Source organism: Bacillus sp. FAU18 (genome assembly GCF_056033885.1).
In genome coordinates, this window is record NZ_JBVYHZ010000003.1 from 1,320,505 (window position 1) to 1,377,580 (window position 57,076).

At 37.8% G+C, this 57,076-nt stretch carries 61 protein-coding genes and 12 pseudogenes (1 of these 73 cut by a window edge); 28 read left to right on the top strand and 45 right to left on the bottom strand.

The window, feature by feature from the left end; translation table 11 throughout:
* Both AC0OMU_RS06690 and AC0OMU_RS06695 read left to right on the top strand, forming a co-directional pair.
* Nucleotides 1-582 carry the 3' portion of a polysaccharide lyase family 1 protein gene (locus AC0OMU_RS06690; RefSeq protein WP_047183563.1) on the top strand. 456 nt of this gene lie to the left of the window's left edge, so only the last 582 of its 1,038 coding nucleotides appear in the window; the start codon falls outside the window, past its left edge; it ends in the stop codon at nt 580-582.
* Nucleotides 583-839: 257 nt separating this feature from the next.
* The gene (locus AC0OMU_RS06695) at nt 840-1,523 is read left to right on the top strand and encodes an SOS response-associated peptidase (protein WP_047182713.1); all 684 of its coding nucleotides are present in this window, start codon (nt 840-842) and stop codon (nt 1,521-1,523) included.
* Nucleotides 1,524-1,859: 336 nt separating this feature from the next.
* Here the strand turns inward: AC0OMU_RS06695 and AC0OMU_RS06700 are convergent, their stop codons facing one another.
* The 7 genes and pseudogenes from AC0OMU_RS06700 to AC0OMU_RS06730 all read right to left on the bottom strand — a co-directional run bounded on the left by AC0OMU_RS06700 (nt 1,860) and on the right by AC0OMU_RS06730 (nt 6,351).
* The gene (locus AC0OMU_RS06700; protein ID WP_327844595.1) at nt 1,860-2,165 is read right to left on the bottom strand and encodes a hypothetical protein; all 306 of its coding nucleotides are present in this window, start codon (nt 2,163-2,165) and stop codon (nt 1,860-1,862) included.
* 226 nt (nt 2,166-2,391) lie between these two features.
* Nucleotides 2,392-3,570, bottom strand: a complete 1,179-nt coding sequence (gene oxdD / locus AC0OMU_RS06705; protein ID WP_474241005.1) for an oxalate decarboxylase — start codon at nt 3,568-3,570, stop codon at nt 2,392-2,394.
* 125 nt (nt 3,571-3,695) lie between these two features.
* Nucleotides 3,696-4,178 carry a DUF4944 domain-containing protein gene (locus AC0OMU_RS06710; protein ID WP_474241006.1) on the bottom strand — a complete coding sequence of 161 codons (483 nt, stop codon included), beginning with the start codon at nt 4,176-4,178 and terminating at the stop codon, nt 3,696-3,698.
* Between the two features lie 170 nt (nt 4,179-4,348).
* Nucleotides 4,349-4,509 (bottom strand): annotated as a pseudogene (locus AC0OMU_RS06715) (YoaP domain-containing protein); the annotation flags it as partial.
* Nucleotides 4,504-4,736: pseudogene (locus AC0OMU_RS06720) on the bottom strand (hypothetical protein); the annotation flags it as partial. The pseudogenes AC0OMU_RS06715 and AC0OMU_RS06720, both read right to left, overlap by 6 nt.
* Nucleotides 4,737-4,840: 104 nt before the next feature.
* Complete coding sequence (locus AC0OMU_RS06725; RefSeq protein ID WP_474241007.1) at nt 4,841-5,338, bottom strand: hypothetical protein; 498 nt, start codon at nt 5,336-5,338, stop codon at nt 4,841-4,843.
* A 101-nt stretch (nt 5,339-5,439) separates the two neighbouring features.
* Complete coding sequence (locus AC0OMU_RS06730) at nt 5,440-6,351, bottom strand: VanW family protein (RefSeq protein WP_015383828.1); 912 nt, start codon at nt 6,349-6,351, stop codon at nt 5,440-5,442.
* A gap of 348 nt (nt 6,352-6,699) precedes the next feature.
* Between AC0OMU_RS06730 and AC0OMU_RS06735 the strand changes: the two genes are divergently transcribed.
* The 3 genes and pseudogenes from AC0OMU_RS06735 to AC0OMU_RS06745 all read left to right on the top strand — a co-directional run bounded on the left by AC0OMU_RS06735 (nt 6,700) and on the right by AC0OMU_RS06745 (nt 8,345).
* Nucleotides 6,700-7,182, top strand: coding sequence for a DUF2975 domain-containing protein (locus AC0OMU_RS06735; protein WP_474241008.1), 483 nt, complete (start codon nt 6,700-6,702; stop codon nt 7,180-7,182).
* A 9-nt stretch (nt 7,183-7,191) separates the two neighbouring features.
* Nucleotides 7,192-7,445 (top strand): annotated as a pseudogene (locus tag AC0OMU_RS06740) (helix-turn-helix domain-containing protein).
* Nucleotides 7,446-7,550: 105 nt separating this feature from the next.
* A complete protein-coding gene (locus AC0OMU_RS06745) occupies nt 7,551-8,345 on the top strand; it encodes a DUF817 domain-containing protein (protein ID WP_474241009.1) in 795 nt (264 codons plus the stop codon).
* Between the two features lie 117 nt (nt 8,346-8,462).
* Here the strand turns inward: AC0OMU_RS06745 and AC0OMU_RS06750 are convergent, their stop codons facing one another.
* Entirely contained in the window at nt 8,463-9,335 is an 873-nt protein-coding gene (locus tag AC0OMU_RS06750) for a LysR family transcriptional regulator (RefSeq protein ID WP_015383831.1), read from the bottom strand.
* Between the two features lie 100 nt (nt 9,336-9,435).
* Between AC0OMU_RS06750 and AC0OMU_RS06755 the strand changes: the two genes are divergently transcribed.
* Entirely contained in the window at nt 9,436-10,314 is an 879-nt protein-coding gene (locus tag AC0OMU_RS06755; protein WP_474241010.1) for a DMT family transporter, read from the top strand.
* Between the two features lie 172 nt (nt 10,315-10,486).
* Here the strand turns inward: AC0OMU_RS06755 and AC0OMU_RS06760 are convergent, their stop codons facing one another.
* Complete coding sequence (locus AC0OMU_RS06760) at nt 10,487-10,918, bottom strand: hypothetical protein (RefSeq protein ID WP_015483318.1); 432 nt, start codon at nt 10,916-10,918, stop codon at nt 10,487-10,489.
* Nucleotides 10,919-11,180: 262 nt separating this feature from the next.
* Nucleotides 11,181-11,812, bottom strand: a pseudogene (locus AC0OMU_RS06765) (type 1 glutamine amidotransferase family protein).
* Between the two features lie 306 nt (nt 11,813-12,118).
* On the opposite strand from AC0OMU_RS06765, the gene bla reads away from it, so the two are divergent.
* The gene (gene bla, locus AC0OMU_RS06770) at nt 12,119-13,039 is read left to right on the top strand and encodes a class A beta-lactamase (protein ID WP_474241011.1); all 921 of its coding nucleotides are present in this window, start codon (nt 12,119-12,121) and stop codon (nt 13,037-13,039) included.
* A gap of 239 nt (nt 13,040-13,278) precedes the next feature.
* On the opposite strand, the gene AC0OMU_RS06775 is transcribed toward bla, so the two are convergent.
* Together AC0OMU_RS06775 and AC0OMU_RS06780 are read right to left on the bottom strand one after the other, a co-directional pair.
* Nucleotides 13,279-13,650 carry a DUF3221 domain-containing protein gene (locus AC0OMU_RS06775; RefSeq protein ID WP_100506387.1) on the bottom strand — a complete coding sequence of 124 codons (372 nt, stop codon included), beginning with the start codon at nt 13,648-13,650 and terminating at the stop codon, nt 13,279-13,281.
* Nucleotides 13,583-13,945 (bottom strand): hypothetical protein, encoded by a 363-nt coding sequence (locus AC0OMU_RS06780; RefSeq protein ID WP_174616708.1) that lies wholly within the window; start codon nt 13,943-13,945, stop codon nt 13,583-13,585. The genes AC0OMU_RS06775 and AC0OMU_RS06780 overlap by 68 nt, the downstream gene beginning before the upstream one ends.
* 83 nt (nt 13,946-14,028) lie before the next feature.
* Here AC0OMU_RS06780 and AC0OMU_RS06785 point away from each other — a divergent pair, with 83 nt between their 5' ends.
* On the top strand, nt 14,029-14,292 hold the full coding sequence (locus AC0OMU_RS06785; RefSeq protein WP_015483321.1) for a hypothetical protein: 264 nt from the start codon (nt 14,029-14,031) through the stop codon (nt 14,290-14,292).
* Between the two features lie 299 nt (nt 14,293-14,591).
* Here the strand turns inward: AC0OMU_RS06785 and ppsA are convergent, their stop codons facing one another.
* The 7 genes from ppsA to AC0OMU_RS06820 form a co-directional block, all read right to left on the bottom strand.
* The gene (gene ppsA / locus AC0OMU_RS06790; RefSeq protein ID WP_474241012.1) at nt 14,592-17,192 is read right to left on the bottom strand and encodes a phosphoenolpyruvate synthase; all 2,601 of its coding nucleotides are present in this window, start codon (nt 17,190-17,192) and stop codon (nt 14,592-14,594) included.
* A gap of 668 nt (nt 17,193-17,860) precedes the next feature.
* Entirely contained in the window at nt 17,861-18,502 is a 642-nt protein-coding gene (gene xynA, locus AC0OMU_RS06795; RefSeq protein ID WP_038829967.1) for an endo-1,4-beta-xylanase XynA, read from the bottom strand.
* A 648-nt stretch (nt 18,503-19,150) separates the two neighbouring features.
* Nucleotides 19,151-20,020, bottom strand: coding sequence for a hypothetical protein (locus AC0OMU_RS06800; protein ID WP_124048215.1), 870 nt, complete (start codon nt 20,018-20,020; stop codon nt 19,151-19,153).
* Nucleotides 20,021-20,042: 22 nt separating this feature from the next.
* Nucleotides 20,043-20,552 (bottom strand): super-infection exclusion protein B, encoded by a 510-nt coding sequence (locus AC0OMU_RS06805; RefSeq protein ID WP_277737201.1) that lies wholly within the window; start codon nt 20,550-20,552, stop codon nt 20,043-20,045.
* 20 nt (nt 20,553-20,572) lie between these two features.
* Entirely contained in the window at nt 20,573-21,061 is a 489-nt protein-coding gene (locus AC0OMU_RS06810; protein ID WP_474241013.1) for a hypothetical protein, read from the bottom strand.
* Between the two features lie 48 nt (nt 21,062-21,109).
* Nucleotides 21,110-21,994, bottom strand: a complete 885-nt coding sequence (locus AC0OMU_RS06815) for a DUF5677 domain-containing protein (RefSeq protein ID WP_131227496.1) — start codon at nt 21,992-21,994, stop codon at nt 21,110-21,112.
* A gap of 79 nt (nt 21,995-22,073) precedes the next feature.
* Nucleotides 22,074-22,289, bottom strand: a complete 216-nt coding sequence (locus AC0OMU_RS06820) for a hypothetical protein (RefSeq protein WP_474241014.1) — start codon at nt 22,287-22,289, stop codon at nt 22,074-22,076.
* 30 nt (nt 22,290-22,319) lie between these two features.
* On the opposite strand from AC0OMU_RS06820, the pseudogene AC0OMU_RS06825 reads away from it, so the two are divergent.
* Nucleotides 22,320-22,421, top strand: a pseudogene (locus AC0OMU_RS06825) (DUF8096 family protein); the annotation flags it as partial.
* A gap of 111 nt (nt 22,422-22,532) precedes the next feature.
* Complete coding sequence (locus AC0OMU_RS06830) at nt 22,533-22,763, top strand: hypothetical protein (RefSeq protein ID WP_124048210.1); 231 nt, start codon at nt 22,533-22,535, stop codon at nt 22,761-22,763.
* A gap of 15 nt (nt 22,764-22,778) precedes the next feature.
* On the opposite strand, the pseudogene AC0OMU_RS06835 reads toward AC0OMU_RS06830, so the two are convergent.
* From AC0OMU_RS06835 to AC0OMU_RS06865, 7 genes and pseudogenes are all read right to left on the bottom strand, one after another.
* Nucleotides 22,779-23,171: pseudogene (locus AC0OMU_RS06835) on the bottom strand (UPF0715 family protein).
* A gap of 48 nt (nt 23,172-23,219) precedes the next feature.
* Nucleotides 23,220-24,179, bottom strand: coding sequence for a DUF4062 domain-containing protein (locus AC0OMU_RS06840; protein WP_144500925.1), 960 nt, complete (start codon nt 24,177-24,179; stop codon nt 23,220-23,222).
* Between the two features lie 30 nt (nt 24,180-24,209).
* On the bottom strand, nt 24,210-24,425 hold the full coding sequence (locus tag AC0OMU_RS06845; RefSeq protein WP_474241189.1) for an NUMOD4 domain-containing protein: 216 nt from the start codon (nt 24,423-24,425) through the stop codon (nt 24,210-24,212).
* A 50-nt stretch (nt 24,426-24,475) separates the two neighbouring features.
* Nucleotides 24,476-25,438 carry a DUF4062 domain-containing protein gene (locus AC0OMU_RS06850; RefSeq protein ID WP_326334519.1) on the bottom strand — a complete coding sequence of 321 codons (963 nt, stop codon included), beginning with the start codon at nt 25,436-25,438 and terminating at the stop codon, nt 24,476-24,478.
* A 92-nt stretch (nt 25,439-25,530) separates the two neighbouring features.
* Nucleotides 25,531-25,758 carry a helix-turn-helix domain-containing protein gene (locus AC0OMU_RS06855; protein WP_124048207.1) on the bottom strand — a complete coding sequence of 76 codons (228 nt, stop codon included), beginning with the start codon at nt 25,756-25,758 and terminating at the stop codon, nt 25,531-25,533.
* A 165-nt stretch (nt 25,759-25,923) separates the two neighbouring features.
* Entirely contained in the window at nt 25,924-26,775 is an 852-nt protein-coding gene (locus tag AC0OMU_RS06860; RefSeq protein WP_474241015.1) for a hypothetical protein, read from the bottom strand.
* Nucleotides 26,747-26,929 (bottom strand): AbiTii domain-containing protein, encoded by a 183-nt coding sequence (locus AC0OMU_RS06865; RefSeq protein WP_474241017.1) that lies wholly within the window; start codon nt 26,927-26,929, stop codon nt 26,747-26,749. The genes AC0OMU_RS06860 and AC0OMU_RS06865 overlap by 29 nt, the downstream gene beginning before the upstream one ends.
* 320 nt (nt 26,930-27,249) lie before the next feature.
* Here AC0OMU_RS06865 and AC0OMU_RS06870 point away from each other — a divergent pair, with 320 nt between their 5' ends.
* The 8 genes and pseudogenes from AC0OMU_RS06870 to phrK all read left to right on the top strand — a co-directional run bounded on the left by AC0OMU_RS06870 (nt 27,250) and on the right by phrK (nt 32,839).
* On the top strand, nt 27,250-28,155 hold the full coding sequence (locus AC0OMU_RS06870) for a S8 family peptidase (RefSeq protein ID WP_032725934.1): 906 nt from the start codon (nt 27,250-27,252) through the stop codon (nt 28,153-28,155).
* A gap of 19 nt (nt 28,156-28,174) precedes the next feature.
* Nucleotides 28,175-29,092 carry an SAR2788 family putative toxin gene (locus tag AC0OMU_RS06875; RefSeq protein WP_051922667.1) on the top strand — a complete coding sequence of 306 codons (918 nt, stop codon included), beginning with the start codon at nt 28,175-28,177 and terminating at the stop codon, nt 29,090-29,092.
* 31 nt (nt 29,093-29,123) lie between these two features.
* Nucleotides 29,124-29,489, top strand: a complete 366-nt coding sequence (locus tag AC0OMU_RS06880) for a hypothetical protein (RefSeq protein WP_029318057.1) — start codon at nt 29,124-29,126, stop codon at nt 29,487-29,489.
* A 180-nt stretch (nt 29,490-29,669) separates the two neighbouring features.
* Nucleotides 29,670-29,964, top strand: a pseudogene (locus tag AC0OMU_RS06885) (SOS response-associated peptidase family protein); the annotation flags it as partial.
* A 252-nt stretch (nt 29,965-30,216) separates the two neighbouring features.
* On the top strand, nt 30,217-30,591 hold the full coding sequence (locus AC0OMU_RS06890) for a YoqO family protein (RefSeq protein WP_021481445.1): 375 nt from the start codon (nt 30,217-30,219) through the stop codon (nt 30,589-30,591).
* A 727-nt stretch (nt 30,592-31,318) separates the two neighbouring features.
* Nucleotides 31,319-31,450: a phage holin gene (locus AC0OMU_RS06895; RefSeq protein ID WP_250620605.1), complete on the top strand. Its 132-nt coding sequence runs from the start codon at nt 31,319-31,321 to the stop codon at nt 31,448-31,450.
* 154 nt (nt 31,451-31,604) lie between these two features.
* Complete coding sequence (gene rapK / locus AC0OMU_RS06900; protein ID WP_474241018.1) at nt 31,605-32,720, top strand: response regulator aspartate phosphatase RapK; 1,116 nt, start codon at nt 31,605-31,607, stop codon at nt 32,718-32,720.
* The gene (gene phrK / locus AC0OMU_RS06905) at nt 32,717-32,839 is read left to right on the top strand and encodes a phosphatase RapK inhibitor PhrK (RefSeq protein WP_004399440.1); all 123 of its coding nucleotides are present in this window, start codon (nt 32,717-32,719) and stop codon (nt 32,837-32,839) included. The genes rapK and phrK overlap by 4 nt, the downstream gene beginning before the upstream one ends.
* Before the next feature lie 54 nt (nt 32,840-32,893).
* Here phrK and AC0OMU_RS06910 read toward each other — a convergent pair.
* Nucleotides 32,894-34,142 (bottom strand): annotated as a pseudogene (locus AC0OMU_RS06910) (Y-family DNA polymerase).
* Nucleotides 34,135-34,251, bottom strand: a pseudogene (locus AC0OMU_RS06915) (YolD-like family protein); the annotation flags it as partial. The pseudogenes AC0OMU_RS06910 and AC0OMU_RS06915, both read right to left, overlap by 8 nt.
* A gap of 129 nt (nt 34,252-34,380) precedes the next feature.
* On the opposite strand from AC0OMU_RS06915, the gene AC0OMU_RS06920 reads away from it, so the two are divergent.
* Nucleotides 34,381-34,716 (top strand): YolC/YozM family protein, encoded by a 336-nt coding sequence (locus AC0OMU_RS06920; RefSeq protein WP_015383839.1) that lies wholly within the window; start codon nt 34,381-34,383, stop codon nt 34,714-34,716.
* 40 nt (nt 34,717-34,756) lie between these two features.
* Here the strand turns inward: AC0OMU_RS06920 and AC0OMU_RS06925 are convergent, their stop codons facing one another.
* Both AC0OMU_RS06925 and AC0OMU_RS06930 read right to left on the bottom strand, forming a co-directional pair.
* A complete protein-coding gene (locus tag AC0OMU_RS06925) occupies nt 34,757-35,116 on the bottom strand; it encodes a hypothetical protein (protein ID WP_474241020.1) in 360 nt (119 codons plus the stop codon).
* A gap of 212 nt (nt 35,117-35,328) precedes the next feature.
* Complete coding sequence (locus AC0OMU_RS06930; protein WP_181219347.1) at nt 35,329-35,691, bottom strand: hypothetical protein; 363 nt, start codon at nt 35,689-35,691, stop codon at nt 35,329-35,331.
* Nucleotides 35,692-35,994: 303 nt separating this feature from the next.
* On the opposite strand from AC0OMU_RS06930, the pseudogene AC0OMU_RS06935 reads away from it, so the two are divergent.
* Nucleotides 35,995-36,068, top strand: a pseudogene (locus AC0OMU_RS06935) (putative holin-like toxin).
* A gap of 108 nt (nt 36,069-36,176) precedes the next feature.
* Here the strand turns inward: AC0OMU_RS06935 and yobK are convergent.
* From yobK to AC0OMU_RS06950, 3 genes are all read right to left on the bottom strand, one after another.
* Nucleotides 36,177-36,635, bottom strand: coding sequence for a type VII secretion system immunity protein YobK (yobK, locus tag AC0OMU_RS06940; RefSeq protein ID WP_015383841.1), 459 nt, complete (start codon nt 36,633-36,635; stop codon nt 36,177-36,179).
* 9 nt (nt 36,636-36,644) lie between these two features.
* Nucleotides 36,645-38,447, bottom strand: coding sequence for an LXG family T7SS effector ribonuclease toxin YobL (gene yobL / locus AC0OMU_RS06945; protein WP_474241021.1), 1,803 nt, complete (start codon nt 38,445-38,447; stop codon nt 36,645-36,647).
* Nucleotides 38,448-38,546: 99 nt separating this feature from the next.
* On the bottom strand, nt 38,547-39,104 hold the full coding sequence (locus AC0OMU_RS06950; protein ID WP_032726556.1) for an SMI1/KNR4 family protein: 558 nt from the start codon (nt 39,102-39,104) through the stop codon (nt 38,547-38,549).
* A gap of 128 nt (nt 39,105-39,232) precedes the next feature.
* Between AC0OMU_RS06950 and AC0OMU_RS06955 the strand changes: the two genes are divergently transcribed.
* Nucleotides 39,233-40,669, top strand: coding sequence for a flavin monoamine oxidase family protein (locus AC0OMU_RS06955; protein WP_181219353.1), 1,437 nt, complete (start codon nt 39,233-39,235; stop codon nt 40,667-40,669).
* Nucleotides 40,670-40,916: 247 nt separating this feature from the next.
* On the opposite strand, the gene csaA is transcribed toward AC0OMU_RS06955, so the two are convergent.
* From csaA to AC0OMU_RS06990, 7 genes and pseudogenes are all read right to left on the bottom strand, one after another.
* A complete protein-coding gene (gene csaA, locus AC0OMU_RS06960) occupies nt 40,917-41,249 on the bottom strand; it encodes a chaperone CsaA (RefSeq protein ID WP_014477051.1) in 333 nt (110 codons plus the stop codon).
* 64 nt (nt 41,250-41,313) lie between these two features.
* Nucleotides 41,314-42,039 carry an AraC family transcriptional regulator gene (locus AC0OMU_RS06965; RefSeq protein WP_474241022.1) on the bottom strand — a complete coding sequence of 242 codons (726 nt, stop codon included), beginning with the start codon at nt 42,037-42,039 and terminating at the stop codon, nt 41,314-41,316.
* Nucleotides 42,040-42,061: 22 nt separating this feature from the next.
* Nucleotides 42,062-42,249, bottom strand: a pseudogene (locus AC0OMU_RS06970) (GNAT family N-acetyltransferase, cg3035/Rv0428c family); the annotation flags it as partial.
* A gap of 77 nt (nt 42,250-42,326) precedes the next feature.
* A pseudogene (locus tag AC0OMU_RS06975) lies at nt 42,327-42,903 on the bottom strand (TetR/AcrR family transcriptional regulator).
* 5 nt (nt 42,904-42,908) lie between these two features.
* A complete protein-coding gene (locus tag AC0OMU_RS06980; RefSeq protein ID WP_251217733.1) occupies nt 42,909-43,610 on the bottom strand; it encodes an MBL fold metallo-hydrolase in 702 nt (233 codons plus the stop codon).
* A 77-nt stretch (nt 43,611-43,687) separates the two neighbouring features.
* Nucleotides 43,688-44,170, bottom strand: coding sequence for a GyrI-like domain-containing protein (locus tag AC0OMU_RS06985; protein WP_015383850.1), 483 nt, complete (start codon nt 44,168-44,170; stop codon nt 43,688-43,690).
* Nucleotides 44,171-44,224: 54 nt separating this feature from the next.
* Complete coding sequence (locus AC0OMU_RS06990; RefSeq protein ID WP_474241023.1) at nt 44,225-45,163, bottom strand: helix-turn-helix transcriptional regulator; 939 nt, start codon at nt 45,161-45,163, stop codon at nt 44,225-44,227.
* A gap of 206 nt (nt 45,164-45,369) precedes the next feature.
* On the opposite strand from AC0OMU_RS06990, the gene csk22 reads away from it, so the two are divergent.
* Nucleotides 45,370-45,915 (top strand): mother cell-specific sporulation protein Csk22, encoded by a 546-nt coding sequence (gene csk22, locus AC0OMU_RS06995; protein ID WP_063335160.1) that lies wholly within the window; start codon nt 45,370-45,372, stop codon nt 45,913-45,915.
* Between the two features lie 26 nt (nt 45,916-45,941).
* Here csk22 and czrA read toward each other — a convergent pair whose 3' ends face one another.
* Complete coding sequence (czrA, locus tag AC0OMU_RS07000) at nt 45,942-46,265, bottom strand: Zn(II)-responsive metalloregulatory transcriptional repressor CzrA (RefSeq protein WP_003231284.1); 324 nt, start codon at nt 46,263-46,265, stop codon at nt 45,942-45,944.
* Nucleotides 46,266-46,458: 193 nt separating this feature from the next.
* Between czrA and AC0OMU_RS07005 the strand changes: the two genes are divergently transcribed.
* Complete coding sequence (locus AC0OMU_RS07005; protein ID WP_003231283.1) at nt 46,459-47,136, top strand: lysozyme family protein; 678 nt, start codon at nt 46,459-46,461, stop codon at nt 47,134-47,136.
* 88 nt (nt 47,137-47,224) lie between these two features.
* Here the strand turns inward: AC0OMU_RS07005 and AC0OMU_RS07010 are convergent, their stop codons facing one another.
* Together AC0OMU_RS07010 and AC0OMU_RS07015 are read right to left on the bottom strand one after the other, a co-directional pair.
* A complete protein-coding gene (locus AC0OMU_RS07010) occupies nt 47,225-47,761 on the bottom strand; it encodes a DUF420 domain-containing protein (protein ID WP_003231280.1) in 537 nt (178 codons plus the stop codon).
* Nucleotides 47,762-47,897: 136 nt separating this feature from the next.
* Entirely contained in the window at nt 47,898-48,680 is a 783-nt protein-coding gene (locus AC0OMU_RS07015; protein ID WP_015483331.1) for a VLRF1 family aeRF1-type release factor, read from the bottom strand.
* A gap of 170 nt (nt 48,681-48,850) precedes the next feature.
* Here AC0OMU_RS07015 and AC0OMU_RS07020 point away from each other — a divergent pair, with 170 nt between their 5' ends.
* From AC0OMU_RS07020 to desR, 5 genes are all read left to right on the top strand, one after another.
* Nucleotides 48,851-49,348 carry an N-acetyltransferase gene (locus tag AC0OMU_RS07020; RefSeq protein ID WP_015483332.1) on the top strand — a complete coding sequence of 166 codons (498 nt, stop codon included), beginning with the start codon at nt 48,851-48,853 and terminating at the stop codon, nt 49,346-49,348.
* A 63-nt stretch (nt 49,349-49,411) separates the two neighbouring features.
* Nucleotides 49,412-50,389, top strand: coding sequence for a S66 family peptidase (locus tag AC0OMU_RS07025; RefSeq protein WP_015483333.1), 978 nt, complete (start codon nt 49,412-49,414; stop codon nt 50,387-50,389).
* Nucleotides 50,390-50,550: 161 nt separating this feature from the next.
* Nucleotides 50,551-51,609 carry a Delta(5) desaturase DesA gene (gene desA / locus AC0OMU_RS07030; RefSeq protein WP_015383856.1) on the top strand — a complete coding sequence of 353 codons (1,059 nt, stop codon included), beginning with the start codon at nt 50,551-50,553 and terminating at the stop codon, nt 51,607-51,609.
* Nucleotides 51,610-51,728: 119 nt separating this feature from the next.
* Nucleotides 51,729-52,841 (top strand): two-component sensor histidine kinase DesK, encoded by a 1,113-nt coding sequence (desK, locus tag AC0OMU_RS07035; RefSeq protein ID WP_015383857.1) that lies wholly within the window; start codon nt 51,729-51,731, stop codon nt 52,839-52,841.
* Nucleotides 52,842-52,859: 18 nt separating this feature from the next.
* Entirely contained in the window at nt 52,860-53,459 is a 600-nt protein-coding gene (desR, locus tag AC0OMU_RS07040; protein ID WP_004399356.1) for a two-component system response regulator DesR, read from the top strand.
* Nucleotides 53,460-54,054: 595 nt separating this feature from the next.
* Here the strand turns inward: desR and AC0OMU_RS07045 are convergent.
* Nucleotides 54,055-54,918 (bottom strand): LysM peptidoglycan-binding and 3D domain-containing protein, encoded by an 864-nt coding sequence (locus tag AC0OMU_RS07045; RefSeq protein WP_015383858.1) that lies wholly within the window; start codon nt 54,916-54,918, stop codon nt 54,055-54,057.
* 248 nt (nt 54,919-55,166) lie between these two features.
* A complete protein-coding gene (gene recQ / locus AC0OMU_RS07050; RefSeq protein ID WP_015383859.1) occupies nt 55,167-56,942 on the bottom strand; it encodes a DNA helicase RecQ in 1,776 nt (591 codons plus the stop codon).
* Between the last annotated feature and the right edge of the window lie 134 nt (nt 56,943-57,076).

Consider the following 57,076-nt stretch of genomic DNA (forward strand, 5'->3'; position numbering starts at 1 on the left):
TCCGGTATGAACTATTGGATTGATCACGTCACATTCTCAGGACATAGCTATAGTGCAAGCGGAAGTGATTTGGACAAACTCCTGTATATCGGAAAATCTGCAGATTATATCACGATCAGCAACTCAAAATTTGCGAATCATAAATACGGTTTGATTTTAGGATACCCGGATGATTCTCAGCATCAATATGACGGCTACCCTCACATGACAATCGCCAATAATTATTTTGAGAACTTGTATGTTAGAGGCCCAGGTCTGATGAGATACGGTTACTTTCATGTTAAAAACAATTACAGCAACAATTTTAACCAGGCGATTACAATTGCTACAAAAGCAAAAATATATTCCGAATATAATTACTTTGGGAAAGGCAGTGAAAAAGGCGGCATCCTTGACGACAAGGGCACTGGTTATTTCAAAGACATAGGCAGCTATCCATCACTCAACAAGCAAACCTCTCCGCTGACTTCTTGGAATCCCGGGTCAAACTATAGCTATCGTGTCCAATCGCCGGAATATACAAAGGAATTTGTCACGAAATATGCCGGATCACAAAGTACAACTCTGGTATTTGGCTACTGATATAAAAGAGGCCCTGCGTTAAAAACGCTGTGCCTCTTTTTATACTTATAGGCTATTTTTAAGCGATCCTTGTAACTCCATCAAGATCCAGCATCGGTCCAACCAAAAAGCATATGTTTTTTTCCACAATAACTTCTTAAATGGCTTTCTTATTATACCAGTTTATCGCAAGTAAAAAGAAATCATTGTTCTGAACCTGTATTAAATGAACGTTCGTCCCACACACTATTTAAAAACCCCTAAAAAGGATGATGGATATGTGCGGCAGGTTTACTTTGTTCTCTGCATTTGATGATATTATAGACCAGTTTGACATCGATCAATTTTTTCCTAAAGATGAATACCAGCCAAGCTATAATGCCGCACCATCACAAAACATCCTTGCGATCATCAATGATGGATCAAATAATCGCTTAGGCAAGCTTAGATGGGGACTTATTCCACCTTGGGCAAAAGATGAAAAGATCGGTTATAAAATGATCAATGCTCGAGCCGAAACAATTACCGAGAAACCTGCCTTTCGAAGACCGCTTGTCAGCAAACGCTGCATCATACCAGCAGACAGTTTTTATGAATGGAAACGGCTTGATTCCAAAACCAAAATCCCAATGCGGATCAAATTGAAATCATCTGCTCTTTTTGCGTTTGCTGGCTTATATGAAAAGTGGAGCACACATCAAGGAGATCCTCTTTATACCTGCACCATCATAACAACTGAGCCTAATGAGTTCATGAAAGATATACACGACCGAATGCCGGTTATATTGGCCCATGATCATGAAAAGGAGTGGCTTAACCCCAAAAATACAAACCCTGATTATCTGCAAAGTTTGCTGCTGCCTTATGATGCTGATGACATGGAAGCATACCAGGTTTCATCATTAGTAAATTCACCTAAAAATAATTCAGCTGAGCTTCTTGATGCAGAAAATCATATGTAGTGATTGAAATTCTCTAGCAAGAACTTGTCAACTAGCTTTGTTCCTTAGGTGCCAATCCTTCTAGTAATTATGAATATTTAGTACATAGATCAATTAGTTATTTTTAGTATCAGTTTGAAATAATTTTATTATGTAAACTTAAATAAGCAATGTTATCCCTTTCATATAAAATAGTTTACATTTTTATAAAATCGCTTTACTTTTCTATTTTGTCAGCAAAAAAACTGAACCACATTAAACTTATGAAACCTGCCGCACCTGTGATTGCAAATATGATTTAAGCCCATAGAGGTAAATCCATACACTTTCCCTTCTAAGAATTAAATGAAATTTCTTTCATCTTACATGAAGGTCTTCTTTCTTTTGTTTATCCAGTGTAATACTTAATAATATGTTGATGAATGCAGCTGGAAAATATATCAATCCCACTCCCAGAATGCCTAGTATCGTACTTAAACTTACTATGTAATTCTTTGTCATCGTTTGACTGTCAATCAATATTAGAAGTGAAATCAAACCAGCTAAAACACCTATAAACCAAGCATCGCCAACAGCATAAGAATCATCCAGCATCCCTAACCATCGCCCCAATATAGAGCTCCCAATAGCAGTCAAACTGGATAAAAATATGAGTGCTTTCAATCTTGTCCTCCTTTAAAGCCAATCAAACTGGTAGAAATCGGCCATTGAATTTCCATTAGCGGGTGGTTATCATTTCCACATTAACATTTTAAAGCTCATTACAATACGATTCAAGCAGAAAAACCCTACATAACGTATATATAGGGATTTGATAAAACACAGGCCAAAATTCAGCTCTATTTACTTTAAAAAGATATGAAGGGCAGCTGTGTGATCTGTTACGTCTTTACGTACCGGGATATTTCACAACAGGCACTTTCTTCTTACGCAGAGAATCAAGCATGACTGATCCAGCATTCAAGTTGCTTTGCACTAATTCTTTAGGCGTCAATGCCATCCACTGATTGAGTGACACATCTGCATAGCGGTTACTTTTGAACATTTCTAAAAACCATAATGTTTCTGTACCAGTATTTTGTATATAGTGGCCGGCATTAGAAGGCACGTATCCAACGTCGCCTGCTCTATAATCAAATGTGCGGGCAGTCCCATTTCCGATAAATACCGTCATTCGTCCCTGTCCTGTTAGATAATATTGCCACTCATCGCTATTGGGATGCCAATGAAGCTCTCTCATCGCGCCAGGCTCAATCTGAACAAGTGCAGCGGCTATCGTTTTTGAAATTGGGAAGTTAGAAGAATCAACAATTCGTACACTCCCCCCTGGCATTTGAATTGGGGGTTGATTTAACAACTCGTGTTTAAAGGTCATGGGGACTTTTCCATATGGTGACTGAATGTCTTCACTGGCGACTGATCCCGGCACATTCCCTTGGTAGATATAGACTTGCTCAGACGGAAGAGAGTTGAAAGCATTCACTGGGACACCAAAATTTGCAGACAGAACGTCTTTTGGTGTGTGTGCAAGCCAATCTGAAATGGTTAACGTTGAAAACTCAGAAAAGTTTCCATCATCGAATACGAGCAGAAACTCGCAGTGTTCCAATCCCTGTATGGAATGCGGAATTCCTGCTGGGAAGTACCAAAGGTCGCCGGGACCAACATCAGCAATGAAATTTCGTCCGTCTTGGTCAACAGCTGTGATACGTGCCCGTCCCAAAAGCATATAAGCCCACTCCGCTTGCTTATGCCAATGAAGCTCGCGGACGCCTCCCGCAGTTAAGCTCATGTTTACACCTGCAATCGCAGTCGAAATCGGAAGCTGTCTTACGGTGATTTCTCTTGACCAGCCGCCGTGATCTAATTTCATAGGAGCATCAGAGAATGAAAATCTCAAGTTAGGAATCATACCCTCATCTGTAACAGGCGGAACAAGTATATTCGGATTTTGAATATCCCGTATTATATTTCGCGGGCCTGCATCAATAGCTCCAGCTCCATCACTTCGAATAGGCTGCGGCACGTTTCTGTCTTCATGGTTGATTGGTTGTTGTTCCAACAGCATGCACCTCGTTTAAGTAGAAATGAACATGATTTTATTTCAGCCTATGCAGAATCTTAGATTGCTGTGCCTAGGAATCCGCAAATAAAAAAGTGACCACCAATGTGATCACAAATACAGCGAATAAGCTATTTTTTATACCATGGCTTCTTATGTAATTTGATTTCTTCTTTCTGTTTTTTCTGGCCTGTCTTCCACTCCACTTTCACTAATACATCATGTCCTATCACTTCATCTTCAGGCATATAATCAAAGGTGGCGATATGGTCCTCCATGCGTCCCCCACCCGGCATTTCATCACCTGTGTACTCTGACAAATCATAATTTCCCCTGTTATCATACATTTTACCATCTATGTATAAGGTAATTTTTTCTATGACAGTACTCTTTTCGTCCTTCTTGGTCCCCTGCCAATACAGATTTAGAAAATAATTAGGTCCAATTGAAGTTTTGTCTGATTTTTCAAGGTTAGACATCCACAGTCCGCTTTTCCCGCTGCCCTCATATTTCACTTTGTTTCCTGACACCATTACAAATAATGTGATGATACAGATGATCAAGAATCCAGCAATGATCAATAGCCATTTCTTAATATTGTTCTTTTTTCTCATGTTTTTCCCCACTTCCCTAACTCGTTAGTAGGAAAATATGATCAAAATGTTACTGAAAAGAAAATTAAAAACTTCGAATTTAAATTAAAGCTCTTTCAGAGACAAAATTTAAACGTATATCACGCCTTACATACAATTTTGTTTTAAAATGGGCTTTATATTTTGAAAAATCAAGCTAATAAGAGTTTATTAAGTAATTTTTCAAATTTATTTATACTCATGATCTCATGAGTCACAAATCTCCCATCAAAAAAACGCTAAAAGTTGTCCAAATAGCTGGTGACTTTTGTGCCTCTTCTTTCGATGATAACTGAATTGACTGAAATTGAACTCTGAAAATTTCGAAATTAGAGTTTTTTAATAATGAACGGGCTGCACTTGTTTAGGTGTTACTGTCATTATCAGTAAAATGTTAAGTTGAAATGCGCAGTCAGTCACAAAGTCTCTATTCGTATTCAATAAAGACTTTGTGATCATCAACAAACATTTCACTCCCATCGGATAATGTATCCAAAAGGCCTCCTCTGGTTCTTCTCTATAGTCATAAATCACAGTCACTTTGACATTTGACTCAGCTATGATTGGTTTTCCAACAATTATTTTCGTTTTTTCCTCACGCAAAGTAAGAGATCGAATCATCAAAGCCATTCCATCTTTACTGTCTAATTAACGCCATCATCAGTGAATTTAAAGGTCTGTTTTAAATTGCGACCTTCTTGCCCCTTCTGTGTCCAAATTATAACAACCTCTAATTCAGAGGCCTTATCTGCCAGCATAAAATGATTGAACTTCAGCGGTGAGCCATCATTTAAACTTTCAGCTAACATTTTAGAATCTTCTTTTGGTTTGTCACAATTTTCATCGAGGCATCCAAAAAGTGAAAATCTTGTGATTGAATCAGGATCATTTCTATACAATTGCACATCCACTGTAGCTGCATTTTCCCCTATATTTTTGACTTCCAAGGAATATACTTGATATTCTCCTTTTTGAGGTCTCGCAAATTCCTTTACATTTTTTGCTTCACTTACTTTTACTGACCACTGGTCTGTTTTTTGTGTAATAGGCAACACCGTAAAAGTCAGGGCATGCGCTTTTGATTGGCAAAACGTAAATCCAACTGCTGTAAAAACAATTACAGAAAATAATACCCTTTTCACTTCATTTATCCCTCCTTCCTTTTCGCTGGCCGCTCCTTAAAGAATTGATTTTGAGCAATCTACAATCTCTCTTAACCAAAACCTTACCTAAGGTTTTGTCTTTACTGCTCAGCATTTATTTCTTTCGGTATCCGAGATGGAGCTTTGGGGATTTTTCTCAATTTGCTGTTAATCACATCAGAAGAGTATAGTGTAATAATCATCCTTCCCCCATACCTTTTTGCCCGAATTAAGATTGGTTGGTTATATTGGTTTTGGAAGCGAAAGTCAGGACCTCCCCAGCTTACCGTCGCATCCCGTCCGGGCGGTACATATGGTACACTTCTAGTATGAGAATAGCGCTGAACGATCTGCAGTCCTGCACGATCGACTGCATTAAATAGAGTTGAGGACACCTGACAAATTCCTCCTCCTACACCTTCAGACAACTCCCCTTTTACAATAATGGGTGCACTTTTATATCCTTTGTTCCGAGTTCTCATTCCCACAACTTGGTTAAACGAAAACGTCTCATTAGGGAAAACAACGTGATTGTCGATTGCTTTTGCAGAAAGAGAAATATTGTGTGAACGGCTTTTATTGCTTGAGTTAAAATACGTCACGTACTGACCAAGCTGCTGCGTACTGATGTGAGCTAGCAGCTCGCTGTCAACTTTCGGATAAATGTTCATTTCCGGCACTTCTATCTTGGAGGGACCTTGGCCATAAAAATACGCATAAAACTTTTCCATAAACGCCTGTTGATACAGTTTGTAGCCAACCCTGCCCGGGACGATGCTTCCATGATCGTTAAGGACAGCATTTATCGGCTCCCGGTACACTTTCTGATCAAGCTGTTTGATGAATTTACTGTATTTTTCATAGTCAACCATTGGAGTGCCGGGAAGAGGCATTGTAAATTCTTCACGGTTAACAGTGGCAATCGTCCGTCCTTGCTGTGTGACCGTTAAACTGTCCTGCGGCTCACTCGGCTGAGCCAATAAAAAAAGACCAGTGATCAAAATTTGTATCATAAGTCGGTTTACCTCCCGATCATTAGTATGAACAGCCGCTTATCCTTTGATGTATTTCTTCCCATCGTTTGTTTGAATCTTTAGACGTTGATAAAAGCCTTCATAAAAGAGCTATAGCTTTAATGTTCACACCGATCCCTGAGCTCACTGAGGTACACGGTTCATTCAGTCGGCAAGTTTGAAGTAGTTCAGCATCTCCCAGTGATGAGGGATGCTTTTTTGTCTTGTCAAAAATGAAAAGGGTCTCCTATAACAACAACAAATCAATCCATTTCAATATTTTTTTATTGAGAAACGATAAATTTTTTGTTACATTCAATTAGACAACAAATAAATGAGGTGCTTGTTATGAATCGAATGTCGACAATTTTTTTAAAGATATCTTTGGTTCTTATTGGAATTCCAATTCTTGCTTTATGCATTTTTTTAGTGCCTAAGATGGCCAACTATTCAGCAGAATTATTTCCAAATATCGCTTATATAAAATATCTCTTTTTCATCTATTTGTATGTAACGGCGATACCTTTTTACTTTGCTCTTTATCAAGCGTTCAAACTTTTAAGCTATATTGACAAAAACAAAGCTTTCTCGGGTTTGTCTGTAAGAGCTTTGAAGAATATAAAATACTGCGCAGTCACTATCAGTATCTTTTACGCAGCAGGCATGCCTGTCTTTTATCTGATGGCCGAGATAGACGACGCCCCCGGTATCATTGTGATCGGATTGGTTATTATTTTTGCTTCAATGGTGATTGCGGTCTTTGCTGCTGTTCTTCAAAAACTGTTAAAAGAAGCGATAGATATAAAATCAGAAAATGACTTAACGGTCTGAGGTGATGACATGGCGATTATTATCAACATTGATGTGATGCTTGCTAAGAGGAAAATGAGCGTAACAGAGCTTTCAGAGAGAGTTGGCATCACCATGGCTAATCTTTCGATATTGAAAAACGGAAAAGCAAAGGCTATTCGATTATCAACTTTAGAAGCGATTTGCAAGGCTTTAGAATGTCAGCCCGGGGATATATTGGAATACCGAAGTGATGAAAACACACAGGATTCGTAAAAAAATATGTAAGATTAACAGAAAAATAAAGTGATTGGTGGTGAGCTTATGGACATAAACTTATATCCATCTAGCTGCTATACTAAGCGTCCCTTTCATACACGAAGAACACAACTATGGAGGAGGCATACATCATGAGAGCCATAAAACAAATCGTTCATTTTGGCTGGGAACAAGCCCTTTCATGTTTGTTTCCTGCCGTTATTTTTGCCTCTTTGGCTATTACGCAAATCATCCCACTGCCCTTCTTGCCGCGGTATGACTGGCTGCTCATTATCTGCGTTCTCATGCAATTGTGGATGGTGCGTTCCGGTCTTGAAACACGGGATGAATTAAAAGTGATCACATTATTCCACCTTATTGGGCTTGCTCTGGAACTTTTTAAAGTCCATATGGGCTCCTGGTCTTATCCAGAAGAAGGATACTCCAAAATATTTGGAGTACCTTTGTATAGCGGCTTTATGTACGCAAGTGTAGCCAGTTATTTGTGCCAGGCATGGAGAAGGCTTAAGGTTGAACTGATTAAGTGGCCGCCTTTTTTTGCAGTTGTTCCGCTTGCCGTAGCGATTTATTTGAATTTTTTCACCCACCATTTTTCTATAGACATTCGATGGTGGTTATCTGGGCTTGTCATCATTGTCTTTTGGCAAACATGGGTTACATACGAGGTGAATGGAGCTCGTTACCGTATGCCGCTCGCACTTTCTTTTGTACTTATCGGATTTTTTATATGGATAGCGGAAAATATCGCTACGTTTTTTGGAGCTTGGAAATATCCAAACCAAATCGATACATGGAGTCTGGTACACCTTGGAAAGGTAAGTTCATGGCTCTTGCTAGTGATTGTTAGCTTTCTTATAGTAGCATCATTAAAACAAGTTAAGGAGCAGAGTCCCACAAAGGCTGAGATGGGTGAATCTTTTTCTTAGCGTACAAGGTCCCAAATAGAGTGAAAAGCAACGTTCAAATGGTTGCTTTTTTCTTTTATGTAACTCTGCCGGTGAGTATTCATCTTCTTCAAATTTCATCGCAACACGATAACTGATTCAGATTACAACTGCTTTCAACACTTTGACAAACTCATGCGCCGCCGGCGTTATCTCTTCAAATGAATGTGCGATGACGCCAATATCGCGTGTGACTCTAGGAAAGATGTCCTTTTTAATCAATTGATGCGGGACGGATGAAAGTGTAAAGTTTGAAATGATGCCGATACCCAAGTTATTTTTGACCATATTAATCAAGGTTTCGGCATTTTGCACAGTTAAGTTTTCCTTTAATTCGATGTTGTATTGCGAAAATGCGTTTGACATCGCGATTTCATGACCGCCTTTACAAAAAATGAGGTCATCTTGATATGTTTCAAGGTCGACATGCTTTTCAAGTTTTAATTCGTCACGCTGCGGCGGGATGACGGCCACCATATAGTCGTTACACAATAGCTGATTTTCAAACGGTTCAAATGGAGATGCTGCGATCCCGATATCAACCGTCCGATCTTCAACCCATCCTTTTATTTGGTCAGAGGTTCCTTCGATCAATTCTATGCGGATCAGCGGGTAGTTTGATCTGAATGCCGCAATCGCCTGTGGCATGATATTTGTTGAAACTGCAGGAAATGAACCAATTTTCACCTTCCCGTTTAACAGCTTGTTTTCCCGGTTGGCTACTTGATATATTTTGCTTTCAATTCCCTTCATTTGCCTCGCCAGCAGCAATATTTCTTTTCCGATGTCAGTCAGCATTAAACCATGATGTTTATCCCTGATCAATAATTTGAGCTGCAGTGAGTTCTCCAGGTTTTTTATCGCTTTGCTTACCGCCGGCTGAGAGATGAACAATTCTTTTGCCGCTTCTGTAATATTTAATTTCTCCCCGACTTTTACAAATATGTGAAGATGGTTCATGTTCATAACCATTTGGTTATACCCCCAATAATAAAAATGTATTTCAGTTATACATAAATGTAACATATGATAGAAACCAGCACGATATTTAAACAAGAAAGGCGGCTTCATTATGGTAAAAGTTATGCTGGGAATCATATCTGTCACACTTATTTGGGGTTATACTTGGGTTGCGATGAAAGTAGGAATTCATGACATCCCCCCGCTTTTATTTTCGGGTTTGCGCCTGTTCATCGGAGCAGTTCCTTTATTTCTCATTCTCTTCATCCAAAGAAAAAAACTTTCAATTAAAAAAGAACATCTCAAAAGCTATATCATCATGAGCCTGTTGATGGGGCTGGGCTACATGGGGATCTTGACGTATGGAATGCAGTTTGTCGATTCAGGGAAAACCTCTGTTTTGGTATATACAATGCCTATATTTGTTACGGTGATCAGCCATTTTACATTAAACGAGAAAATGAATGTGTATAAAACGATGGGACTGGTCTGCGGCCTCTTCGGACTGTTATTTATATTTGGAAAGGAAATGCTCAATATCGATCAAGGCGCTTTATTTGGGGAGCTGTGCGTCCTTGCGGCAGCGCTTAGCTGGGGAATCGCGAATGTGTTCAGCAAGCTACAATTCAAGCATATCGATATTATTCACATGAATGCCTGGCACCTTATGATGGGAGCCGTCATGTTATTGGTGTTTTCCTCTATATTTGAGCCGGTCCCTTCAGCCGAGTGGACATATCAGGCGGTGTGGTCATTGCTGTTTAATGGCTTGCTTTCCACCGGCTTTACATTTGTCGTATGGTTTTGGGTGCTCAATCAAATCGAAGCATCAAAAGCATCCATGGCATTAATGTTTGTTCCCGTATTGGCCCTATTCTTTGGATGGCTGCAATTGCACGAACAGATCACCATCAACATTATCCTCGGCGCACTGCTGATATGCTGCGGGATTTTTATGAATACATTTACATTTTCACGACGGAAAGTGTGAATGATATACATTTCCCCTGTCATTTGGGCTTCATGTGACAGGAGACGACTATTATGAGAAAGTCTTCTAGAATCCTGACGACAGCCTATTAAACAATGAAAAAAGCTAATGTCTGCATGTAGACATTAGCTTGGCTGGCGTTTAGGCTGGTGAGAATCTAGATTCTTTTTTATTACCATTCTGGCTGATCAAACTGAAAACCGTATAGACCTTTTACTTTAACATCTCCGCAATCTGGATCTTTTGTCAAAATCAAATAATGAGTCTTATAAGGCATCGTCTCAACTCGATCAGTTGCACTCAAATCAAAATGATCCCCTGAAAAGTTTTTTTCACTAACGGTTATTTCATATCCTGACAAAGTCATTCGCATGATTCTTGCGTTAATTGTACATCCTTCAGTATCGAAAATGGTGAATCTGTACCCAAAGTGAGATGTCCAATGGTTTGAATTTAGGTCATCAGACTTCATAAACCATTTTTCATTTTCTGTCATTGTAAAACTCACTTTCTCCTCATCTTTCACGATAACGGCCGAAGCTTCCCCTACATGGATAGTCAAAGCCAAAAGAAATGTAAAAGCTAACATCAATATCTTTTTCAAAAGAGTTCCTCCCGATATCTTTTACTTCAATATATTGGAAGGGTCTTTTCTGATCAAGACAGTCTTCTCCAAATGAATCTTTAGCACCATGAAATGAGCCTTAATAAGAACAGTTTTAACCCAAATCAAACTCTATTCGAAATAAGGCCTACCAATCTATATTTTTTTTAGAGTTTCTGCATTTCTTTATATATCTCCTAGACACATATAAAAAATGCTCCTATAAGTTCAGGAGCACTACAAAAAACTGCTAAAGTGTTTTCTATCGATTTATTGTATTCATTAGCTCAAAGAAGTATTCAGGCTTTTGAGTCTTATTTAGCTTATACCATGAACGCAATGTATCTGGTGCAAATACATCTAATTTTTTTAATACTTCCACCGCAAATTCCAGAGGAGCAATTCCTGATGCAGTAACCAAATTTTTATCAGATACTGCAGGTTCCTTTTCATATAGTGTTTCTCCTTTGTAATTAGGGCAGACCATTTTCATATACTCTAGGTTATTGCTTGTGTGCTTTCTCGAATCTAAGTATCCTTCATCGCGAGGCCCAGGGTTGCCCCACAAATTGCAGCAATAGTCGTACCGAGCTTTAAAGCGTCGCCAACTTTTTTTAAGATCGGCTGATGAATATCTTCTCCCCAAGTGTTTCCTCCGGGTAAAATGATAAGATCTTGACTCCCAAGAGTACACTCATCAAGAGAAATATCTGGTTTTATGCTTAATCCTCCCAACGTAGTTATCATTTCTTTATTAGCCCCTACTGTAACTACTTTTAAAGATGGTGCATCTTGTTTGAAATATCTCCCTGAGTTTAGTTCAGCAATTAAATATCCATATTCCCAGTCTGACATTGTGTGAAATACGTAGAGATAAACTTTTCTCGTTTGCATCCAATAACACTCCAATCACAATTGATAAAGCTTTCTAATAGATGACCTCGCTGACAGCCATTGTCAGCTTTTTTGTTGTTGATATGTAATCTGATTTGCCTATTCTTATATAATACCATGTAGGTGGCAATTACCCTTGTTCTCCCAACTTATTAAAAATATAAGATAAATTGATTCTATGTTTACTAGCGCAAAGGGGTTTGTTACACTAACTGTCATGGGAAACATTTCATTGGAAATATCTCAATTTCATTCCTGCGATGTGAATTAGAAGGTAATACAAAATCATTTGAATGAGGAGGCCTGATGAAGTTGAAAAATAAAGCGTCAATAAAATTTGGAATATGTGTTGGGCTTTTATGTTTAAGCATTTCTGGTTTCACACCTTTTTACAGCTCAACGCATGCCGAAGCAAAATCCATAGAAGACACAAACATGGCAAGCTGTATAACGAATAAAGAATTTGTTCAACTTGAGAAAAAATTTGATGCCAGGCTTGGCGTTTATGCAATTGATACAGGTTCAAACAAGACAATCGCCTATCGGCCGAATGAGCGATTTGCTTACGCATCAACCTATAAAGTTCTAGCCGCAGCTGCTGTCCTGAAGAAAAACTCAATTGAAAAACTTAATGAAGTCATCCACTACAGCAAGGACGATCTTGTTACATATTCTCCAATCACAGAGAAACACCTAGATACAGGCATGAGTCTAAAAGAAATCTCGGAAGCGGCTATCCGTTACAGCGATAATACCGCTGGGAACATCTTGTTGCAACAGCTTGGCGGCCCTAAAGGTTTTGAAAAGTCACTGAAACAGATTGGGGATCATGTAACGAAAGCTAAACGATTCGAGACGGATCTAAACTCTGCGATTCCTGGTGATATTCGTGACACCAGCACCGCAAAAGCACTGGCAACCGATCTTAAAGCTTTCACTTTAGATAACACTCTCACGACTGACAAACGCACGATCTTAACCGATTGGATGCGAGGCAATGCTACTGGTGACGAACTGATTCGGGCAGGCGCTCCAATAGGATGGGAAGTCGGCGATAAATCCGGAGCCGGAAGTTACGGGACACGAAACGACATTGCTATCGTTTGGCCGCCTAACAGAGCTCCTATTGTTTTGGCAATTCTGTCAAACCGCTTTACGAAAAATGCTAATTATGATAATGCTCTTATCGCTGAGGCTGCAAAAGTCGTCCTTAACGATCTCAAATAAAAAATTTGAAGCACAATATTACGAATTCCTTTATCCTTTTGCCATAAAGGAAAAAAGACATTACTTTTGTAAACCCCGCCGTTCATTTTTAATGAACGGTTTTTTCATATTCTCACTAATACCTCTCTTTCTTTAAGTATCTTAAAACACGAATCGTTAACATGAATGGCAAGTTTTCATTTATGAAACCAAGTAAAGTTTGAAACAGACCATCAGAGGTTATCTATACGAGAATTCAATTATTTTTTTTGTAATAATTTATATTGTTGTATCGTTGCACTTGGTGGATTTGACTCTTTTCGTGTATGGAACCACACTTTTATTTTTTCACCTCTTTTGAGATCTTCTGTGTTATCAATCTCACTTAATCCTACAATTATTATGTTATTTTTAAACTTGTTCATAAGTTGTCCTTCAGAAAGATTGTAATCTTCTTTTACTGGAGCTTTTGTATCGGTAATGAGAATTGCCCTTTCATTGTCTTTAAGCACGACATAGCCTACTAGGCTCTGCATCTTTGTTTCTTCTCCGTGTTGTTCATTTTTATTGCAGCCTGCAAGGAAAATAATGGGTATAATGAGCACTATCAAGCTTACTCCGATTTTCGGCATCTTTCTCCCTCCTCTTTAAACTCTTTTTGATCTTTAAAATAAACAACAGGATATCACCCAACCCATCTACTTCTTTTTGCAATTCATAACAGCATACTCCATTCTCCAATTCCTCAACCTTCTTCTTATTCTTTCTCAAATATTTGCATGTGGTAGCCCTCGATATTATCCCCTTACTCATTTTTGCGCTTTCAAATATATTATTGAAGGCCGCTTCTTTCTGGATTCCAGCATAAATATACTTATCCTTACTGTCGTTTACTATCGCAACTTCCATTAAAATCAAAATTTTCACATTTTATGATCCATTGTTCACTTCCAAAATAACTTCCAACCGCTACATAATATATGTATTAATTGTAAATGGAGTTGGTATAATTGAACATGAGGAAAATCTTATTGAGTTCTGCTTTATCCTTTGGCATGCTCATATCCGCGGTTCCCGCATTGGCTGCTGGCACTTCGTCTGAGGTTGCAGTAAAAAGTGATGAGTATGATTATGACACTATATACCGCATTAGTCCTCTGCCAATGGACTTCCAGCCAACAATAGAATACAACGGTTATACTTATACGCTTACACGTCATTATTTTGATTACTCAATCGGGTTTTACACGGCTATTTATACAAAAGTTGTTTAAATTTATAAAGGAGCTTTTTAGCTCCTTTTTCTCTTGTTTTAAGCACAAATACAAGTTTAAATGCTAGTAATAAAAAATTCACTTTAAAGAAGCGCCGCCCGCAAAATGCGGCTTTTGCACACTACGCCAATTTTATATAGAAAAGCCAGACCTCCTCCAAGAGGTTCCAGCTTTTCTTAATGTGCTATCGATCTTCGTTAGTTCAACGGGAACTTAATCATTCGGTACAAATGCAGCCTCCCAGCTTCTAGTTAGGGCTGATGGCGGAATATCTGATGGCTCTCTACACACATCAGACATTATAAGATTTCAATGTAGCCTTCTGTACCATGAACGCGAATTCGTTGCCCATCTTTTATCAGCTTGGCAGCATTTTCAACGCCAACAACTGCAGGTAAGCCATATTCACGGGCTATAACAGCTCCATGGGTCATCAGTCCCCCAACTTCGGTGACTAGGCCTTTTATGGATACAAACAATGGTGTCCAGCTTGGATCGGTAAAGGAGGTAACTAATATATCTCCATCTTCTAAATCAGCATCTTCCATGTTTAAAATGACACGCGCTCGCCCCTCTATAACTCCGGAGGAAACAGGTAAACCTACAATCGCTCCGGCTGGGAGATTTCCTCGTTTATACTCACCTGTAACGATTTCACCATCAGACGTGATAACACGTGGTGGAGATAGTTTTTCATATAATGTGTACTCGTCTTTTCGTGTGCTGATGATTTGATAATCCAGTTTATGTGTGCGTACGACTTCGTGGAGTTCTTCAAAAGTGAGATAGTATATATCTTCTTTTTCTTGAATAACACCCGCTTCTACGAGTCGTTCGGCTTCTTTCAGTAAAGCCTGCTTATAAACGAAGTATCGATTAATCATGCCGTATTTTGGATATTCCCTAAACCCGCTGAAATTCCGGATGATATCTATCATTCGTTTTGTTTCTTTGGCTTTTTGTTCACCATCAGGTAATTGCTTCAATCGATCTAATAACTCTTGTTCTTTCTTCAAAGCTTCCTGTCGCCCTTGCTCAAATTTCCGATGGCTGGCATTAGGCCCACTGTTATTGATATTATTAAGAATCATTGGGATAAGTGTAGTTGGTTTTTCGCTCCATCGAGTTCTTGTAATATCAATTTCTCCGGTACATCGCATTCCGTATTTGCTGAGATAATCATAGATCGCGTCTCGGGTTTTGCTTCCGCCATCAAACTTAGCCAGTTCATCCAAAAAGTTATCATCTTTTACATGTTGTAAGTAATCAATTACCTCTGGATAAGGACGAATCACATCTGCGACGTCTAATAGCGCAAGACCCATTTCTGAAGTAATATTATGGGGTACAGATTGAGAAAGCGTATCTGCTGCGTTTTTTTCACCTAACCACTCGTTCATTTTTTCGTTAATCCATAATGAGGCATTCATAGCAGTGCGAATCACAACCGAACTTTTTGGGTTAAATAAAATCTTCTTTAATTCCTGGATATCTTCCTGAATAAAACGAAATAAATCTGATCCTGATTTCGTTTGGATGTTTTGTTTTAACTCTTCTATCGATGTTTGACTGCTCTTTATCAAATCTGACACGATTGTCGGATCGTTTTCAACTTGAGCCGGCATATCTGCATTGCCTTTGCTTGGATTTGGTGCTGTTTTATCATTTGGTATCGACTTTATGAAATCTCGTCGCTTTATTATGGTCATAAGTGCGTCTTTTAAGAGCTGATCGTGCTGCCCCATGCCTTTTAAGAAAACTTCTCTGCTGTCAGGAGATGCCAGATGATGTGTGACATCAACAAATAGCCTTCCACCGGCTTTACGCATGGGTGCAGCAGTCGTCAACAGAAAAAAAGACAATCCCAGTGGTTTTATGGGATCCGTCATCATTTGTTGATGACCAACAGAAATATAGACGTGATTTTCTTGGTCACTCGCTTCAGGGATGGGGAATAAAGTTGTGATTGGACGACTCTGTACAATATAAAAAGTATCGCGGGCCAAACACCATTCGATATCTTGCGGCTGGCCGAAATGAGCTTCGATCTCTCTTCCAATGCGGGCCAGCTGTAAAATTTGTTCATCAGTCAGTGTTTGAGCCTTTTGCTGATCAGAATCGATCTGCTGTGTTTCTGTTCCGCCTTCTTTTCGTCCGTAGATAGCCAATTTTTTAGTTGCTATTCTCTTATCGATGATTTGCCCATCCTGTACTTTATAACAATCGGCAGATACCAAGCCGGAAACCAGTGCTTCACCAAGTCCAAAACCAGCATCGATGGATAACACCTTTCGGCTTGAGGTAATCGGATCAGCGGTAAATAAAATCCCCGAAGCCTGAGGGAAAACCATCCTTTGAACGATAACGGATAAATAGACTTGGCTGTGGCCAAATCCATTTTGCATACGGTAAATAACCGCGCGATCCGTAAATAGGGACGCCCAGCATTTACTGATATGCTGCAAGATTGCATCGACGCCGATAATATTTAAATAGGTGTCTTGTTGACCGGCAAAAGAAGCATGTGGTAAATCTTCAGCAGTCGCACTAGAACGCACGGCATAGGCATGTTCCTCGCCAAACTGGGAGAGATAGTGAGCCACTGCTTTCACAACATCGGAAGGAATGTCTACTTCCATAATGATTTGCCGAATCTTCCTGCTGATGTTACCAATTTGATCTCGGTCCTCAACTTTTAGCATGGTCAATTGATCCAACAACACTTGTAACGTTTCGTTTTGTTCGATGGCTTTTTGATATCCTACTGTTGTGACACAAAATCCTTCTGGTACTTGTATACCTTGAATTTTTGATAATTCCCCTAAATGTAACCCTTTTCCTCCAACGAGCGAAAGCTGTGTTTTTTCAATTTCATGTAAACCGAGAACCAAAGAACTCATTCTACATCTCCCCTTCAAAAAAAATATTGACAAGAGCTTCCCAGCAGGATATAATAAAATTATAAGATGGATATCTATAACTTTTTAACTAGAAAGCGCACGTAGTGTGATTATATCACCGTGTCTGTTTTTGTGCAATATAAAAAGAACCTGGGCAATTTCACCAGGTTCTTTTCTTAATTTCCGTAACTAGTCACATTAAAAAACTTGGTTCGAGCTGATTCAATCCTCTAAGGAAATCCTAAAGTTGGGTTCTTTTTGAACTTACTTGCTTTGTTCGTAGAGTCCCCATTCATAAATTGGACTTTTTGTTCTTAACAGTCCCACCTTTAACTAGTATAAAGTTATGAGGATCTGGTTAACTACCAGATATTTTTATTTTGAATATGGCTTATGTTTGATAAAGAAGGGTTATGTAAAGGTATCTGTTGTGAGCAAGCGCTGACTACAAAAAATTGATAGCATTCTCATTTAAATACCGTTCTATTAACCTATAGGGAAAGTTATAAAACCAGATGGAGAATACCCTACCTCCAGCAATTCCAAGGCCGTTCACCTATTAGAAAACAACCTTTAACCATTACTAACGATTTTAATAATCATTGATTATAAAACTTCTCAAGGAACGATCAGCAGCCCGTTAGCTACCCCTGATTAATGATGATCTGTTACCACACTGTTACGTTAGAACTTCCACTACTTTGATATCCTTCTGTCGCCATGACTTGGTAAGCCCAATTACTGCCCAGATTCATTCCATGGCTCTTCCATGCGTTAACATGATTGCTGAAAGTGATTGTAGCGTTGCTTCCGGTTGGTCTCTTCGTTTGGCGAACACTCCAGTACTGCGTAAAAGTAGTGCGATCGCCATCAATGGAAGGTGCGTTATAACGTGTAGTTGTATATATGTCATATGTACCCCCATCACTTTTTACAGTACCTTTATACGTTCCAGTAGGTCTATAAGTACCCCATGAATCCACTACATAATATTCTATGAGCGGTGATCTCGTCCAACCATATAAAGTTAAATATCCATTTCCATTCGGTGCCCAAACTCCGGCATTATAGTTTATCGTCCTAAATGGCGAACCTGTAGTCCAACCTTTACCAACAACGAAATTTCCGGTATTAGACCAATTAACACTGTAATTCCCGCCAGACCCATTGACAGCGTTTACTATACCGCCCCCATCAGTCCAATTTTGCCAGTAGTCTGTGCTAGCTGCAGAGGCGGTTGCCGAAAACAAGCTAATACTCATTAAAGCTGCCGATAATCCAACTAAGATATTCTTTTTAAACTTAAACATATGTTACCTCCTATAATATTTTTTTCCGACTTTGAGGTAGCACTCGTATACATTTAAAACATTTTTAATTACTAACGCCAAAGCTTTTGATCGTCCCCTTCAGTATAATACCACGAATTCATGAGCAAATATTAAAAGTATTTGTAATTTAATTACAAATACCTAGAAACACATTATAAGTGGTCTTCTTCCACCATATCCTGATCCTTTTTTCGCAGGATCACAATTCTTGTTTCTAATTCAGATGGAGTAATATCTGTAATGAATTCCCATTGAATCATTGCGTTTAAAGGAGATATACATTAGAGTTGTGAAATTATTGTAGCTGCCTCTTGTCTAATGAAGGGAAGCAAATTTATGGAGAATATGAAGAACTGAAGAAGAAAACAATTAAGGTTATACTAAGAAAGAACTGCTCAATTAGAATTATTGAAAAATTTGAGGATGATAGCTTAGATCAGTTTTACAAAGAAGTTGCAAGATTTTTATTTGAAAGGGCTCTGAAAAAGAAAAAAAAGAATTGACAATCAGGGTAACTGTGGGATGTAACCGAGCCTCCAATTCAAAATAAATATCTTTAAAATTCTTATTTTATTCAGTTATTGAGTACAGTATAAAACCGTACTCAACCGTTATATAGAACATAAATTAACTTAAAATAACATGAGCCTCATTTTTCTTTTCTTGTGTTAAATTATTGATTCTATAAAGTAAGTTATCCATCATCATTATCATTTTCAATGAAATTTCTTCTTTAGCATACATAGTCGGTTTAGCTCCTCCATGTAGAATCGCATGGCGACTAACATCTGAAAGATTTTCTTGTCCATGTTGAAACTGTTCCAATATAAAATTTAAATAAAACTTTCCAATGATATTATCAAAGTTGAACGGATTTTCATCACCTTTACTATCCTCGTCATCTTCAATATTAAATAAAATTTTTAAAAGCTTTTTAAATTTCGAGCCGGTTACTCTCTGTTTAATATCAAAACCATCTATTACTATACCTTCCATTTGTGACAGAATAGAGGGGACGGATATAGCAAACATTCCGAGATTATGTGCATTTAACGATTGTCTTAATAAAGGCAGTCTTTCTTTTAAAAGACTATAATTTTCCCAATGCCTTTTAATTTCATCAATTCTTTGAGCATTGTAATGGTCTTTCATGATGTCATCTATAATACTTTTTAAATTAGATTCACCGTTTTCAACATATTCACGACCTATTTGTCGCATTAAAAGAATATCTGTACTTTCACTAGGTGGATACCCCAGAAGAAATATCACCTTTTTATAATTTTTAATGTCCTCTTTTGTTTCGATAAATCCTTCTGCTATTCTAGTCAATGATTCTTGTATTTCTGGGCGTTTAAAGTGTTCTCTAATACTTATAGATAGGTTAACCAGTGGCTGAATTGATTTTGATATTGCAGTATGTATAGTTTCTGTTGATTCTTCTATGCTTTTAACCCCTTGAATAAAACTGCTCATGTCAATATTATTATTTTTCATTTCCAGAACTCTCCGTTTTTTATCATTTAAAGATTTCACTTGCTGACACCCAGTATAATTCTTTGTTTGCATTTAAATATTCATATACCCAATCTTCTATTATGAATGCATATTTTGATTCCTCAAAAGGATGCTCACTTATTTGACGAATTAATTGCATGCTCTCTAGTTTTTTAACTGATCCATTTGCATTATGTAAAGGGAGCCATTTAGACTTATTCCAAATAAACTCCCCAAGTATACTCTTTTCTTTTTTTGTTAAATTATGAAGGTATGATATCTGATTTTCTTTCTCCTTCTTTTCTTTTTTATTTGCAACAAGTTTGTTTAAATAATTTATCCCAAGAACAGAAATTAACATACTAAATGCGCCTAAGCATAACAATATTAAAATTAATGAAGGTTCACTAACCTTCATATCCCTAAATGAATCAAATTGAAACACTATGATTCCTAACAGGCTAAAAATAATATAACCTACTAACTGTTGGGTCCCCCCTTTTAAAAGATCTACAATTTCTTTAACAACCAATTTATATTCTTCCTTAAATTTTATTCAAACCATTTACTTTTTAAATTGTTCCTTGTGTAACAGAAGAATTGTAGATGTGGATTAGATTTATACCTTTTCCATGACTCTTCTCTAAGATCTAGCCTATACTTCATTTTACTTTTATTTGCAATATTTTTAAAAATTTCTATTGAACAAAAAAAGACAATTAAGTCTGCTCCTCTTTCAAAAACTGTAGCTATAAATGGTTTGAAACCTAATCTTTCACAGGCTTTTTCAGACGATTCAAGAGCTTTCTGAGTAATTCCAATGCTGGGCTTTCCGTCAACTAGAGATTTAAATTTAACTGATATTCCCCAGTTTTCACCCTCTTCACTTCTAGCAAAGATATCAATCCCCACATAATCAAATTTCACACACTCAAACCCCTTGCTGGATAAATAAAAAAGAATCATTTGTTCACCAAATTTTCCTGCTATATCAGCATGCCTTGAACTTTTAAATACTAACTTTCCTCCATCCTGCCCCATATATACAACCTCGCTATGAAATAAAATGATTATCTTACTATCCTATTTTTAAAGCTTTGCTATTTCATACTCAACATTAATATTCAACCTAGATGTTCTCTCAACCTGCTTTTTCGCATTGTTTATATACCAAAAGGCAAATTCCTCTTTTCCAATTAACATAAAAATTTCTGTTATAATAGTGAAGGTCATTGAACTGTAAAATGGCACTTCTTCAAAATTCCTTAGTGATATCCCCCCAGCATCATTTCCTACTTTAATATTTTTCATAGTTGCCCCTGCATGTATAAATTCTGATGCTCGCTTATATAAGAAGACATAACGTGCTTCAGCATTTAAATATTTGGCAAGGTCTCTTAAATTCCTCAGATTACTATAAAGTGAGTACCAATTTTTTGGTTTTTTCTTATCCCACGCATCTTTAACATTTTGAACCTCTTTTTTCTTCAAAAAATTATATAAATGCTTACACGATTCTGACACAGGTATACTCTGTACCTCATCAAAGTTAGGAAATTCATTCGTGAAGATTTCTCTGTGTTTTTTCCCACTATTGGTACTTGAATCGAACATTTCTCTTAATTTGATTTCCTGGTAACAGCTGTGAACCTGATAAGCTATAACCCCCTTATCTTTCGGTTCTGTGTACATATACTCAAAGTACAGTGCTGCTTCGAACATCGATCTACATAGTGGTATCATTCCTTCTGAAGCACCTTTTTTACTCATAATGGCTGCTCCATCCACCATATTTAATATGTGGGCTAAAAGAGTAAATAGAGGTGCATTAAGCTCATTATCACCACACTCGTCATATAGCCGTTTATACATAATATCTCCATAATCTACAAACGAATCCATTAACCTTCCAATTGCATTAAATTCTTTTTGTATATCCTTATCTATCTTCCTGTTTATTAAACTTCTCTTCATCCCTTTGTCTCCTATTTTTTATTCCAAATTAATTGCTTCTTATAAATCTTGCATGAAAGTTGTCACACAACTATTACTCCTAACGCTTTACGACTTGGATTTCCCTTATCTCACATTGCACATTACACCTTGTTTTAAGCTCACTGGCTACCTCAATGACTTCATACATTGTTTGCAATTTAGAAGCCCGGTGGAGGTCGTTAGATGTCATATAACCGTCCTCATCTAACTTAAATGATTTGAAGTATTCCTTGTTTTCAAACTGCAGCACATAAAAATAATCAAGCAAAGGCATAAATCAACCTCTTTTAAATAATTTTGTAACGGCCGCTGCGACAATTGTGATTACACTTTGTTCAAAAGCTCTGTGAAGAGTGGAATATTCTTGCGTGAATGTCGGCGATGGAGTATGAAAAAGAGCATTTAGTTTAATGCTCTTTTTGTTTAAAACACTTCTTTTATCTTGATTCTTTATGCTCTCGGATTAAGACGCGTAATCGTGTTAAGGTTAATTCATGACCGCATAAGGAGTGATACCTTGCTAAAAGTTGCAAAAATTTCGGTTTCTTGCATTGCATTAGTCTTGTGCATATACTCATTGTTCAATCAAAATGAATTATTGTTGATTGTTGTGCAATTATTTGTTGCCGCCCTTTTATCATTAGTCGGAGTTGAAGCGATATTAAGCAAACAAAAACTGTCCGAATATTTACTGTTTGGATCAGCAGCCTTCTTACTTGTTGTAAACGGTGTGAAATTCATAATTTAATTTAATATGTTAATTTCATAGGAATATGGAGTCCCAAAACCAATAAATAAGACCTGCAACAATACTCAGAAATGTAATAATTTAAGCTTCTGAATACAGTAAGAGCATTTGGCGGATAATCAACAGTCCAGAACAAAAACACAGCTAAAAAGGCTACTGCAATATAAATTAAAAAATTGTTCAAACTGCTGAATTTTCTGGCCTTCTTCTTAGCCACACTTGCAAAGGGACAGCAAACACCAAGTAAGTGATTAAAGCGTATAATCCTATGATGCCAATAGTAACTAGCGCGATTGCCATAAAACCAGAGTAAACAAACATATATAGACCAAAGATTAGACCATATGACAAACTTGAAAATGCCAATGTATAAGCGTAACTGTCTAACGCTTTTTGATTGATGCTCAAATCAACACCTCCACTTGTTTCACATTTCCCTTTAAAATCGTAGTTCATTTACTTTATTAAGTTTTCCATCTCGTATTTAGCAATAAATTTTTGACCGTTTTTTGACAATTGTATTCTTTGGTAAGGCTTTGCAGCTACCTTGGTTTTTTCAAGAAGATTAAACGGGATGAGTTTTGGAGCAACATCAAAAAATAAAAATCTTTCATATTCTCTCATATTACCGCTATTTTCAACTCCAATTGTAAAATTGCTTCTATGTACATAAAAAAGCTTAAATAGAGATTGTTCTCTGTTCTTAACTTCTTCGTAATAATTTATATCAGGAAGACTCAATTTTATATTATTTAAATAAGTTAAAATATCTTTATATGAATATCCATCAAATTCATTTTCTTTTGTGAATTTCTTTTCTAATTTAGCAAGTTTTTCCTTGATAATTGAGTTCTCTTTAAGAAGGGAGTAATTTTCTTCTTTAACTTTCTTTAAACTTTCAACTTCATTTCCAGACACCCAGCCTACAAGCTTTTCATCTTTCTCATATTCTTTGAGCGATGCAAACACTGCTAACTCAATATCTTTTGTGTCACTATAAAATTTTGATACTTTACTTAATACTGTATCTTTAAATTGTCTATACTCACTATAATGTTCTCTTTCAATAACATCTTGCCCTTTTTCTTTTACTTTTTTATCCAGAGCTTCATCACTAATTACAATTGAAAATCTAGGTTTTCCTACACTCTCTGCATAATCATACTCCCAATGCGTATAACTCTTATTTGTTTCTTCATCAATCGATCCATATCTACCACCAAGAATTAACATATAAACATCCGATTCATCAATCCAATTTTTTATTGTCTCTTTTTGTGACTGATCACCGGATTTAAACAATTCCATACCAGCGGGTATGTGTCCAGCATTAAGGACAGCTGCAACTGCAGCCTGTCTTTCTTCAGTTAAATCAGTATATGTTGAGGATATAAATACTTGCAATCTTTTATTCATGAAAATTCACCTTTCGTTATAAGATTGGTTTTATTTGAATATTTTATCAATTAGATACTTAATATTGTTGCTAATAGTCTTTCCGCCCTTCGTCAACTTTACAGAAGGATAACCATTAGGTTTTTCATATAGCGTTTTATCTTTACCTTTAAGACGCCTGCCGTCTATCCCGAATCGCTCCAAGCTTCTAACCGATCCGTCCATTGCTATCTCATATAATCCCTCATACCCTGGATTGGTTTGTATTCCTTAGACAACAGTTGAGTACCTCATTTTCATAAAAGATTGATTTTATTTTAACTTACACTCTCACGAAACTTTTCTAACTCCATTTTCGCTAAGAATTCGTTCCCTGCTTTTGAAAGTTGAATTCTCTGAAATGAGCCACCAGATCCTACTTTTTCAACCAGTCCAAAACTTAACAATTTAGGAGCTAGTCTATAATACAAAAATTTTTTATTGTTTTTAAGAGTGCCATTGTTAACAATACCCAACGATAATGTGTTACGAAATTTTTTTAGAGCAGAAAGCAAGGATATTACTCGGCTTTCTCTATCCTCTAGTGCATAATCGGGAATATCTAATAATGTTATAGCTAAATAATTTTTCAATTCATGGTAAGTAAACCTACCTACCTTCTCCTCTGCATTAGCCTGCTCTTTTAACTTTAATAATTCCTCATTAATTCTTTTGTTTTCAATTAAAAGTTTGGCCTGCTCTTTTTGTAAAGTTGCTAAATTGTTAAATTCTTCACCAGATATCCACCCAATTAAAGTGTCATCTTTTTCATACTCTTTAATTGATTCATAAATAGCAAGTTTAATATCTTTAGTATCTTTGTAAAACTTTGATAATTTGCTCAGAACAGTCTTTCTAAAGTCTTTATAGGCTTGATAATTCTCTCTTTCTAATACATCTATTCCGTTTTCTCTAACTTTTTGTTCCAGAGTCCCATCATCAATTACAATTGCAAATCTTGGTTTACCTGCAGTATCTGCATAATCGTATTCCCAATGAGTATAACTTTTGTTTGTTTCTTCATCTATGGATCCATACCTACCGCCTAGAATCAACATATAGACATCTGATTCATCAATCCAACGTTTAATAGTTTCTTTCTGAGATCTGTCTCCAGCTTTAAATAGCTCCATTCCTGCTGGAATATGTCCTGAGTTAAGTACCGCTTCAACAGCAGCTTGCCTTTCTTCAATTAAATCAGTATATGTTGAGGAGATGAAAACCTGTAGTTTTTTCTTCATCGACTATTCACCTTTTCTATAAAAGTACGATTTTATGTAGACCTAGAAAACTTGTAATTACTTCCTATCCTTGTAACTTTAGTATACCATTTTCATCCTAAGCGATCGATATGATTATGACCTTTTTCGAATATCAGCAATTCCTGCAACTTGATGTTTAGGTATGTACAGACTTTATCTAACAGCTCTCTTGGATACCGCTCCATTTCGTCATTGTAAAGCTTTCTAACAGTCGGATACTCGTGATCAATATCCCTGGAAAGTTTCCGGATACTGATCTTTCTTTGGTCTATTATAGGCTTTAAATTAGATTTAATCATTGTTATCACCTCAATTTTGATCACTTATAATGATCATTAAATTTGTAGTAATGGCCAAGGCTTTCAATCTGCCTTGACCTTTCCTTAAATCACGTTAGAACATGTTTAATTGTGGTGGGGTTACATAATTAATAGTTATCTACCAAATGACTGCATTTCTTGAATTTAAAGAGATAAAATATCACCGATAACTAAATAAGTATAGATAATGTACCTTTCTGCTTCATCGAGCGTCACTTCTGCATGAGTTCCTTTGTTTGCAGCCTCGTGCACACCATCTAACCTTTCACCAATAAATTTTAAATGTGATCCAACAATGGACGAAAATTTTTCACTTGTTGACTTACTATCAATATATTGTATTAATCGATTTATATATTGATCTTCACCAATTTTAATGATTTTTCCCCCAGACAGTGAAATAGGCTCGTCTGATGGTGGATAAAGAGAATCAGCAACCTCTTTAATAATTCTTCTACAGGTATGTACTGCATTTGCCCAATCTTCATCATTAGTTGAATTAAGGTTTTCGTATACTGAAATAAATTTTTGAATTGCCTCAGGGCAGATTTCTTTTAGAACAGTGTCAACAGTTTTACGTTTTCGTTTGAAAATATCCTCTGTTATCTCTCCAAATTTCAACTCATGATTTAAATTGAATACGTACTCATACAATCTAGACTTTACCTTTTCAATTTTCCGGGTAAATTCTCGTATAGCATTAGCTAAGTTTTTTCGCTCAGCTGAATTACCAGGAGGTATAATAGGTGAAATAGTTGATTGAGAAGATATTGATATATCTCTGTCATATGCTACATTCATTCGAGCTTTTGAGGCTTCAACTGTCGCTTCCATAACAGCAATTGTTTCGGTGAAGGCTTTTTCAACTTTCTTAGGTTTTTTGGCTTTACTTTTTGGATCATCTGTAAAAAAACGCCTTCCAGACCTTGCGCAAGCTTCCCAAGCTTCACTAGTTAAGTAACCTTCTTCATTTATTTGCAAAGCCATTAGCTTCATATTTTAACCACTCAACTGCATTGAAATCATTGATTAGACGTGCTAATCTTAAACATTTTAAAACAATATGCTGAGTAGGTATCTCATTCAATTCAAAATTACGTAGTATCTCCTCAGATAAATTTAATGCTTCTAAATTTCTATTCTTAACCATTGACTACTGCCCCTTCCAATTTTTACTCTTTAGGTATTTTAGCATATTTTAGGGAACTCTCTACTAAATTGAGATAAAATTGTTGTTTTATTTAGATGCCATAATAAAAAAAGCGTCCTAATTCCAGTTGCCGGTACGCTTTCTTTCTTAATATATAAACATTAAACGACTACGTGCATTCTCTTGTAAATTCAACCCTTCCATATTTAGAAATTTTAATATTCAAAATTTATTCTTTCCACCTTTACTTATATATGGAAATTGAGTATTATTTACCTATGTGAAAAATAGTTAAAAAGTAACACGAAAGAGGTTGTTAAATGAAAAAGTTTTTTGTTACTTTTCTTGTGCTATTCTCCGTAACAGGTTGCACTAGTAAGTATTCTCTAATTACCTTGTCAAATGATGACTGCAAAACAAACTGGGGATTATGTACTGTGTTCCCAAGTAAAGAAGTTAAACTTTATTCTCCAAAGAGTCCTATAAAGGTAGCTGTATTAGATAGTGGAATTAATAGCTCTATGTCTATTTTTGAAAATAGTTCAATAACCTCATATGATGCTATAAAAAATAATTCCACTACAAAAGATTCTTTAGGCCATGGTACAGCCATAGCGGGTGTTATTATGGCTCCTTTAAATAAACAAACAGTTCAAGGAATATCTCCTCAAGTGAGATTATTCGATGTTAAGGTTCTTAATGATAAAGGAGGTGGTGAAGTCAATGATGTAATTAACGGTATCAATTGGTGTATTAAACAGGATGTTGACATTATCAATCTCAGCTTTGGCTTTCAAAAAGACGACAAGGGATTAAGAAATGCTATCAACAAAGCAATTGAGAAGGACATAATAGTAATCGCTTCTGCTGGCAATACATTAGGTCTTTCAACGGATTATCCGGCAAAATATAAAAATGTTATATCTGTTTCCTCTATTGATAAAAACCTTAAAAGAGATCCATTTGCAGCAAAAGGTAAGATTGACTTTGTTGCACCAGGCGTTCAAATTCCTGTTTTCAATCCCAAAGGCGAAGTAAAAACCGTTAATGGAACATCATTTGCAACAGCTTTTGCAACAGGTGTTGTAGCAAATATTCTTTCTGAAAATCCACATTTTCAAAGAGAAGATGTAATTAAAAGCTTAAAGAGCACAGCCAAAGATTTAGGAAAAATAGGCCCTGATCAAGAATATGGTTATGGTTTAATACAATTCCACTCACAATAAAATAAAAAGGAGAAATAAATTGAAATATTTTATTAGCTTTTTACTCGCAGTATTTGTATTTTATAGCGTAGGAACAGAGTTTGTTTCTGCAACAACAAATCAAAATATCAATGAAGAAGAATTAATTGATACTGATGAAACACCAACAGAAACAATTGACAGTGACCAAATTGATTCAGAAACTGAAGAGATATTTGGGGAATCTATTGATGACAGTAATGTTGAATTAGAAAGCGACATAAATGGTAATGAAGCAACAATCCAAACAAATATTGAAACAGATGATTTATCTGTCGATGGTGAGTTAGAACTAGATTTAGACACAAGTAGTATGGTTGTCTCTGCAGAAGCAGAAGATGATTCTGGAGAAGTTTTCAATGGAGAATTTAATGTTGAATTACAAGATATAAATGATGATGGAGATTTCATTGCAACTGTAACTGATACGAAAACTGGGGAAGAGTTTAATGTAAATACTGCTGAAGTACATGCATCTTGGTACCCACTAGTTTGGATTGCTATCGTGGTTGCACGTATAGGTATAAAACAAGCTATTAAAAAATTCGGCAAAACTAGTGTTAAACAAGCAACCAAAAAGTATGGAACTAAAACATCTGCTTCAAAAGCTGTCCGTAAAGTTAGTATGAAAAATTTAGACGACCACTACCGTAAGCACAAAAAAGAATTTGGCAACATTACGAAATCCCAATATCTAAATAAAGCTCGAACTTTTTTAGGAAAAGCAACTAGCAAAACTGTTCTTGAAAAAAGAAGCAAGAAAAAATTTGGTGGCAATTATCGTTATTATAAGTATAATAAGAAGACCAATGAATTCTTATCTGTAGAACGACAAGGGAATAAAGATACTATAATAACGTACTTTAAGCCAAAACATCCAAATAAAAAAGCTGGTTATAATTATTATAAAAATCAATAATAGGAACTATATATATTAAAGAGGGATTGCTATGACTAAATTATATACATGTTTAATTTGCGGATATAAAGGATTAAGTGAAAACCCATTAAACAATGATGGTGAGTATCAAAAAACATTTGAAATCTGCCCTTGTTGCGATTTTGAATACGGCTACAGTGAAGATCATGACGTAAGCTTAGGTTTTATTGTAACTCCAGATTATTTAATTGACGCTGCAATTCAGTTATACCGAAAACAGTGGATTGAGAATGGAATGAAAATTGCAAATCCTGAAGATATTCCAGAAGAATTAAGAAACGGTGACTGCTTAAAATTTGAGGTTTTGTTAAAGCAATTGAATAGCCTAAATCTCGATACAGAAAACTTTGAAATCAAGGGATTTAATGGTTATTAGGCAGCTTCAAGCCCCCGGTATGGGGGCTTTCTTATTATTGTAAAGACTATCAGAAGACTGTTTAAGTATTAATATCATTGATTATTCTTTCTCCATATTCCCCTGACCAATACTTCAACTTCTTTAACCTCAACTGTTTGCTGCATCACATCCCTCCTTTTTGTTTTTCGTGTATCAAGCTTGTACAATGACATCATCAAGCAATTCAACATAGATCAATTCTTACCTGAAGGTGAATATCACCCAAACTATAATGTCGCTCCTTCACAAAACATCCTGACAATCATTAACGATGGATCCAATAACCGTCTGGGCAAGCTTAGATGGGGCCTTATCCCTCCTTGGGCTAAAGATGAAAAGATCGGCTACAATATGATTAATGCTCGTGCCGACACTGGCCGAGAAACCAAGCTTTCGAAAGCCACTTGTCAGCAAACGTTGTATCATACCCGCTGGCAGGTATACAGAATACCGTTCTGCATTTTCTTCGCGAGCTTCCACCCACTCATAGTCACCCACCGTCCAGAAACGCGGTGAAGCTTGACCCTCGCTGTCTTGATATTTCAACTCTTGCTGAAGTTCTTTTAAAAACTGAATATCTTGATTCATTCATTTCCTCCTATCTGTTTAAAATCTCGATTTTAAGTTAACTTTAAAGTAAATGTCTTGAGAAATTCCCCTTTAATTGGTAATCTGGCACCTAGGATCATACAAAGAAGGTGATACCTTGAAAAAAATAATCGGAATAATTGGATTAATTGCTTCCTTAATTGTGCAAGGATTTTCAGCAAGCGGTTCGTTGACTCATGAGATTGCTATGGCTTGTCTATTTGTATTTCTAATAATTTATAATTTTGAACATGCTAAGGATTTCTCTAAAAAATCTCTAATTGTTTTAGGAGCAATCTTTATAGCTCTAATGCTAGGTATTTATCAACTCATTTCCTTTAGCGGTGATTACTTTGATAGGCTTGACTTAAATATTGGACTTATCATCTTACTTGAGATCGCTTTGATCATTGTTTTGGTATCTATTGCAGTAAATTTAATGAAACTTATTGCGAATTGGTTAAGGAAAACACCTCATGGTAAAGAGTCTTAACTCTTTGCCTTGTGGTCTCTTATGTATGAAATCAAATGCTTTCCCTAATTCCTTCTCTTCTGTTACCGCTGAGTAATAACAATTACTTGGCCAAATCTTATATTGCATATAAGGATTAATCAGTCGAGATCATTAAGGGATCAAAATATGGCCAAATAAAAAAACGATGGATGCTCCATTTCCATTAAAAAGACAAGATTGAATATATGTAGTACTTCACTCAGAACATTTTGCTTATTAAGGCTATAATAAGTGTTCGTATTAATTTTTCCTGTTACGATAACGATCAAAAACTTCGAGCATAACCATTATATGTAACTGAAATGCAGGTATAAGAGCTATTATATAGGGATTTAACTACCAATATATAGGGGGTATATTAACATCCAAATACTCAAAAACAAGAACAAAAGTGCCCATAGCACCTCTATTTCCACACCCTCCCCAAATTTACATTTTCCTAATATCGCATAAAATCGTCCTTTTCACTTCGTAATCGCTATCGTAAAAGCCTATAATATCAATGTTTTTCCCTCTTCAAATCTCTTCTTATTCATCAATATTTGCTTAAAATACCCCCTTCCCCTTACTCCCACTTATGTTTTACGATCGTTTGCCCTCTATTCACTAATTAAAGTGTCAAAACCCTTATGTTTACTGACTTTTTTAGTTCTTTAAAAATTTTTACGATACGCATGTTAGAGGTGTACTATACGATTTGTCGGTTTTGGGTGACGATTTAACAGAGAAATTTAATGCACTTCTAACTTTTTTAACTGCAATGGGTATCATTGTTGATCCAACGACTCAAGGTATTTATGATAGTGAACAAGCAATGGATTATGATTCACCGAGATAACCCCCTGCCCTTCTCTTAATTGAGGAGGGTATTTTTTTCGCTTTTTCAAATGAAAAAAATTGCAGAAAACTTTACATCCTTTTACAATTTTTTCAATGACTATGTTATGATTGTTTTCGAGAGATTTTTGAAATTTTCAGAAAGAGGGGTTTGAATGAGTAAGATCGCTTCTGAAGTTGTCGCTACTACACTGAATGACTGGTACATTGCTATAAAAAAACAAAAGGTTGATGAATCAATAAAATATTATTCAGAGATAAAGAAACTTTTTGATGAAATGGAAGAAGACCAAGAAGTTCTTGCGTATTATAGTCTATTAGAAGAAAGACATAAAATGTTGCTGCATTCCTCACGAGGAGAACCTTTACAAAAACACACCTATTTTACTGAAGACAATCAAAACTTCATTAAAAAAACAAATGATAAATTAGAATACAACTTTTATTTATTTGAAGCAATGTATGAGGCATACAACCAAAACTATGATCGAGCAATCAACTTATATGGATTAGCTGAGAAAAAGCTTGCAGAAATTCCAGATGAAATTGAAGCAGCTGAATTTTACTCTAAAGTCTCTTACTTATATACTCTTGTTAAACAAAGCATTGTGGCACAACACTATATAAAAAATGCAATTTCAATATATAAGCGACACCCTGATTATAAATGCAAACTAGCTACATCAACAATGATTGCAGCTGCAAACTATGCTGATATGAAACGATTTGAGGAAGCAGAACAATATTACTTAGAAGCAATTGATATTGCAAAAGAAACAAAAGATGAATTTTTAAAAGCTCAATTATTTCACAATCTTAGTATCGTTTATTCTGATTGGAACAAACCTGATAAATGCATTGAATCTCTTGAAAAAGCAATAGGAAATGAATCTTGGTTACATTCGATTTATTATATAAATTCTTTATTCATGATGATTAAAGAACTCTTTAAAATTGACGAAAAAATGAAAGCCATTAATTTTTACAATAAAGCACAGGAAAGACTCATATTAATGGAGAATAAAGTATACGAAGCCAAAATTAGCATCTTATACAACCTTTATTGTGGGGAATTAAAAAATAATTTCAATAGCTGTATTAGTAATATTGAGTTTTTAAAACAGCAAAATGAACTTGAAAGTGTAGATGAATTGTCCTACATAGCTGCAAAAAGGTTTGAATCAATAGGTGCTTTTGAAGAAGCAACGAGCTTTTTCAATGCGAAAGTTTGGGCTGAACAGAAAATGAATCAGGTGGAGGGAATCTTATGAAAAAACTTGTGCTTTGCGTATCTATTTTAGCTGTGATTTTAAGTGGAGTAGCTTTAACGCAATTGAGTACAGATTCACCATCTAACATCCAGGTAGCTGAAAGGCCTGTCGGAGGTTAAAAAAGGTTGATTAATTAATTTAGCCCTACTCAAACATTTGAGTGGGCTTTTATTTTATGATTTATGTCCACCAGTCAGCCCTGCTCTGTGAAGCGCAGTACCAGCAGATGTATAAGAAACTGCTCTAAGAATCGCTTTCGATCCGTATTTACTTCTAATCCCATCCATTACAAACCCAAGTTTCCTTCTCTTTTCATTATCCACTTCAAATAAACTCAACTGTTGATTAACATCATCCTCAATATTTGATAACGTAACTGAGATACTTCTTACTGTTTTACCCGAGTAAAACTTATCAAACAGCATCAAGCAACATCTATATATGTCTATCGTGATATTTGTGGGAAGATCTATTGTTTTGGCTCGGTGAAATCCACCACCAAGATCATCCTTACTGTATCCAATACCCAGGCTGATTGTTCGACCAGCTTTGTTGTGTGTACGTGCCCTTCTTGCGACTTCCTCACAAATTTCCAAAAGAACAGCCTTAATCTCTTCTCTCCTTATATAATCCCTCAGTAAAATCTGACTCTTACCAAAACTAATCTGCCCTTGCATCAAAGGAGCTCCTATTTCTGATAAATCGATTCCATGAGCATGATAATACAACTGGTTTCCCATTATTCCGAACTTTTTCAAGCAGCTCTAAAGGAAATTTAGCTAACTGACCTACAGTTGATATCCCCATTCGATTCAGGTTCCTTTCCATCCTCTCTCCTATCCCCCACATTTTAGACAACGGATGAACTTTCCAAAGTTTATTTGGTACATCTTCATATCTCCAACGTGCAATACCACTCTTTGTTTTCTTACTCTCTAGGTCAAGTGCAAGTTTACTGAGCAACATATTGTCACCAATTCCAACTGTACACATTAAACCAAATTCTCTCCACATGCTACTTTGAATTGCTTTGGCCATTTCTTCAGGATCTTCTTTTCCTGCATCTAAAAAAGATTCATCAATTGAATAGGTATGAACACATTTCTCAGGAACAAATCTGTAAAACAGCTTTGTAATCTCAGTCGAAACTCTGATGAAAAGCTTCATTTGCGGATTTACAATGTGTATTCTTGGATCTTCAGGTATCTCGAACAATCTCGATCCTGTTTTGATTCCAAAATCTTTTTTAAGTGCAGGAGATGCAACTAACACTACACTTCCCTGTCTCTCCGTATTTCCCACAACTGCAAGGTAGCATGTTAAAGGATTAAGCCCCATTGTTACAGCCGATACAGAAGCATAAAAGGATTTTATATCGACACAAAGTATATTCTTACGTGGAAATTGTGAGTAATCAATCATTGTATGTAACTCCTATGATGTTATTCATGTTGATATAAATTGTATTGTCATTCTGGTCTTTTACATGAAGCCTGTGTTGTTCAAAATTAATGTAATGGACTCTGAATGTTCTTTATTCAATATAAATAAGAACAAAAGTTCGATGTAAATGTTGGTAATAAAATATAAAGGTCAATAATGATATACGTAGTATTAATAAAGGAGAGATTCTTATCGACGTGGGAGAGTGAGATGGTGAATGAAGAAGAGGTTAATTGGATTTTTGATTTTAGTTCCTGTTTTGATTATATCGGGTATTACTTTAATCGAATCAAACAAAAAAGCACCTGAAGAAGTTTTAGAAAGTGCTTGGGATGAATTTGGTTTATTTAGTTTTCAAATTGGAATAACAGATCCGGCAATTACAATTGGCATGGATCAGACCAAAAGTGAAGCAAAGCTCCGTGAATATTTAGAACATAATCTGTCAAGAGAAGCAAAGGAAAAATATAAGATCTATATATTTAAAGATGATATTGAAAAGTTGAACAAAGAACATCGAGAGTATCTGAAAGCAAATAACTCTAATAAATAAAATGCCCAGCACTTTTACTAAGCTGGGCTCTATTTCAAATTCAAATTGAATTTTTGTAAGCATTAACTGCTTCGTTTCGCAACAGCATATTATCTTTGTTAACCATGCCTAAGTTGTAAGCTTTTTTGATAATATCTAATACCTGAGAATCTAACGCCGAAAGATTACCGGCTGGATTAAATCTTGATTTCCAATAATCTAAAGAATTATTTAGGTCAAGTGAGCTTTTTTTGTTCTCGGGTTTAACTACTTCATTTTTCTCAAGTTGTTCACAGAATTCACTAAAACCAATGGATTTACTGGGAGCTGAGTTATTTCCCCCGTATCCTTCTGTAGCCAAGCTGCAAAATGCTAAGAATTTCGGATCATAAATAAGATCACTTGAGTTTACATTTACCATCGATAAGCACGATCCTTTCAGAGCTTTTTATAATTGTAGCACCTTTTCCATTTTTACACATGTTAAATATCGACAATCATTCAAATGATTTAATAAGGCTCTGATAAATTTTAATGTTGATAATTACGCAAAAATAAAAGGAAACCATAGTAAATAGGGTTTCCTTCAATCTTGTTTATGTAACGCGCCCAATTCTGGAACAGTTAACTGTCTTATATAAGACGGCTCTCTAAAGATTCGATTGCCAGCTTTAGTGCAGTTAAGCGACGCTCATTTAATGTTTTTTGAGAACTGCCTTCTTTTGCTTTTGCTATTTGTTTTTCAATAGATGGAATGATATCTTGTAGAACTTCTTTATGAGTCAATATGATTTCTTGCTCATAGCAAAAATCTTCACCATTCCAAGTACCTTTTAGGCTTTCTAAACCAATTTTTACAGCGTTCAGTCTCTTTTTGACAAGAGATGTGTTTGAACCTTTTTCTGTCGTGCTTTTATAAGCATTTGAAAGTTTACTAAAAGTTGATTCCAAGGATTTAATGGACAAATCTTGAATTTCTTGGCTAACAATCTTCATATACAATCCTCACTTTTCATTTTGAAAACAACAAATCAACACTTTTTAACAATCCTACTCAATAGCTGAATTAGTACTACGCCTTGAATTTTGCGAGTCGCAAACTACCATATGTGTCTGTCATTTCAAATGTAAATGATGTTAATAGAAATTCTATTAAATGCTGTTGTCAATATATTGTTTGAATTTATAACGTCAAGGGAATTTAGTATAGTATTTCCTGTACATTAAGTTTGCTCACTCAAGGGAGTCTTGCTCATCCCCTATGAAAGAGGGTGAGGCTATGTCAACATCCAGGCAATAATGCTAATGCTTGTATTCGGGTCATTTATAATTGCCCTGTTGACATATATAAATAAAAAATAGACCTCCCTTGAGCCTAAGAACCTGAAGGGATAGGTCTACCAAGAAATCACATCGAGCAAGCCCTTTACTGGGTAGCTTTTGTACAGAGACGGGGTATTGAGCAATTGCAATATTTTTACTTAATCGTCCCAGTCTTCCTCCTCTTCCCAATCATCTCTCGCTTCCTGAATCTTATTATAAAAAAATTCAATAAAGCTTTCTGCAACAGTATCTTGATAACCAATTACCCTATCCCATTCAACTACTGGGCATTCTCCGTCTTTCATTTTATTCGTATCTAGACAGTAAGCAAAGTAATCAACATCTTCAATAACCACAAGTCCATCAGTAAGGCCATAGTGTTCTTTATATTCATTAGTTCTATTTACAACTGATGCATGATCAAAGTTGTAGCCTAAAACTAAAACACCGAATAAACCACCAGCACCGTATTTTTCTAAAAACCATTTATAACTGTTGGGGAGATCGCATTGGAGGTTTTCTTCAATGCGACCAATGTTTTCATGACTTGCGCCTTCTGTAAATATAGCATTTTGTTTATTTTCATTAATAAAGTTCTCAACCTTCGAATAAATCATATAGACACCTCAATTCTCATTTTCAAATTGTTTCGCTCTCCACTTCCAATATCTCTTTCTAAAGCTCTCGTATTGTGCTTTTAAAACCTTATCATTTCTAAAACTTTCACCATCAGACTTAAGCTGATGAATGACATCACTATATTTTGTATGTAAGCTGTTCGGGATTTCAAGCATTGGGCCAGGTTCTTCTTGAATCAAGTGATGTAAATTAATCTGTGTACCGTCTTTTGCATAAGGGGCATTCCCGTTTTTCATAAGCTGAAGATTTGTAACACCGAATTCTGTTTTTTGATTAATATCAATATCTTTCATAGTATACACTCTACGGCTTACATCTTTAACTTTCCCCTTCGCCTTTACCTTCCCCTCTATTTCATATGCTTCATACTTTACTTTATTTAGCCAAGGGGGGCTTATCTTTTGGCCAGTAAACGGTTTTCTTGTTCCATCCGGTATTTTCTTCGCATTAGTCAAAAGTTCATTCTTAAGGCTTTGGCTATCAACCACATTGTATGGCACATTATCGGCTAGAGCAAAGTCGTACTTAGGATTATAAGGCAGCAAATCTGGAATTTTGACGTCCTTAATTTTCTTTCCTGCCTGACTTGCTTTGTTTATTACTTTGCCCGCTGCATCTGCCTTGTTAATGGCTCCTGCACCTTTTGTTCCAAAAACAGCTACAGCCACTGAACCAACAGCGTAGGTTACCCACCTTGATCTAGAATAGGCATCCCCATTCACCATATCTTTTTGATATGACTCTTCTATTGCTGCTGAAATAGCGTCATAGGTTTTCACTGGATGAATAACTGCATTCCCCAGTGCTGAGAGTGTTTCTCCCGGATCGGTGATGAAATCCCATATGCCAGTTACAGTGTCTTTTCCTACATCATATAAGCCTACTCCTACACCTTTTACAATATCCCAGGTGACTTCTCCTGCCTCTTCTAGCTGCTTCGCTTGTTCAATTTGCACTGCAAGCTGTACTTGAGCTGGCTCGAGATTCTCGTAGCCTACTTTCTTAGCAATCTCTAAATATTCATCTGGGTCAGATACACCGTCATTAAGCTTCTTTTTCAATTCCTTTATTTCACGTTCTTTAGCTTCTTCTTTCTTCACGCTTAAATAAGATTCAGAATGCTTCTCAATATCGCCTTTTTTCTTATGTATGTCACTTTCTCTATACGCTTTGGCGTTATAGTGAATCGGAGTGGCGTTCTTCCCTTTGCCTGTTGATTCCTGCAGCTTTTTAAAATCTTGCTGGATGAACTGTTCGTTAGGCTCTGTTTCGACGTATTCTGTTTTTAAATCCTCATCAAGCTTGTTTAGCTTATCGATTGTTTTTTCACGTTTGTCATCTGCAGAAGAAAGTTTGTCTTTGAAGTCTTCTGTTGAAAATATTTCAAGGGGAAGAATATCATTGATGTCGTTTAATATGTCTTTCATTGCTTTTTTCTGTTCAGACATAATGGATTTTGATTTTGTATAGGCGTTAGCCAACTCGTGTTCTAAAAAGGATTCTTCTATGTAAGCATCAGACATCTTAGCATCTTCAAGTTTTGCAGACATGCTGCTTAAGAAAGCAATCTTTATGTCAATTAAATCAATCCATTGATCAGTAACACCGACATGATCATGATAAAATGCTTTAATGTTGTCAGCACCCTTGCCTGAAAACTCACTGTCATCTAGGGTAGCTACGTTTTGAAAAGCTTTTCTTAGCTTCACCATTTGCGACCTTAGTTCCTTATACTCTTTGGTTCTTTTATCGGCCTCAAAGAGTAATGAATCAGCCTCAAATACCTTCATATCATTTCTCCTTCCTAGACTACTCTATGTAAATTTTACCACAGTAATCTATTTGAATAACAGAAAAAGACAGCCAAAATGACTGTCTTATACATCACACTATCTTGTTCTATAATAATTTTCTGCGGTATAGTAGCGCCAATCCCAAAAAGGTTCCCCATTGGCCAATATATACCGGTCTAAAAATATTTCAAAGTTTACATTTAATGGATTATATTCTAAACCACTTTCAAATATATAGAGATAGTTGGGATCACCTTGGTTCACTTTATCTTTATCGATCATTAAATGGCATTCTTCCAATAAGTAGCCAATTGGAATACCATTGATATCTTCAAACAAATCCTCATATTTTAACTCCTCTTCAATCTCTTCAAGGCTAAATAGCTGAAGTCCTCCACCTATATTCTCCCCATCAGAAAGAATCTCAAAAATTTTCGCACCGTTATGCAGTGTCATGAACTTCTGATAATCCTCTGGAAGGGTAATCTGATGTTTAGCTTCAAAGCTTTGAATGTCGTTAAGGGTTGCTTTGTCCTGTGAAAATGTAACAAGGAACTCCATGATATCCCCTTCAGAACAAAACAATTGAATGGCTCCTTTTTCATCTAAAAGACTTTTCAAGCCATTTACCGTCTTATGAACAAAGTTAGTCACATACATCACCCCTTTATTTCCTTTTAACAATAACCCTTTCAAATTCCAAAAGATATGAACAGATCGTGATAGGCGCTCTTTTCAGTGAATATAATGCAATAAATTCTAAAAAGAGGTGCCTTCAAAAAGTGAATTCTCTAATGAATGATGACATGGTAAAGATCATTCGAAATGGCCTTAGCGCATCGCAGCATCCAAAGCGCATTCTTGTTATAGGAGCTGGATTGTCCGGGCTTGTATCAGCATCATTGCTGAAAAATGCCGGTCACAGAGTAACGATTCTCGAAGCGAGCGGCAGAGCGGGCGGCCGTGTCTGCACTTTGAGATCTCCCTTTAGTGATGATTTGTATTTTAACGTTGGCCCGATGCGCATACCGAATAACCATTCGTTAACCTTAGAATATATCAAAAAATTCAAATTGCCAACAAATGTATTTCTCAACAGAACCCCTATGGACATCATTTATGCAAATGGAATCAAAACACGTCTCCAAGTTTTTGAACGAGCTCCTGGAATATTGAGATACCCAGTTGCACCAAATGAACAAGGGAAAACGTCTGAAGAGCTGATGCTTTCTTTACTGCAGCCTATTCTAAATTTTATCAATCAAAATCCAGCGAGAAATTGGCGGATTGTCGAAGAACAATACAAAAATGAGTCGTTAAGTTCTTATTTGAACAGGTATTTTTCCTATGGCGCGATCGATATGATCGGTGTACTTTTGGATATGGAAGCGTATATGGGGATGTCCCTTGTTGAAGTATTGCGGGAATCTATCTTTTTTTCATCGCCCGCTCACTTCTATGAGATAACTGGCGGCATGGATCTGCTGCCTCACGCGTTTCTTCCTCAATTAAAAACAAACATTCTATACCATCAAAAAATGATGAAAATGTCTCAGGGTGAAAATAGTGTTACGATCCATTGTCAGCATCAACAAACGGCAGAATTCACATCATTCACAGCTGATCTCGCTATTGTAACCATTCCTTTTTCAACGTTGCGATTTGTAAAAGTTGAACCATACCATTCTTTCTCTTACTATAAACGAAGGGCCATCCGTGAGCTAAACTATATCAGTGCAACAAAAATCGGCATAGAGTTTAAAAGCCGATTTTGGGAAAAAGCTGGGCAGCGCGGCGGCAAATCTATTACTGATCTACCGATTCGTTTTTCGTATTATCCAAGCAGAAATATTGGAGCAAATGGACATGCTGTCATTCTGGCCAGCTATACATGGGCCGATGAGGCACTGATATGGGACAGTCTTTCAGAAGGAGAGCGAATCCAGTATACTTTACTGAATTTATCTGAAATCTATGGCGATATTGTATGGTCTGAATTTGTGTCTGGCACTTCTTTTAGCTGGAGCCTATACCCGTATTCTGCGGGAGGTTTTACAGCTTTCGAACCAGGACAAGAATTAGAGCTGTATCCCTATATTCCTGTCCCTGAGGGCAGAATTCATTTCGCCGGAGAACACGCCTCACTCACTCATGCGTGGATGCAAGGCGCGATTGAATCTGGAATACGTGTTGCTTATGAGGTCAATCGCTTACCTTAGATCATGCTCACCTTTTGTACTAAAAGATTATTACATTTCATATAATAAGATCTTGATTAGACGGACAAATTCATCACATTAACAAAGTAACCCTTGCATTCCTTCGCCCTCCATGCTATATTCATATAGCGATGAGCTGAATTGTGTAAGCCGATGTACATGCCTTTACGGCACACACGAATGTGGCGTGTGGTGCATCGCCTCAATACGCAAAAGACGTTTGCCTTAGGCAAACGTCTTTTTTGCGTTATCCGATTTTTGTGCCGTTTGGGACAGGCTGATCCGGCTGCAAAAGGACGACATCGCCTTGGCCGGGTATGCCACCGAGGACCAAGACTTCCGATTTAAATCCGGCGATCCGGCGGGGCGGAAAGTTCACGACTGCTATGACTTGCTTGTTGACGAGACCTTCCGGCTGGTAACGCTTCGTGATCTGCGCACTCGATTGTTTTATGCCGATTTCTGTCCCAAAATCTATTACAAGCTTGATTGCCGGTACTCTTGCTTCAGGAAATTCTTCCGCTTTTACAATTGTTCCCGTTCTGATATCCAATTTCTCAAAGTCTTCAATGACTGCCATATCAATAACTCCTTTTTCTCCTATTGTAAAGGAGATATTCAAGATTCGTTTAACCAAATAGCCATTATTTTTTATCTGAATATAAGGTGTTTCGATACAGGCGGGGCGGCATTCCTGTGCTTTTTGTGAACCATCTTGTAAAAGAAGAAAGGTTTTGAAAGCCCAGCGCCTCGCTCACGACGGTAAGGGTTTCATTTCTCTCCATCAGCATTCGTTTTGCTTCCTCAAGGCGAAGGTCGGCAATATAGTGCTGCGGGGACTTCCCTGTCTGTTTTTTGAACCAGCTTGAATAGTAAGCTGGGTGATAATGCTCGATTTCTGCCAGCTTCTTAATCGTCAGCCGCTCAAATAAATGGCTGTGAATGTATGCAATTGAGGCATAGCTATGGGATTGAAGCTTTTCTTTTATGTATTGTACTAGCATATGAAGCGAGTTGGCTGTTCTGGCCTTTGCTTCCTCTGTCAGCAAGTACCTGATCGAAGACCAGAAAGGATCGAGTGCAGCTTCAATTCCCGATCCTGCACGATACTCATCAATTTTCATTGCATGAAGCGGAACATCCAGTACAAGACATTCATTTCTTCCGATAGAACGGAAGCGATGCTCGTACTGCGGCGGAATATATAAAAAATGATCCGGATTTAATTTCACCTGGCGCCCCTCAGTCTCAAGATCTATACTCCCTTCAAGCGGAAAAAGAAATTGGCTGTATGCGTGGTTATGTGAATGATAAAGACGTGTGTATGTCCGTTTTTCGCAAATAATCTCTTGAAGCGAACTCATCAGCAACCCCCTTCCTCTGATTATCTTTTGATCTGGTAATGATGTTCAGATATAGGTAAAAATCCCTTTTAGGCATATCCCCGCAGAAGTCCATACGCTATTTGCCCTTTTGGTTACGCCAAACTTCGCTCTGAGAAGCCATTGCCCTATGCTTTTTTGAAAATAAGCCGGCCATGAAGCTGCCGCTAACCGTTCAATCTTGTGAATGTCATCCATTGCATAATGCCTCTCGCCTATGTATACTCCCTTGATATTATACAATATTCAGAAATATATGACATCCATTCATTTGTTTACATAATATTTTTATTGTTTATTTAATAATCCTGACAAAAATGTCCTAATTGAAAATGACAGGCTTTCTAAAATGTCCTCCTCACGTTCAAATGCTTCTTTTGCGATTAAAGCAGTAAAGCCATGCAGCAGGCTTCTAAGCCCCCTTGTCGCATGAATGGCAGTCTTTTCACTTGCATAGCCGTTTTCAATGAGCAGCTTCGTCACAAGACAGATAATTTGGTCAGAGACGATTTCCGTCCGTTTGTCCTGAACCTTAAGCAGAGCCGCTTCATAATATCCGGGATTTTCAATTGCAAAATCAACATATGCATGAGCTAAAGAAAGCATAGCGGAATCTCCCTTTCGTTCGGTTACGGAGTCCGCCATTTGATCAAAAAGCTTTGTCAGTCCTCTGACAGCAAGTTCTGCTCTGATCGCTTGCAGCCCGTTGATATGGTTATACAATGACGGGGGACGCACATTCATTTTTTTAGAAAGTGCCGCAAGTGAGATACCATTTACCCCTTCCTGATCGGCGATTTCAGCTGCAGCGTCTATAATCATTTTTGGGGTTAATCCTATTCTCGGTGACATGCCCATCATCCTTTCTTTGCTTTTTGGATCGCCTGTCTCATCCGCTCTGAAGGTGATCGCAGGAATTTTCCATGTCCGACAGCAAGACAGGTAGGCGCCTTATCGGCGAGCAATTGTGCGCTTTTGATGGCCTCCTCCTTATTCCATGTAGCGAAGGCGGGAAAAGGAAACGCCCATTTTATCTGGCCTGATACAGCGATTCCTCCGCGCAACTGGAGCGCATCCCCTGCTATTAAAGTGCCGTTTCTAGTATCAATAAATGACATGCTGCCTGGTGTATGGCCCGGTGTAGGGATGGCAAGCAGAGAACCAATTGTTTCACCGCCCGTCAGCAGTTGGTGAGGCTTTGTTTGTATGTGTTTCGGAATACCTCCTTTTATAGGCGTCTGCGGCTCATCTTGCCGCAAGGATGTGTCACCTTGAAGCAAGAATGAATCCCGTTCCGAGATCATGACCTTTGCATGCGGAAATGTTTGTGCCAATGTATCCAGTGATCCAACATGGTCCCCATGTGCATGAGTCAGTAAAATATGCTGAAGCGGTTTTCCAAGCTGGTTCACGGCTTGAATGATTCCTTTATAGCTGCCTGGAAGCGCAGCATCAATAAGGGTGACTTCGTTTTCTTCCTCTACTAAATAGCAATTGACTGGAAACAATGCTGGAAAAAAAGTCAGCTGCCAAACCGTTTGGTACTGAGTAATCCTCATCTTTTTATTCCTCCTAACAAAAACTAATGGTGTTAGTTTTATTATTAACTAACACCATTAGTTTTTCAAGAGTTTTATTATTTTTTAATCGCTACATAAATGTTAACTTGTGCCCGCTGTGGCACTGCGGCACTTTGATCATACATCTCAAAGTCACCTGTAAACGTGCGCAGATGCCGCTTATCCCAAGTCCAAATTTCCTTCCATGTTTCAAGCACAATCTCTTCAATAGGGCCGATTCTGGAAGTGAAAACGGCGTAAGCGGAAGCCGGCAAATCAATGTTTTCATATGGTCCCGGAAGAATGTCGTCGTATTCCTGAAATGTTCCGACTGAAAACGTATATAACCCATTCGTCTCTTGTTCATAATTCGAATATAAGGCAATAATGCTCTTGTCTTTTTCAGACTGTGATAAAAGAGCGCTCATATCCTGCTTCCAGAATTGGTCCCACAGTGCCGGAATCCGCCTTTCTTCTGTCATTTCCAGTGCGTTGCTTGTCCGTTGTGACAGTCCGGCAAATCGTTTCCTGTCTAAGTGTGTCATATGTGAAAAGCCCATACGATCCCCTCCTTTTTACTAAGATTATAGACAAAGAAACCTGACAGCAGTGTGTCAGGTTTCATATATTTTTTGCATGTGATGAATGGTTTCTTTTACTTTATCCCGTATATGAAGAGGCTGCAGAACCTCAATATCCTTTCCGAACTGGAGCAAAAAACCGATCAGCCATTGATCTTCTGGAAGCGAAATCACTGCCCGGCAGATTTCATCTTCATCACAGTGTAGGACATCATATCCGAACCATTCACCTATGCGCTGACGTGCTGCCGGCTGAACAAGAATAACCAATTCAGTTAAACGGTCCTTTTGGTACCAACTCTTATCCCATGGCAAAGTGTCCAGCTGAATGTCTTTTCTGATAAAGGTCTGATGTAAGATGGCCAGATCTTTCATCCGGTTTAGTTTAAAAAAACGAAAATCATTTCTTACCAGGCAGTAGGCATATAAATACCAGTGCCCCGCCTTGCAAACCAATGTATAAGGTTCAGTTTCCCGAAGTAGTGTTTCCCCGCTTGCGCTTGTATATGTAAAAGATATCGTTGACAATCGATCGATGGCGGCGCTAATTTTCTCACGAAGCGCCTTTTGATCCTCGGTATGGCCCCATGCCGTCATGTCAATAAACCATTTTTCTGTTTGATGCTTAAATGCTTGAGCAGAGTGCTCCGGTATAAGATGTTTGATTTTTTGATAGGCTGTGCTGTGAGAAACGGGTTCATACATAGATGAAACGCTCTGCAAAGCGGAAGCAATTGCAAACAATTCCTCCTCCTTCAGCCACTCTCTTTCAAGCCGATACGTTTCCATGATGCCAATTCCGCCCCCGGAACCCTGTGAGGTCACAATCGGAATACCAGCCCTATTGATCGTCTCAATATCACGGTAAATTGTTCTGACAGATACTTCAAACAGCTCAGCAAGCTCTGCAGCCTGCACTTGTTTTTTGCTGATCAATAACACAACCATCGCTAACAAACGTTCCAGTTTCATTCTGCGCACCTTTTCTTCTTGTATTTTCCAACAAAACCATCATAACATTTTGATAAAGCTTGGGCATATCTATTATGCGGCGGAATTCACCTCGCATATGCTATGAAAGCAGGGGTTTCCCCTTCTTTTTTGTGTTCAGTATTTTATTTCAGCTACTATTTCCAACCGGATAAGCATACACTTCTCAACGGAGGGGATTTCACATCATGCATCTTACACTTCAGAGCGTTTATCCTGCCATGATCATCATCTTTTTTCTGTATAAAAAAATTAAAAGGTCCATCGGATACCAGCCGCTGAAGCCCCGCTGGCTGTTCACCCGCGTCATTCTTTTCTCGCTGTTTGCTTTTGGCCTTTCAATCTTCAGCGCCATTCACCCTTTTTTATATGGATATCTCATTTTGGGCATTCTTGGCGGATGGCTCCTTGTCTTTTTCGCTAAGAAAAACATCTCCTTTGAAAAACGCAGAGGAAAGATCTATTTTCGGACTCATATTTGGGTAGAAATGATTCTCTTAACCTTATTCCTGTCAAGATTTCTATATCGAGTGACAGAGCTTTATCTTACCTCGCCTGATCTAAACCGCCTTGGATCATACAGTCAGTCAATCGGAACGGACCCTCTGACAATTGGCGTCTGTTTTCTGATAGCCGTTTATTATATCGGTTTTTCTTCTTTTGTCATCAAGCTCAGCAGAAACGAACTCGAACAGCACGAACACAATAAAGAAAAAGACATCCTTGCCCGCTAACAGCGAGTTAAGCAAGGATGTCTTTTTCAATCATGCTGTGTATGATGGATCATTTGCTGAAGAACATCTAAAACATGTTCATCCTCCGGAGAGTAATAAATCGATGTTCCTTCTCTGCGCGATTTGACAAGCCGGAGATTTTTTAAAAATCTAAGCTGGTGGGACACGGTGGATTGCAGTAAATTCAGCTTTTCTGCAATTCCGTTTACAGCATGCTCACCCTGGGACAATAAATGGAGAATCCTGATTCGGGTTGGATCAGAAAGCGCTTTGAATGTTTGCGCGACTAGAAACAGCGTCTCCTCGTCCAGATCAGCAGCCGATTGTTCCGTTTCTCTAAATTCAGTCATATGTATCACCTTTCTTTATTCATAGTTTTATCTTATAACAAATGCGCTTGAGTGCAAACCAGCCTGCTTGTATTCCATTTCAATCTCATAGTTTAAATTTATGTTTCAAATCAGGTTTTTACTTGGTCTGATATACCGTCTTATGTCATAATAAAAAAGGTCATACTGCTCCAAACATTGAGGGTGAAACACAGTGAAGAAAAAGAGAAAAGGCTGTTTCGCTGCTGCGGGTTTTATGATGATTTTTGTCTTTGTCATCGCCTCTTTTTTATTGGTCCTGCTTTTTTTCAACCGGGATTTAATCAAAAAACTTCCGATCGATACGAAAACCATTGTTTTGGAACGTTTAACCGATTACAAACCCTTGGTGGAAGAAGAGCTTGAAAGCCAAGGACTCTCTAATTATACATCACTCATATTAGGCATGATGTATCAGGAGTCAAAAGGAAAAGGCAATGATCCCATGCAGTCCTCTGAATCTCTGGGGTTAAAACGCAATGAGATAACAGACCCTCAACTCAGTGTTAAACAAGGCATCAAGCAATTTACCCTCATGTACAAGACCGGTAAGGAAAAAGGCGTGGATTTGGATACCATTATTCAAAGCTACAACATGGGGGCAGGTTACATTGATTTTGTAGCTGAACATGGAGGAACGCATACTGAGGAATTGGCAAAACAATACTCCGAGCAGCAAGTCAAAAAAAATCCTGATCTGTATACTTGCGGGGGAAATGCGAAAAATTTCCGCTATCCGTATTGCTACGGTGATTATACGTATGCAGAAAAAGTAAAAGAAAAAACAAAAACTGTTGAAGAATCTTTGCAGGTTGCAACACTTGAAACCATGGAATCCAAGGCTCATGAATAAGAGTCTATCAATTTACTGACAAAAGCCCAAAAATGAATTTGGGCTTTTGCCATGTTTACATGTAAAAAAGCCATACTGAGTATGGCTTTTAATAATACGGTGAAATCATCAAATATACAATAACGCCTGTAAGGCTTACATACAGCCATAGAGGCATTGTCCATCTCGCAATTTTTTTGTGGCGCTCTACCTGCATGCTGAAGCCTCTGATCAGCGTAAACAGCGCAAGCGGTACAATGATTGCAGAAAGGCAGATATGTGTAATTAAAATAAAGAAATAAATCGGGCGCATAATACCTTCTCCGCCATAGAGCGTGTTTTCCGCAATTGAGTGGTACGTCACATAGCAAATCAAAAATAGTAATGTTGTTGTGAATGCGGCTAAAATAAAGCGTTTGTGAGCTTTGATATTTTTCTGTTTAATCATAATCAGCGCGGCCAATAAGAAGATAAACGTAAAGCTGTTGAATATCGCATTAAGCATTGGCAAAATGTGAATATTCGCATGGCTGAACTGATCTAATTTAGGCATAAAAAACAGCACTGCGATTAAACCGTTAATCAGAACTGTCAGCGTAAGGACAATCCCCGTGTAATTTTTCGGTTTATTTTCTGTTTGGTTCATTTGGTGACCTCTCCTAATTTGTACTGGCTATCCAAATCGTATGCAAATTCAAAGAAGATGTCAACGGTTTCGATTGCTTCGTCAGAAATTAGACACACTTCAAAGGCCGGGGGCTATTAGCCCCGGCCTGTTAGGTTTACGCCTCTTTTATCAAATGTTCAATGACCTTATGTTCATTTTCATTCAGCAGGTTCTTTTGAATTTTCGAATGAATGGGTTTATTCATATGCTGATCCAAGATATCTGCCGTTTCTTTATCCCCGGCAATAACCATTCGTTCCCATCTTTTCACGGCAGCTTTTTGATCAAGGCTGGCAGCCAGCCGCTTATACAGTCTCGATTGGTTCTCTGTTATATGTTCCCTCATCCGCTTCTCTTCAAATGGTGCCGCTTTGTCTACAGCGGAATGGCAATTCTTCCAAGATTCATTGATCATATCATACTCATAACGCTCCACCGCCTCAATTTTCCCTAAAACGGTTTCAATAATTTTCACTTCATGCTGCTGAGTTAAAATAAACGCCGTACTTGGGTATGCCTGACGCAAACCCTTTAGCTGATCCAGGACAGCTGTTTCTTCCCAGTAAAATCTTGTATCTACAGGGACTTGAAGCTTAATAGGTTCCCATATGCCGCTGTCGGAAACAAAAAACACGAGACTGCGGGGCATGTCTTTTCCCATTGCATTCAAGTATTGATTCATTTTAGCCCTGATTCCATCCAGACACTTTTCCTCCTCTGGATCACTAGCTGCCAAATACTCTTTTAATCGGCTGAATCCTGACTTTAGGGCAATCTTCCATTCTCCCCCCTGCTGCTCTGGATCTCTCATGTCTGTATTGAGATACAGAGAGAGAATTTTATCCGGCGGTTCCAATTGGACATACTGTAATTTGTTAATCAATGAATCAATCGCCATTCCGATTCCTCCTTTTTCACAGGTTAGTTTTCTTTTTCCTCTCTTAAAAACGATCAAACCTGACTTTCCGCTAATTTCTAGTAATAATGGAATTGTTGTTTACAATACGCCTCTCTTCTAATACAATTGGTAACTGTGTTTCTAAGCTGATTTTTGAAAGGAGTTTGGTCTTGTTTACTATAAAAGAAAAAAATCGTCAAGAGCTTGAGGAAGAACTAAATGATTTAGAATTTCAAATTTATCGCATGCAGGAGAATATGAAGGATTTATCTAAAGATGCCAAAGTGCTTGGTATTGATCAATCGAAACATGATGAGTGGATGATTGTTTCCTCGATTGATGATGGCCAAACATGCAAAATTATGCTAACTGATTGTAAAACGGCTTACCGAGGAAAAGGCTGTTTTTCACTTGTAGCGTCTTACAAGGACGATGCCATTCATATAGGGGATATAACAGGCCCTCCGAATCACGGGTTTGGCTCCATTTGCATGAAATATTTAAAAGATATTGCAAGAGACCACAATATACCGAAAGTCACCGGAGACATCGCCAAACGGGATTGGAATCATGTAGACCGGCTGATTCACTTTTATGAAAAACATCAATTCAAAGTATGTATCGATCATGATACCCAATCCGGCAGCATTAAGTGGGTTGATTTGTAAAAAAGTCTGGAAGAAAGAGCCAAGATATGCTGTAATGGTATAAAACCATTGATGGAGGGTTTTATGTACGCCTCAAAACTGAAAAAGGGAGACGAAATCCGGATCGTGTCTCCCGCGACCAGCATGTCTATATTATCAAATGAAGCAAAAATCCAAGCAAAAACGGCGTTAGAACGCTTAGGTTATCGGGTAACCGTCGCTGAACACGCAAATGAATGTAACGAATTTGATTCATCCTCTATCGAGTCAAGAGTCCATGATCTGCACGATGCCTTTTTTGATCCAGGCGTCAAAGCGATTTTAACGACACTCGGAGGGTTTAATTCAAATCAGCTGCTGCGTTATCTTGATTACGAGAAAATCAAACGACATCCAAAAATTCTGTGCGGCTATTCCGATATAACCGCTCTTTGCAACGCAATTTATCGAAAAACGGGTCTTGTTACGTATTCAGGCCCCTTCTTTTCAACATTTGCAATGAAAAAAGGACTCGATTATACAGAGGAGTATTTTCTTTCTTGCTGCGCTTCAGACGATCCGTTTGAAATTCACCCCTCAAGTGAGTGGAGCGATGATCGCTGGTTTTTGGATCAAGAAAACAGGCGTTTTTATCCTAATAACGGCCCTGTTGTAATCCAAGAAGGTTATGCGGAAGGCAATTTAATTGGCGGAAACTTATGCACGCTTAATTTGCTGCAGGGAACGGAGTATTTTCCTGAAACAGAACATACTATTTTATTGATTGAAGATGATTATATGTCAGACATCCATATGTTTGACCGCGATCTGCAATCACTCATCCACCTCCCCGCTTTTTCACATGTAAAGGCGATTTTGATCGGCAGATTTCAGAATACATCAAACGTATCAATGGATCTTGTAAAAGCCATGATCGAAACAAAAAAAGAATTATCCGGCATCCCGATCATCGCAAATATAAATGCCGGACATACCTCGCCAATTGCCACGTTCCCTATAGGAGGAACATGCAGGATTGAAGCTATTTCGGGCACATCACGAATATGGATTGATAAACATTAATCAGCTTGTAAATTTTTTTACAAGCTTTTTTAGCGCAATCAGTTATACATGCCGCACGAGACATGACAAATGTCATATAGGAGGCATGATGTGTGCTACTACAAAAGACTTCTCTCATTAGCGTATACTGAACCGAGACACACAATGAGAGGATACTTACTATGACTGAACAAACCATTGCACATAAACAAAAACAGCTGACAAAGCAAGTCGCTGCATTTGCTCAGCCTGAAACAAAAAACAGCCTGATTCAGCTTTTAAACACGTTTATCCCATTCTTCGGCCTATGGTTTCTTGCTTATCTCAGCCTCGATGTCTCCTATCTTCTTACGTTAGCATTAACGGTGATTGCCGCAGGTTTTCTGACAAGAATTTTTATCATCTTCCATGACTGCTGCCATCAATCTTTTTTCAAACAAAAACGCTATAACCATATTCTCGGTTTTCTGACAGGTGTCCTGACTTTATTCCCGTATCTTCAATGGCAGCACAGCCATTCGATTCATCATGCGACTAGCAGCAATCTGGATAAACGCGGAACAGGAGACATCTGGATGTTAACAGTAAACGAATATAAAGCTGCATCCAGACGAACAAAGCTTGCATACAGAATTTATAGAAACCCGTTTATCATGTTTATTCTCGGACCGATTTATGTTTTTCTGATCACGAACCGTTTTAACAAAAAAGGAGCAAGACGCAAGGAACGTGTAAACACATACCTTACGAATCTGGCAATTGTCGCGTTGGCTGCCGCTTGCTGTCTGATCTTTGGCTGGCAATCGTTTTTACTGGTGCAAGGCCCGATATTTCTGATTTCAGGTTCAATCGGTGTTTGGCTGTTTTATGTGCAGCATACCTTTGAAGATTCTTATTTTGAAGCGGATGAAAACTGGAGCTACGTTCAGGCTGCTGTTGAAGGCAGTTCATTTTATAAACTCCCGAAACTGCTTCAATGGCTAACAGGCAATATTGGTTACCACCACGTTCATCATTTGAGTCCAAAGGTGCCTAACTATAAGCTTGAAGTTGCTCATGAACATCACGAACCTTTAAAAAACGTACCGACAATCACCTTAAAAACAAGCCTGCAATCACTCGCGTTCCGTCTTTGGGATGAAGATAACAAACAGTTTGTGTCATTTCGGGCTATAAAACATATACCTGTAAGCCTTCCGCCTGATTCACCAGAAAAACAGAAGCTGCGGAAGAACGCCTGATGTTAAAGGAGGTCTTCTAATATACTAGAAGGCTTCCTTTTTATTGTTGGAGGGTGCATTCTGGCTTTCACAATGATAAAGTTACAAGTAAGATGAAAAGCTGAAAATGAGGTAAGATCATGATTAAAAATCATTTTACATTTCAAAAACTAAACGGGATTACGCCCTATATATGGACGATATTTTTCATCCTCCCCTTCTACTTTATATGGAAATCATCATCTACATTTGTTATTATTGTCGGCATCATTTTGACGCTTTTATTTTTTTCGGTATATCGATTTGCTTTTGTCTCAAAAGGCTGGACCATTTATTTGTGGGGATTTTTATTAATTGGCATTTCAACCGCCTCCATTACCCTGTTCAGTTATATTTATTTTGCTTTTTTTATCGCGTATTTTATTGGAAACATTAAGGAACGCGTCCCTTTTCATATTTTATATTATGTCCATTTAATAAGCGCAGCCGTCGCAGCCAATTTCAGTCTCGTATTAAAAAAGGAATTCTTTCTGACACAAATTCCTTTTGTCGTCATTACCCTCATCAGCGCAATTTTATTGCCCTTTAGTATAAGAAGCCGCAAGGAGCGCGAACGGCTTGAAGAAAAGCTCGAGGATGCAAATGAACGGATTGCAGAACTAGTAAAATTAGAAGAACGTCAGCGAATTGCCCGCGATCTCCATGACACGCTTGGGCAAAAGCTTTCTCTTATCGGGTTAAAAAGTGACTTAGCAAGAAAATTGATATACAAAGATCCCGAACAAGCAGCTCGTGAACTGAAAAGTGTTCAGCAAACAGCGCGAACTTCTTTAAATGAAGTAAGAAAAATCGTTTCCTCTATGAAGGGCATCCGGCTCAAGGATGAATTGATCAACATCAAACAAATTCTCGAAGCAGCTGACATTATGTTTATCTATGAAGAAGAGAAATGGCCCGAAAATATCTCATTGCTGAATGAAAACATTTTGAGCATGTGCTTAAAGGAAGCTGTCACAAATGTCGTCAAACACAGCCAGGCTAAAACTTGCCGAGTTGACATTCAGCAGCTCTGGAAGGAAGTTGTGATTACAGTGTCTGACGATGGAACATTCAAAGGAGGAGAAAATTCCTTTTCAAAAGGACATGGCTTACTCGGGATGAGAGAACGGCTTGAGTTTGCAAACGGAAGCCTTCACATCGATGCCAAAAACGGAACCAAGCTTACCATGACAATTCCTAATAATTCAAAATAAACATAAAGGATGGCTTATATGATTAGTATATTTATTGCAGAAGATCAGCAAATGCTGCTGGGCGCTTTAGGATCACTTCTAAATCTCGAAGACGATATGGAAGTCGTAGGCAAAGGTACAACCGGCCAAGATGCTGTTGATTTTGTCAAAAAACGCCAGCCTGATGTATGTATTATGGACATTGAAATGCCCGGAAAAACAGGGCTTGAAGCTGCTGAGGAGCTAAAAGATACAGGCTGCAAAATTATCATCTTAACCACCTTCGCCAGACCCGGTTACTTTCAGAGAGCTATTAAAGCTGGCGTTAAAGGCTATTTGTTAAAAGACAGTCCGAGTGAAGAGCTGGCCAACGCCATCCGTAGCGTCATGAACGGAAAACGCATCTATGCACCTGAGCTGATGGAGGACTTATACAGCGAAGCTAACCCTCTTACAGATAGAGAAAAAGAAGTGCTTGAACTTGTGGCTGACGGTAAAAACACAAAAGAAATCGCTCAGGAACTCAGCATCAAAAGCGGGACGGTGCGGAATTATATCTCAATGATTCTAGAAAAGCTTGAAGTGAAAAATCGAATTGAAGCCATTACCCGTTCAAAGGAAAAAGGCTGGTTTAAATAAAAAGGGATCTTGGCATCTGCCAGGATCCTTTTTTTAACCTGAAATTCCCGTTTGAGAACCTCGTCGCAACCAGAATTAAACTGATCCATATCCTCGCTCCTAATGCCCGCGGAACGATTGTTTGGTTAACAGCCCAATAAAAGACAGGATTGAATGATATCCCTGTTAAAATGGTCGGCCATTGCACATCAGCAGAATTTCTGATATTGATTATATTGTATTTTCAGTATGACAAAGTTGTGCCACTTCGCTCACGAAGCTGCCATGCCCCACTGCAAGAGCCTAATAACACAATAAAAAACCGTCTGAAATCAATCCGATTCCGTAAATGGCATCTGCTACATCCAACTGCTTATTATCTGCCAAAAAAGATACAACATTTCGCTGATCAAAGATAGTAACAACCAGCTATAAATGTCATGATGCCGAATGTCTCTGTCATGTGGAATCAATCATTTACCCGAGAGCCCCTGAATCGCACATAAAGAGAAAAACGGGACCACTTTCTTTTATCAGCATATGATATAAACAGCTCTAAGCAGAACAAAAAAAGACACAAGCCAAAAGCTCATGTCTTTTATCACAATCTATATTTTTAGTTTAAGACTTTAACACTTACAGTTTTGACGCCCCAATTAGAAGCATCACTTTTACTTGGTACAAATACGTCGATTTTATTTCCTTTAATAGCGCCGCCAGTGTCTGCTGCTGTTGCTTCCCCGTAGCCTTCAACATAGACTTTAGAACCTAGCGGAATCACATTAGGATCAACCGCAATAACTTTCGCGTTCGGGTTCTTATTTAAGTCAATGCCTGTAGCTGTAACGCCGGAAATGCCGCCGTCGTTAGCAGTGTAAGCAGTAGCAGTAACTGTTAGTTCTTTTGAAGCTTCTTGATTATTTGTATTTGATTGAACAGCCTTCTCTTCTGTGTTAACAGAAGTTTCTGCCTCAGCTTTTGTTTCTTGTTTAGGTTGCTGTTGTACAGCTTCTTGTTTAGGTTGCTCTTTTTGCACAGCCTCTTGTTTTGGCGCAGCTTGAGGTGCGTTTGTTTGCGCATTCTCAACAACTGTGTTTGCTGCTGTTGCCTGACCTTTTACTGAAAGAGTTGATCCAGCATAGATCATGTCAGAGCTTAAGTTATTCCAAACTTTCAGGTTGTTGACTGTCGTGCCGAATTTTTGAGCAATCTTAGAAAGCGTATCTCCCGCTTTAATTGTATATTGCCCAGTCGTGGTTGTTTCTTCTGAAGAAATGGTCAGTTTTTCTCCTGCAATGATTTTATCAGAAGTTAACTTGTTCCATTCTTTTAAGTCCTTTAGGTTCACTCCATTTTTCTGAGAGATTCCCCAGAGCGTATCACCCTTTTGCACCGTAATTTCTTTTGCAGAAGCGTGAGCTCCGAATGCAGTTGTTGAAAGTGCAGCAACTGCCACAAAGGACATAATCGTCTTCTTCATAAGTAAATCCTCCCTTGTTAGCTTTTTATTGGCGGCTAACAGGTGATATCGTAACACACGTAAATGTCAAATCAATAACAAAAAGATATGATTTAGATTACAGTTCCTTTACATGAAGGATTTCTCTCTGATGGAAAGACTTGCTGAACCCTTGATATAATAGGCTTCGCAGGTCTTTTTATTTTGAGGCGAAACAGAGAAAATAAAATGTGTTTTTTATAGAAAAAAAAGATTGTTTTTCTGTTTTTTTAGTCTGTCATCCTTGCATAAGCTTGTATTTCTTGTAAAAAAAGCCGGCCGTATTTTGCTCTTTTTTGTTCTCCGACTCCTTTTATAGACAAAAGTTCATCATCATTTACGGGTTGTTTTCCTGACATTTCTTTTAACGTTTGGTCAGAGAAAACAACAAATGGCGGAACACCCTGCTCAGCCGCAATTTCTTTCCGAACCATGCGCAATCGTTCAAATAGCTCGTCATTTTCAGTAATCGCTGCCGCTTTTAACGCTTCTTTTCTCGCTACTGATAATTCTCCTTTCAGCACATTCCTTCCTTTACTGCTGACAAAAAGAGTCGGAAACGTTCCGTCTGACATCCTGATGAAGTCGTCAGAAATAAGAAATTCGATAAAATCACTGATTTCGCCAACGGATTGGTGTTTTAATATCCCGTATGTTGAAAGGTCGGAAAAGCCATTTTCAAGAACTTTTTTATTTTTGGAGCCGGCAAGCACCTGGGCAACCATCGTCTTGCCAAACCGTTCTTTCATGCGAATGATACAAGATAAGACCATTTGCGCCTCCCGCGTCACGTCATGGGCCGCTCTTGTATCGGTACAGTTTCCGCAATGTCCGCACGCATCAGGCTCCTTTTCTCCGAAATACATAAGGATAAAACGCTGCAGACAATCTTCCGTATGACAGTAGTCGACCATTTGTCTCAGCTTTTTTAAATCCTGCTTTTGTTTCTCTTCATGTTCTGATTGCTCAATTAAGAAGCGCTGCACCATAATATCCTGCGGTGAAAACAGGAGAACACATTCACTGGCAAGACCGTCCCGTCCAGCTCGTCCTGCCTCTTGATAATAGCTTTCCATATCTTTCGGAATTTGTGCATGCAGAACAAATCTGATATTTGATTTATCAATACCCATTCCAAAAGCAGAGGTTGCCACCATCACTTGAAGCTCATCATTAAGAAACCTTTCCTGCTGCTCTTTTCTCACATCATCAGCCAAACCTCCATGATACCGGCCTGCCCTGACCTGATTTCGTTTCAATCTCTCATATATCCGATCAGCTTCTTTTCTGGTCGCTGTATAGACAATTCCTGCTTCATGCCTGTTGTTTTGCACATATTCGTCTATAAACCGATCTTTATTTTCTCCTTTTACTACTTTAAAGGTTAAATTATCTCTGGAAAATCCGGTATATACCGTGTTTTCTTTTTGAATATGCAGCTGTTTGCAAATATCATCATGAACCTCGGGTGTGGCTGTTGCTGTTAACGCCATGATGACAGGCTTGTCGTGTAATTCACGGAACAAGATTTCAATATTCCTGTAGCTTGGCCTAAAATCATGGCCCCATTGAGAAATACAGTGCGCCTCGTCTATTGCGACCAAAGGAACAACTATACCCTGCAAAATCCGGATAAACTCTGTGGACGTTAGTCGCTCTGGTGTAATGTAAAAAAGCTTATAAGCCCCTTCTTTGAGTCCGTTCAGCCTCTCATATATTTCCTGATTGGATTGTGTGCTGTTAATGTAGGCGGCGTTAATTCCCGCTTCTTCTAACGCATCAACTTGATCCTTCATCAAGGAAATCAACGGTGAAATGACGATCGTCGTCCCTTCAAACATTAATGCCGGAATTTGATAGCAAATCGATTTGCCGCCTCCCGTCGGCATAATGCAGGCCGTATTTTGCCTCGCTTCCGTCACCAAGCGGATCGCTTCATCTTGGCCGTTCCGAAACTTCTCATAACCAAAATAATGAGCCAGAAGGGATTGGGCTCTATGTAACATAACGTGTAAACCTCGCTTTTCCTTGAATTTCTCCCATCATATCATAAAAAAGCGGCCTTCATTTCTTTCACACAAAAATGGAATATTCACTATACCAAACCTTTTTAGATAAAATAAAAAGCCATTTCCGAAAA

Coding starts and splice junctions, on each gene's coding strand:
- AC0OMU_RS06695 (WP_047182713.1), top strand. CDS start 840: ATGTGCGGCAGGTTTACTTTGTTCTCTGCATTTGATGATATTATAGAC.
- oxdD (WP_474241005.1), bottom strand. CDS start 3,570: ATGCTGTTGGAACAACAACCAATCAACCATGAAGACAGAAACGTGCCG.
- AC0OMU_RS06710 (WP_474241006.1), bottom strand. CDS start 4,178: ATGAGAAAAAAGAACAATATTAAGAAATGGCTATTGATCATTGCTGGA.
- AC0OMU_RS06730 (WP_015383828.1), bottom strand. CDS start 6,351: ATGATACAAATTTTGATCACTGGTCTTTTTTTATTGGCTCAGCCGAGT.
- AC0OMU_RS06735 (WP_474241008.1), top strand. CDS start 6,700: ATGAATCGAATGTCGACAATTTTTTTAAAGATATCTTTGGTTCTTATT.
- AC0OMU_RS06745 (WP_474241009.1), top strand. CDS start 7,551: ATGAGAGCCATAAAACAAATCGTTCATTTTGGCTGGGAACAAGCCCTT.
- AC0OMU_RS06750 (WP_015383831.1), bottom strand. CDS start 9,335: ATGGTTATGAACATGAACCATCTTCACATATTTGTAAAAGTCGGGGAG.
- AC0OMU_RS06755 (WP_474241010.1), top strand. CDS start 9,436: ATGGTAAAAGTTATGCTGGGAATCATATCTGTCACACTTATTTGGGGT.
- bla (WP_474241011.1), top strand. CDS start 12,119: ATGAAGTTGAAAAATAAAGCGTCAATAAAATTTGGAATATGTGTTGGG.
- AC0OMU_RS06775 (WP_100506387.1), bottom strand. CDS start 13,650: ATGCCGAAAATCGGAGTAAGCTTGATAGTGCTCATTATACCCATTATT.
- ppsA (WP_474241012.1), bottom strand. CDS start 17,192: ATGAGTTCTTTGGTTCTCGGTTTACATGAAATTGAAAAAACACAGCTT.
- xynA (WP_038829967.1), bottom strand. CDS start 18,502: ATGTTTAAGTTTAAAAAGAATATCTTAGTTGGATTATCGGCAGCTTTA.
- AC0OMU_RS06800 (WP_124048215.1), bottom strand. CDS start 20,020: ATGAAAAATAATAATATTGACATGAGCAGTTTTATTCAAGGGGTTAAA.
- AC0OMU_RS06810 (WP_474241013.1), bottom strand. CDS start 21,061: ATGGGGCAGGATGGAGGAAAGTTAGTATTTAAAAGTTCAAGGCATGCT.
- AC0OMU_RS06815 (WP_131227496.1), bottom strand. CDS start 21,994: ATGAAGAGAAGTTTAATAAACAGGAAGATAGATAAGGATATACAAAAA.
- AC0OMU_RS06820 (WP_474241014.1), bottom strand. CDS start 22,289: ATGCCTTTGCTTGATTATTTTTATGTGCTGCAGTTTGAAAACAAGGAA.
- AC0OMU_RS06840 (WP_144500925.1), bottom strand. CDS start 24,179: ATGAATAAAAGATTGCAAGTATTTATATCCTCAACATATACTGATTTA.
- AC0OMU_RS06850 (WP_326334519.1), bottom strand. CDS start 25,438: ATGAAGAAAAAACTACAGGTTTTCATCTCCTCAACATATACTGATTTA.
- AC0OMU_RS06855 (WP_124048207.1), bottom strand. CDS start 25,758: ATGATTAAATCTAATTTAAAGCCTATAATAGACCAAAGAAAGATCAGT.
- AC0OMU_RS06860 (WP_474241015.1), bottom strand. CDS start 26,775: ATGAAGCTAATGGCTTTGCAAATAAATGAAGAAGGTTACTTAACTAGT.
- AC0OMU_RS06865 (WP_474241017.1), bottom strand. CDS start 26,929: ATGGTTAAGAATAGAAATTTAGAAGCATTAAATTTATCTGAGGAGATA.
- AC0OMU_RS06870 (WP_032725934.1), top strand. CDS start 27,250: ATGAAAAAGTTTTTTGTTACTTTTCTTGTGCTATTCTCCGTAACAGGT.
- AC0OMU_RS06880 (WP_029318057.1), top strand. CDS start 29,124: ATGACTAAATTATATACATGTTTAATTTGCGGATATAAAGGATTAAGT.
- rapK (WP_474241018.1), top strand. CDS start 31,605: ATGAGTAAGATCGCTTCTGAAGTTGTCGCTACTACACTGAATGACTGG.
- phrK (WP_004399440.1), top strand. CDS start 32,717: ATGAAAAAACTTGTGCTTTGCGTATCTATTTTAGCTGTGATTTTAAGT.
- AC0OMU_RS06920 (WP_015383839.1), top strand. CDS start 34,381: ATGAAGAAGAGGTTAATTGGATTTTTGATTTTAGTTCCTGTTTTGATT.
- AC0OMU_RS06925 (WP_474241020.1), bottom strand. CDS start 35,116: ATGGTAAATGTAAACTCAAGTGATCTTATTTATGATCCGAAATTCTTA.
- AC0OMU_RS06930 (WP_181219347.1), bottom strand. CDS start 35,691: ATGAAGATTGTTAGCCAAGAAATTCAAGATTTGTCCATTAAATCCTTG.
- yobK (WP_015383841.1), bottom strand. CDS start 36,635: ATGATTTATTCGAAGGTTGAGAACTTTATTAATGAAAATAAACAAAAT.
- yobL (WP_474241021.1), bottom strand. CDS start 38,447: ATGAAGGTATTTGAGGCTGATTCATTACTCTTTGAGGCCGATAAAAGA.
- csaA (WP_014477051.1), bottom strand. CDS start 41,249: ATGGCAGTCATTGAAGACTTTGAGAAATTGGATATCAGAACGGGAACA.
- AC0OMU_RS06980 (WP_251217733.1), bottom strand. CDS start 43,610: ATGAGGATTACTCAGTACCAAACGGTTTGGCAGCTGACTTTTTTTCCA.
- AC0OMU_RS06985 (WP_015383850.1), bottom strand. CDS start 44,170: ATGGGCTTTTCACATATGACACACTTAGACAGGAAACGATTTGCCGGA.
- AC0OMU_RS06990 (WP_474241023.1), bottom strand. CDS start 45,163: ATGAAACTGGAACGTTTGTTAGCGATGGTTGTGTTATTGATCAGCAAA.
- csk22 (WP_063335160.1), top strand. CDS start 45,370: ATGCATCTTACACTTCAGAGCGTTTATCCTGCCATGATCATCATCTTT.
- czrA (WP_003231284.1), bottom strand. CDS start 46,265: ATGACTGAATTTAGAGAAACGGAACAATCGGCTGCTGATCTGGACGAG.
- AC0OMU_RS07010 (WP_003231280.1), bottom strand. CDS start 47,761: ATGAACCAAACAGAAAATAAACCGAAAAATTACACGGGGATTGTCCTT.
- AC0OMU_RS07015 (WP_015483331.1), bottom strand. CDS start 48,680: ATGGCGATTGATTCATTGATTAACAAATTACAGTATGTCCAATTGGAA.
- AC0OMU_RS07025 (WP_015483333.1), top strand. CDS start 49,412: ATGTACGCCTCAAAACTGAAAAAGGGAGACGAAATCCGGATCGTGTCT.
- desA (WP_015383856.1), top strand. CDS start 50,551: ATGACTGAACAAACCATTGCACATAAACAAAAACAGCTGACAAAGCAA.
- desK (WP_015383857.1), top strand. CDS start 51,729: ATGATTAAAAATCATTTTACATTTCAAAAACTAAACGGGATTACGCCC.
- desR (WP_004399356.1), top strand. CDS start 52,860: ATGATTAGTATATTTATTGCAGAAGATCAGCAAATGCTGCTGGGCGCT.
- AC0OMU_RS07045 (WP_015383858.1), bottom strand. CDS start 54,918: ATGAAGAAGACGATTATGTCCTTTGTGGCAGTTGCTGCACTTTCAACA.
- recQ (WP_015383859.1), bottom strand. CDS start 56,942: ATGTTACATAGAGCCCAATCCCTTCTGGCTCATTATTTTGGTTATGAG.